58 protein-coding genes and 1 tRNA gene (1 of these 59 running past the window's edge) are annotated in these 55,397 nt (G+C 55.8%); 29 read left to right on the top strand and 30 right to left on the bottom strand.

The window, feature by feature from the left end; all coding sequences use genetic code 11:
- The 4 genes in view from AB1A64_RS04320 to AB1A64_RS04305 are tightly spaced (at most 35 nt apart) and all read left to right on the top strand, a layout consistent with a single transcriptional unit that may run on beyond the window.
- On the top strand, positions 1-506 hold the final stretch of the coding sequence (locus AB1A64_RS04320; protein ID WP_366550303.1) for a L,D-transpeptidase family protein. Its footprint begins 1,099 nt before the window's first position; the window shows 506 of its 1,605 coding nt (coding positions 1,100-1,605); the start codon falls outside the window, past its left edge; the stop codon is at positions 504-506.
- A 35-nt stretch (positions 507-541) separates the two neighbouring features.
- The gene (gene lpxD / locus AB1A64_RS04315; protein WP_366550302.1) at positions 542-1,633 is read left to right on the top strand and encodes a UDP-3-O-(3-hydroxymyristoyl)glucosamine N-acyltransferase; all 1,092 of its coding nucleotides are present in this window, start codon (positions 542-544) and stop codon (positions 1,631-1,633) included.
- 32 nt (positions 1,634-1,665) lie between these two features.
- A complete protein-coding gene (locus AB1A64_RS04310) occupies positions 1,666-1,923 on the top strand; it encodes an acyl carrier protein (RefSeq protein WP_170348740.1) in 258 nt (85 codons plus the stop codon).
- Between the two features lie 9 nt (positions 1,924-1,932).
- Complete coding sequence (locus AB1A64_RS04305; RefSeq protein WP_366550301.1) at positions 1,933-3,141, top strand: beta-ketoacyl-[acyl-carrier-protein] synthase family protein; 1,209 nt, start codon at positions 1,933-1,935, stop codon at positions 3,139-3,141.
- Between the two features lie 55 nt (positions 3,142-3,196).
- Here AB1A64_RS04305 and AB1A64_RS04300 read toward each other — a convergent pair whose 3' ends face one another.
- Complete coding sequence (locus AB1A64_RS04300) at positions 3,197-3,793, bottom strand: invasion associated locus B family protein (protein WP_366550300.1); 597 nt, start codon at positions 3,791-3,793, stop codon at positions 3,197-3,199.
- 438 nt (positions 3,794-4,231) lie between these two features.
- On the opposite strand from AB1A64_RS04300, the gene AB1A64_RS04295 reads away from it, so the two are divergent.
- Positions 4,232-5,773 (top strand): helicase HerA-like domain-containing protein, encoded by a 1,542-nt coding sequence (locus AB1A64_RS04295; RefSeq protein WP_366550299.1) that lies wholly within the window; start codon positions 4,232-4,234, stop codon positions 5,771-5,773.
- Between the two features lie 46 nt (positions 5,774-5,819).
- Here AB1A64_RS04295 and AB1A64_RS04290 read toward each other — a convergent pair whose 3' ends face one another.
- From AB1A64_RS04290 to AB1A64_RS04275, 4 genes are all read right to left on the bottom strand, one after another.
- A complete protein-coding gene (locus tag AB1A64_RS04290) occupies positions 5,820-6,071 on the bottom strand; it encodes a hypothetical protein (protein ID WP_366550298.1) in 252 nt (83 codons plus the stop codon).
- Positions 6,072-6,258: 187 nt separating this feature from the next.
- A complete protein-coding gene (locus AB1A64_RS04285; protein ID WP_366550297.1) occupies positions 6,259-7,572 on the bottom strand; it encodes a branched-chain amino acid ABC transporter permease in 1,314 nt (437 codons plus the stop codon).
- Positions 7,569-8,579: a branched-chain amino acid ABC transporter permease gene (locus AB1A64_RS04280; RefSeq protein WP_366550296.1), complete on the bottom strand. Its 1,011-nt coding sequence runs from the start codon at positions 8,577-8,579 to the stop codon at positions 7,569-7,571. Before AB1A64_RS04280 ends, AB1A64_RS04285 begins: the two co-directional genes overlap by 4 nt.
- A 206-nt stretch (positions 8,580-8,785) precedes the next feature.
- Positions 8,786-9,163 carry a hypothetical protein gene (locus AB1A64_RS04275; protein ID WP_366550295.1) on the bottom strand — a complete coding sequence of 126 codons (378 nt, stop codon included), beginning with the start codon at positions 9,161-9,163 and terminating at the stop codon, positions 8,786-8,788.
- Positions 9,164-9,585: 422 nt separating this feature from the next.
- On the opposite strand from AB1A64_RS04275, the gene AB1A64_RS04270 reads away from it, so the two are divergent.
- A complete protein-coding gene (locus tag AB1A64_RS04270; RefSeq protein WP_366550294.1) occupies positions 9,586-9,939 on the top strand; it encodes a hypothetical protein in 354 nt (117 codons plus the stop codon).
- Between the two features lie 634 nt (positions 9,940-10,573).
- Here the strand turns inward: AB1A64_RS04270 and AB1A64_RS04265 are convergent.
- From AB1A64_RS04265 to AB1A64_RS04255, 3 genes are all read right to left on the bottom strand, one after another.
- Complete coding sequence (locus AB1A64_RS04265) at positions 10,574-11,416, bottom strand: ABC transporter ATP-binding protein (RefSeq protein WP_366550293.1); 843 nt, start codon at positions 11,414-11,416, stop codon at positions 10,574-10,576.
- Positions 11,413-12,201 (bottom strand): ABC transporter ATP-binding protein, encoded by a 789-nt coding sequence (locus AB1A64_RS04260; RefSeq protein ID WP_366550292.1) that lies wholly within the window; start codon positions 12,199-12,201, stop codon positions 11,413-11,415. The genes AB1A64_RS04265 and AB1A64_RS04260 overlap by 4 nt, the downstream gene beginning before the upstream one ends.
- A gap of 106 nt (positions 12,202-12,307) precedes the next feature.
- A complete protein-coding gene (locus AB1A64_RS04255) occupies positions 12,308-13,489 on the bottom strand; it encodes an ABC transporter substrate-binding protein (protein ID WP_366550291.1) in 1,182 nt (393 codons plus the stop codon).
- 166 nt (positions 13,490-13,655) lie between these two features.
- Here AB1A64_RS04255 and AB1A64_RS04250 point away from each other — a divergent pair, with 166 nt between their 5' ends.
- Both AB1A64_RS04250 and AB1A64_RS04245 read left to right on the top strand, forming a co-directional pair.
- On the top strand, positions 13,656-14,747 hold the full coding sequence (locus AB1A64_RS04250) for a PQQ-dependent sugar dehydrogenase (RefSeq protein ID WP_366550290.1): 1,092 nt from the start codon (positions 13,656-13,658) through the stop codon (positions 14,745-14,747).
- Positions 14,748-14,787: 40 nt separating this feature from the next.
- Positions 14,788-15,198, top strand: coding sequence for a hypothetical protein (locus AB1A64_RS04245; protein ID WP_366550289.1), 411 nt, complete (start codon positions 14,788-14,790; stop codon positions 15,196-15,198).
- 4 nt (positions 15,199-15,202) lie between these two features.
- Here AB1A64_RS04245 and AB1A64_RS04240 read toward each other — a convergent pair whose 3' ends face one another.
- Positions 15,203-16,207, bottom strand: a complete 1,005-nt coding sequence (locus AB1A64_RS04240) for a GlxA family transcriptional regulator (RefSeq protein WP_170348726.1) — start codon at positions 16,205-16,207, stop codon at positions 15,203-15,205.
- Positions 16,208-16,376: 169 nt separating this feature from the next.
- On the opposite strand from AB1A64_RS04240, the gene AB1A64_RS04235 reads away from it, so the two are divergent.
- Positions 16,377-17,747 carry a class II 3-deoxy-7-phosphoheptulonate synthase gene (locus AB1A64_RS04235; protein WP_366550288.1) on the top strand — a complete coding sequence of 457 codons (1,371 nt, stop codon included), beginning with the start codon at positions 16,377-16,379 and terminating at the stop codon, positions 17,745-17,747.
- 52 nt (positions 17,748-17,799) lie between these two features.
- Here the strand turns inward: AB1A64_RS04235 and AB1A64_RS04230 are convergent, their stop codons facing one another.
- Positions 17,800-18,474 (bottom strand): PAS domain-containing protein, encoded by a 675-nt coding sequence (locus AB1A64_RS04230; protein ID WP_366550287.1) that lies wholly within the window; start codon positions 18,472-18,474, stop codon positions 17,800-17,802.
- A 231-nt stretch (positions 18,475-18,705) separates the two neighbouring features.
- On the opposite strand from AB1A64_RS04230, the gene AB1A64_RS04225 reads away from it, so the two are divergent.
- The 12 genes from AB1A64_RS04225 to AB1A64_RS04170 all read left to right on the top strand — a co-directional run bounded on the left by AB1A64_RS04225 (position 18,706) and on the right by AB1A64_RS04170 (position 30,446).
- Positions 18,706-19,596 (top strand): YicC/YloC family endoribonuclease, encoded by an 891-nt coding sequence (locus AB1A64_RS04225; protein WP_366550286.1) that lies wholly within the window; start codon positions 18,706-18,708, stop codon positions 19,594-19,596.
- 17 nt (positions 19,597-19,613) lie between these two features.
- The gene (gene gmk / locus AB1A64_RS04220; protein WP_170348722.1) at positions 19,614-20,255 is read left to right on the top strand and encodes a guanylate kinase; all 642 of its coding nucleotides are present in this window, start codon (positions 19,614-19,616) and stop codon (positions 20,253-20,255) included.
- Complete coding sequence (locus tag AB1A64_RS04215; RefSeq protein WP_366550285.1) at positions 20,252-20,776, top strand: gamma carbonic anhydrase family protein; 525 nt, start codon at positions 20,252-20,254, stop codon at positions 20,774-20,776. Before gmk ends, AB1A64_RS04215 begins: the two co-directional genes overlap by 4 nt.
- 22 nt (positions 20,777-20,798) lie before the next feature.
- Positions 20,799-21,845 carry an ATP-binding protein gene (locus tag AB1A64_RS04210; RefSeq protein ID WP_366550284.1) on the top strand — a complete coding sequence of 349 codons (1,047 nt, stop codon included), beginning with the start codon at positions 20,799-20,801 and terminating at the stop codon, positions 21,843-21,845.
- 194 nt (positions 21,846-22,039) lie between these two features.
- Positions 22,040-23,080, top strand: a complete 1,041-nt coding sequence (locus AB1A64_RS04205) for a substrate-binding domain-containing protein (protein WP_366550283.1) — start codon at positions 22,040-22,042, stop codon at positions 23,078-23,080.
- 84 nt (positions 23,081-23,164) lie between these two features.
- Positions 23,165-24,637, top strand: a complete 1,473-nt coding sequence (gene pstC / locus AB1A64_RS04200) for a phosphate ABC transporter permease subunit PstC (RefSeq protein ID WP_366550282.1) — start codon at positions 23,165-23,167, stop codon at positions 24,635-24,637.
- Entirely contained in the window at positions 24,634-25,995 is a 1,362-nt protein-coding gene (gene pstA, locus AB1A64_RS04195) for a phosphate ABC transporter permease PstA (RefSeq protein ID WP_366550281.1), read from the top strand. The genes pstC and pstA overlap by 4 nt, the downstream gene beginning before the upstream one ends.
- Positions 25,996-26,007: 12 nt before the next feature.
- Entirely contained in the window at positions 26,008-26,805 is a 798-nt protein-coding gene (gene pstB / locus AB1A64_RS04190; RefSeq protein WP_366550280.1) for a phosphate ABC transporter ATP-binding protein PstB, read from the top strand.
- Between the two features lie 16 nt (positions 26,806-26,821).
- Positions 26,822-27,523 carry a phosphate signaling complex protein PhoU gene (phoU, locus tag AB1A64_RS04185; protein ID WP_366550279.1) on the top strand — a complete coding sequence of 234 codons (702 nt, stop codon included), beginning with the start codon at positions 26,822-26,824 and terminating at the stop codon, positions 27,521-27,523.
- A gap of 12 nt (positions 27,524-27,535) precedes the next feature.
- Positions 27,536-28,225: a phosphate regulon transcriptional regulator PhoB gene (gene phoB, locus AB1A64_RS04180; RefSeq protein ID WP_366550278.1), complete on the top strand. Its 690-nt coding sequence runs from the start codon at positions 27,536-27,538 to the stop codon at positions 28,223-28,225.
- Between the two features lie 111 nt (positions 28,226-28,336).
- On the top strand, positions 28,337-29,566 hold the full coding sequence (locus AB1A64_RS04175) for an acyl-CoA dehydrogenase (protein ID WP_366550277.1): 1,230 nt from the start codon (positions 28,337-28,339) through the stop codon (positions 29,564-29,566).
- A gap of 112 nt (positions 29,567-29,678) precedes the next feature.
- On the top strand, positions 29,679-30,446 hold the full coding sequence (locus tag AB1A64_RS04170) for an SDR family NAD(P)-dependent oxidoreductase (protein WP_366550276.1): 768 nt from the start codon (positions 29,679-29,681) through the stop codon (positions 30,444-30,446).
- Here AB1A64_RS04170 and AB1A64_RS04165 read toward each other — a convergent pair.
- Positions 30,443-31,312 carry an acyl-CoA thioesterase II gene (locus AB1A64_RS04165; protein ID WP_366550275.1) on the bottom strand — a complete coding sequence of 290 codons (870 nt, stop codon included), beginning with the start codon at positions 31,310-31,312 and terminating at the stop codon, positions 30,443-30,445. The genes AB1A64_RS04170 and AB1A64_RS04165 overlap by 4 nt on opposite strands.
- A 49-nt stretch (positions 31,313-31,361) precedes the next feature.
- A complete protein-coding gene (locus AB1A64_RS04160) occupies positions 31,362-32,582 on the bottom strand; it encodes a serine hydrolase domain-containing protein (protein WP_366550274.1) in 1,221 nt (406 codons plus the stop codon).
- A 164-nt stretch (positions 32,583-32,746) separates the two neighbouring features.
- On the opposite strand from AB1A64_RS04160, the gene AB1A64_RS04155 reads away from it, so the two are divergent.
- Positions 32,747-33,352 carry a 2-hydroxychromene-2-carboxylate isomerase gene (locus AB1A64_RS04155; protein WP_366550273.1) on the top strand — a complete coding sequence of 202 codons (606 nt, stop codon included), beginning with the start codon at positions 32,747-32,749 and terminating at the stop codon, positions 33,350-33,352.
- On the opposite strand, the gene AB1A64_RS04150 is transcribed toward AB1A64_RS04155, so the two are convergent.
- Positions 33,349-34,371, bottom strand: a complete 1,023-nt coding sequence (locus tag AB1A64_RS04150; RefSeq protein ID WP_366550272.1) for a phosphotransferase family protein — start codon at positions 34,369-34,371, stop codon at positions 33,349-33,351. The two genes, AB1A64_RS04155 and AB1A64_RS04150, sit on opposite strands and share 4 nt — an antisense overlap.
- 15 nt (positions 34,372-34,386) lie before the next feature.
- Positions 34,387-35,205 carry an SDR family oxidoreductase gene (locus AB1A64_RS04145; RefSeq protein ID WP_366550271.1) on the bottom strand — a complete coding sequence of 273 codons (819 nt, stop codon included), beginning with the start codon at positions 35,203-35,205 and terminating at the stop codon, positions 34,387-34,389.
- 117 nt (positions 35,206-35,322) lie between these two features.
- Here AB1A64_RS04145 and AB1A64_RS04140 point away from each other — a divergent pair, with 117 nt between their 5' ends.
- The 3 genes from AB1A64_RS04140 to AB1A64_RS04130 all read left to right on the top strand — a co-directional run bounded on the left by AB1A64_RS04140 (position 35,323) and on the right by AB1A64_RS04130 (position 37,631).
- Entirely contained in the window at positions 35,323-36,336 is a 1,014-nt protein-coding gene (locus AB1A64_RS04140) for an NADPH:quinone oxidoreductase family protein (protein ID WP_366550270.1), read from the top strand.
- 93 nt (positions 36,337-36,429) lie between these two features.
- The gene (aroQ, locus tag AB1A64_RS04135; RefSeq protein ID WP_170348706.1) at positions 36,430-36,879 is read left to right on the top strand and encodes a type II 3-dehydroquinate dehydratase; all 450 of its coding nucleotides are present in this window, start codon (positions 36,430-36,432) and stop codon (positions 36,877-36,879) included.
- Positions 36,876-37,631: an autoinducer binding domain-containing protein gene (locus tag AB1A64_RS04130; protein WP_366550269.1), complete on the top strand. Its 756-nt coding sequence runs from the start codon at positions 36,876-36,878 to the stop codon at positions 37,629-37,631. The genes aroQ and AB1A64_RS04130 overlap by 4 nt, the downstream gene beginning before the upstream one ends.
- Before the next feature lie 388 nt (positions 37,632-38,019).
- On the opposite strand, the gene tsf is transcribed toward AB1A64_RS04130, so the two are convergent.
- From tsf to AB1A64_RS04105, 5 genes are all read right to left on the bottom strand, one after another.
- Complete coding sequence (tsf, locus tag AB1A64_RS04125; RefSeq protein WP_366550268.1) at positions 38,020-38,895, bottom strand: translation elongation factor Ts; 876 nt, start codon at positions 38,893-38,895, stop codon at positions 38,020-38,022.
- 76 nt (positions 38,896-38,971) lie between these two features.
- Entirely contained in the window at positions 38,972-39,772 is an 801-nt protein-coding gene (rpsB, locus tag AB1A64_RS04120) for a 30S ribosomal protein S2 (RefSeq protein WP_170348703.1), read from the bottom strand.
- A gap of 166 nt (positions 39,773-39,938) precedes the next feature.
- Positions 39,939-40,793: a lysophospholipid acyltransferase family protein gene (locus tag AB1A64_RS04115; protein ID WP_366550267.1), complete on the bottom strand. Its 855-nt coding sequence runs from the start codon at positions 40,791-40,793 to the stop codon at positions 39,939-39,941.
- Positions 40,780-41,535, bottom strand: coding sequence for a GNAT family N-acyltransferase (locus tag AB1A64_RS04110; protein WP_366550266.1), 756 nt, complete (start codon positions 41,533-41,535; stop codon positions 40,780-40,782). Before AB1A64_RS04110 ends, AB1A64_RS04115 begins: the two co-directional genes overlap by 14 nt.
- A 98-nt stretch (positions 41,536-41,633) precedes the next feature.
- The gene (locus AB1A64_RS04105) at positions 41,634-41,816 is read right to left on the bottom strand and encodes a DUF3553 domain-containing protein (protein ID WP_170348700.1); all 183 of its coding nucleotides are present in this window, start codon (positions 41,814-41,816) and stop codon (positions 41,634-41,636) included.
- A 42-nt stretch (positions 41,817-41,858) separates the two neighbouring features.
- Here AB1A64_RS04105 and AB1A64_RS04100 point away from each other — a divergent pair, with 42 nt between their 5' ends.
- Complete coding sequence (locus tag AB1A64_RS04100) at positions 41,859-42,455, top strand: histidine phosphotransferase family protein (RefSeq protein WP_366550265.1); 597 nt, start codon at positions 41,859-41,861, stop codon at positions 42,453-42,455.
- On the opposite strand, the gene AB1A64_RS04095 is transcribed toward AB1A64_RS04100, so the two are convergent.
- The 9 genes from AB1A64_RS04095 to AB1A64_RS04055 form a co-directional block, all read right to left on the bottom strand.
- Positions 42,452-43,714 carry a glutamate-5-semialdehyde dehydrogenase gene (locus AB1A64_RS04095; protein ID WP_366550761.1) on the bottom strand — a complete coding sequence of 421 codons (1,263 nt, stop codon included), beginning with the start codon at positions 43,712-43,714 and terminating at the stop codon, positions 42,452-42,454. The genes AB1A64_RS04100 and AB1A64_RS04095 overlap by 4 nt on opposite strands.
- Positions 43,715-43,760: 46 nt before the next feature.
- Complete coding sequence (gene proB, locus AB1A64_RS04090) at positions 43,761-44,867, bottom strand: glutamate 5-kinase (protein WP_366550264.1); 1,107 nt, start codon at positions 44,865-44,867, stop codon at positions 43,761-43,763.
- On the bottom strand, positions 44,855-45,889 hold the full coding sequence (gene obgE, locus AB1A64_RS04085; RefSeq protein ID WP_366550263.1) for a GTPase ObgE: 1,035 nt from the start codon (positions 45,887-45,889) through the stop codon (positions 44,855-44,857). Before obgE ends, proB begins: the two co-directional genes overlap by 13 nt.
- Before the next feature lie 37 nt (positions 45,890-45,926).
- Complete coding sequence (locus AB1A64_RS04080; protein ID WP_170358452.1) at positions 45,927-46,463, bottom strand: GNAT family N-acetyltransferase; 537 nt, start codon at positions 46,461-46,463, stop codon at positions 45,927-45,929.
- Positions 46,460-47,068 carry a LysE family translocator gene (locus AB1A64_RS04075; protein ID WP_366550262.1) on the bottom strand — a complete coding sequence of 203 codons (609 nt, stop codon included), beginning with the start codon at positions 47,066-47,068 and terminating at the stop codon, positions 46,460-46,462. The genes AB1A64_RS04080 and AB1A64_RS04075 overlap by 4 nt, the downstream gene beginning before the upstream one ends.
- Before the next feature lie 93 nt (positions 47,069-47,161).
- A complete protein-coding gene (rpmA, locus tag AB1A64_RS04070; protein ID WP_010440093.1) occupies positions 47,162-47,431 on the bottom strand; it encodes a 50S ribosomal protein L27 in 270 nt (89 codons plus the stop codon).
- A gap of 11 nt (positions 47,432-47,442) precedes the next feature.
- Positions 47,443-48,060: a 50S ribosomal protein L21 gene (locus tag AB1A64_RS04065; protein ID WP_366550261.1), complete on the bottom strand. Its 618-nt coding sequence runs from the start codon at positions 48,058-48,060 to the stop codon at positions 47,443-47,445.
- 209 nt (positions 48,061-48,269) lie between these two features.
- Positions 48,270-49,070 carry a DUF2059 domain-containing protein gene (locus AB1A64_RS04060; protein WP_366550260.1) on the bottom strand — a complete coding sequence of 267 codons (801 nt, stop codon included), beginning with the start codon at positions 49,068-49,070 and terminating at the stop codon, positions 48,270-48,272.
- Positions 49,070-49,912 (bottom strand): DUF2059 domain-containing protein, encoded by an 843-nt coding sequence (locus AB1A64_RS04055; RefSeq protein WP_366550259.1) that lies wholly within the window; start codon positions 49,910-49,912, stop codon positions 49,070-49,072. The genes AB1A64_RS04060 and AB1A64_RS04055 overlap by 1 nt, the downstream gene beginning before the upstream one ends.
- Before the next feature lie 123 nt (positions 49,913-50,035).
- Between AB1A64_RS04055 and AB1A64_RS04050 the strand changes: the two genes are divergently transcribed.
- Positions 50,036-50,125, top strand: a tRNA-Ser gene (locus AB1A64_RS04050).
- 332 nt (positions 50,126-50,457) lie between these two features.
- Here AB1A64_RS04050 and AB1A64_RS04045 read toward each other — a convergent pair.
- Complete coding sequence (locus AB1A64_RS04045; protein WP_366550258.1) at positions 50,458-51,774, bottom strand: PLP-dependent aminotransferase family protein; 1,317 nt, start codon at positions 51,772-51,774, stop codon at positions 50,458-50,460.
- Positions 51,775-51,880: 106 nt separating this feature from the next.
- Here AB1A64_RS04045 and AB1A64_RS04040 point away from each other — a divergent pair, with 106 nt between their 5' ends.
- Together AB1A64_RS04040 and AB1A64_RS04035 are read left to right on the top strand one after the other, a co-directional pair.
- Positions 51,881-53,047 carry an MFS transporter gene (locus AB1A64_RS04040; RefSeq protein ID WP_366550257.1) on the top strand — a complete coding sequence of 389 codons (1,167 nt, stop codon included), beginning with the start codon at positions 51,881-51,883 and terminating at the stop codon, positions 53,045-53,047.
- A 541-nt stretch (positions 53,048-53,588) separates the two neighbouring features.
- Positions 53,589-54,869 (top strand): serine hydrolase, encoded by a 1,281-nt coding sequence (locus AB1A64_RS04035; RefSeq protein ID WP_366550256.1) that lies wholly within the window; start codon positions 53,589-53,591, stop codon positions 54,867-54,869.
- Between the two features lie 79 nt (positions 54,870-54,948).
- Here the strand turns inward: AB1A64_RS04035 and AB1A64_RS04030 are convergent.
- Positions 54,949-55,397, bottom strand: a 449-nt coding sequence (locus AB1A64_RS04030) for a hypothetical protein (protein ID WP_366550255.1), incomplete at its 5' end; no start/stop codon positions are given.

Here is a 55,397-nt window from a genome sequence, read left to right as displayed (position 1 = left end):
CCGTTGGTCATATCCAGATCACCGACCGCAGCGGTCGGCAGGTCAATCGTGGGGCGGTGGATTTCACTCAATTCAACGCGCGGAACTTCCCATTTGCGATGCGCCAGCCACCCAGCAAAAGCAACGCGCTGGGGCTGGTGAAGTTCATGTTCCCCAACAAGTACAACATCTATCTGCATGATACGCCTCAGAAAAGTCTGTTTTCCCGTGAGGTGCGCGCGTTCTCGCATGGATGTATCCGCTTGGCAGATCCGTTTGATTTCGCCTATGCGCTGTTGGCCAAGCAGGAAGAAAACCCTAAGGCTTTTTTCCAGCGTGTTCTGGCTACGGGTAAGGAAACCACGGTGCAATTGGAACAGCATGTTCCGGTTCACCTGATCTATCGCACGGCTTATATCGGCCCCAAGGGTCAGGTTCAGTATCGCCGGGATGTCTATGACCGTGATCGGAAAATCTGGGAGGCCTTGCAGAAAGCAGGGGTGGCCCTGCCGGACGTTCAGGGGTAATCAGCAGGGCAGATCCTTAAATTAGGAAGCCCGATATGCACTACACCATCCAGCAAATCGCCGACTCCCTCGGAGCTGAAAGCCAGGGCGATACAGATCTGATCGTCGAACGGGCCGCTGAGCCGGGCGATGCGGTGGCATCTGATCTGGCGATGGCGATGTCTCCGAAATATGCCGAAGCGCTGAGCAACGGGTCGGCGCGGGCCGCCGTTTTGTGGGAGGGCGCTGATTGGCAATCGCTGGGGCTGGAAGCCGCCATATTTGTGCCCCGTCCGCGCATGGCAATGGCCGGGATCACTGCAATGCTGGATCGCGGGCAGGGCGTCGAGCCTGGTATTCACCCTTCGGCCGTCATCGACCCAACCGCAGAGATCGCAGAAGATGCGGCCATTGGCCCCTTGGCCGTTATCGGCGCGCGGGTTTGTATCGGTAAAGGCGCGGTTATCGGGCCGCATTGCGTGATCGGGATGGACGCGGTGCTGGGCGAAAACGCCGTGCTGCGCGAGATGGTCAGCATCGGGGCACGGGCGCAGATTGGAGATCGTTTCATTGCCCAACCCGGCGCACGTATTGGGGGCGACGGGTTCAGCTTTGTTACGCCTGAGGTCTCGGATGTTGAAAACGTCCGCAAAACCATGGGCGACAAGGGCGATGCGCGGGCGCAAAGCTGGCTGCGTATTCACTCACTGGGCGCAGTTGAGATCGGAGATGACGTTGAGGTCGGTGCCAATTGCACAGTCGACAATGGAACAATCCGGAATACCTGCATTGGTGACGGGTCAAAACTGGATAACCTAGTGCATGTAGGCCACAACACCCGTGTAGGGCAGGATTGTCTGCTGTGCGGTCAGACCGGCGTGTCCGGCTCGGTCGAGATCGGCAATAATGTGGTTTTGGGCGGTCAATCCGGCGTGGTCGACAATATCTTTATCGGCAATGGCGTGATAGCAGGGGGTGGCACCAAAATCCTGTCCAATGTTCCTGCGGGTCGGGTCATCATGGGATATCCTGGGATCAAAATGGAAACCCATACTGACATTTATAAAGCGCAACGTCGCTTGCCCCGCATGGCACGTGACGTCGAGGCGTTGAAAAAGGCTGTTTTCAAACAGCCCCCGAGCGATTAAATCATCCGCAACGGGATAATCAGAGGACCGACATGAGCATCACCGACCGCGTCATCGCAATCATTGCTGAGCAGGCCGTGCTGGAGCCTTCGGACGTCACGCCCGAAAGTACGCTTGAGGATCTGGGTATCGACAGCCTGGGCCTGGTCGAGAGCATTTTCGCCATCGAGGAAGAGTTCGATATCTCGGTCCCATTCAACGCGAATGAACCACAAGCCAGCGATTTCGACATCTCAAACGTGGCAGCGATCATTGCCGGGATCGAAAAGCTTGTGTCGGAAAAGGTCTGACCTGAAATTATGAAACGCGTTGTCATTTCCGGGGCCGGGACGATCAATTCGTTGGGTCATTCCGTCCCTGATACGCTTGAGGCTATGCGCGAAGGGCGTTGTGGTATCTCGCAACTGGAATTCCGCGATGTTGAACGGCTTTCGATCAAAATCGGCGGCCAAGTGCGCGGGTTCGAGGCCGAAGGGCGGTTTAATCGCCAACAGATGAGCCTTTACGATCGCTTCACGCAATTCACGCTGATAGCCGCGAAAGAGGCAATTGACCAATCCGGGATCGAGTTTCACGGCGATCTGGCGGCCCGATCCGGTGTCGTTCTGGGCACCGCCGGCGGTGGCGTGTCTACCTGGGACGACAATTACCGTTCGGTCTATGAAGACGGTAAGAACCGGGTTCACCCGTTTGTGGTGCCGAAACTGATGAACAACGCGGCGGCCAGCCATGTTTCTATGGAACATAACCTGAAGGGACCAAGTTTTACGGTTTCTACCGCTTGCGCCTCATCCAATCACGCGATGGCATTGGCGTTTCAGATGGTCCGCAGCGGCGCCGCACCTGCAATGATCACGGGTGGATCAGAATCCATGTTGTGTTTCGGCGGTGTCAAAGCCTGGGAAGGTCTGCGCGTGATGTCCAAGGACGCTTGCCGTCCGTTCAGCGCCAATCGCAATGGAATGGTGCAGGGCGAAGGCGCTGGGGTTTTTGTCTTTGAAGAATACGAACATGCGCGCGCACGAGGGGCCGATATCCTGTGTGAGGTTGTCGGCTTTGCCATGTCCTCGGATGCGTCTGACATCGTGATGCCCAGCAAACAGGGTGCGGCACGGGCTATGTCCGGTGCGCTGACCGATGCGCGCCTGAATGCGGATCAGGTCGGGTATATCAATGCGCATGGGACAGGCACTGCGGCGAATGACAAAACCGAATGCGCGGCAGTGGCCGGTGTGTTCGGGCCGCATGCGGACGACCTGATGATATCGTCCACGAAATCCATGCACGGGCATTTGATTGGTGGTACAGGCGCGGTCGAGTTGCTGGCATGCATCATGGCGTTGCGCGACGGGGTGATCGCCCCAACCATCGGTTATGAAGAACCAGATCCCGAATGCGCATTGGACGTGGTGCCAAACGAGGCACGAGATGCGAAGGTCGATGTTGCGCTTAGTAATGCTTTTGCCTTTGGCGGGTTGAACGCAGTTTTGGCTCTGAAACGGGTCTGAAGCTCAGGAAAATACCGCCGCTGAATGACTCCAACGGCGATATTCGTTTGATCGATTACCTCCGGAAGGGAACCAGTATTTCGAACCCTTTGGTGAAACCAGCCAAAGAAATTTCGGCTTGCTGCAACTGCTGAGGCGCAACGACTGAAACCCATGAAAGGGTCGCGGTCGTTCCGGCCTTCATGGCATCGATATCATTCTGGGCAAAGCCAAGCTGAGCCACGCATCCGACCGGGTTGCAGTGATGATAGTTATAGCGTTTACCCGGTGCGCCGTCGATCGACATGGCAATTTGTGCCTGCAGCGTTGTCTCCAATGGAACGGTAACACTGGCGGCACCTACGGCAGTTACACCTTCCGGCAGTTTCTCGATGGTAATCTCGGCGATCGGCTGGCCTTCCGGTCCTGACAGGATCTGTCGCAGCAGGCAGGGATCATCGCCGTTCTCCAATTTCAGACAGGTCAGGTTCCAATCGCCAAATTCTTCTTTGACGTATTGTTCGCCAACCCGGGGGCCAGTTTCGCCCAGGTCAAGCTCGGACCCGGCTTCTGTCTGCGGCACTTCGTTTTCGGGTTGTGACTCTTGTGCGTAAACTGCGCCTGTGCAAAGCGCAGCGGCCACAAGGCTGAGAGATAGAGTGTTCTTGATCATGAATGCCTCGGCAATGTGATTGAGCTTTTTGACCCATCTATCATCCTTGGATCATCGTGTCAGGCACTAAGCTGCACAAATGGGTGACCGTAGTCAGGTTTTTGCCGTTTTCCGGCGCCTGAAACCTGCATGTAACAAATAAGAAAGGGAGCCGGTGGAGCGGCTCCCTTTCATAAAATTTTCTCCCCGTCGGACTGGCCGACTTAGTTATGCGCAGACGTTACGAAAGGCGGTCGCATGCGTCAACTGAAAACCTGAAATTTTAATGGAAGAACCAGCATTGCTTTAAAAAAACCGCGCCCGAGGGCGCGGTCAGTCGACAGGGAGGAAATTTGCCGCCCCCCACCTCTGACAGCAAGGGCAGCAAAATGACTATCGCAGTCAAAGGTTAACTTTGTATGCTGGGCCCAGATCGGTGGAAATTAAGGCCTTACCTACATGGACAAAAACATTTTTCTGGGCGGCGCGGGTGAAGACTATGGCCAGCCTCAAAACCTGACCCTTAAATATGCCAACCGGCACGGGCTGATCGCAGGGGCGACGGGCACCGGCAAAACGGTAACATTGCAAATCCTGGCCGAGGGGTTTTCGGCCGCGGGCGTCCCGGTGTTTCTTTCCGATGTCAAAGGCGACTTGTCCGGGTTGGCAATGGCGGGCAGTGAAAGTCACAAGCTGCACCAGGCGTTTCATGATCGCGCGACGCGCATCGGCTTTCAGGACTATACCTATGCCGCATGCCCCGTGACATTCTGGGATCTGTTCGGCGCACAAGGCCATCCTGTTCGAACGACCGTTACAGAAATGGGGCCATTGCTGTTGTCTCGGCTCATGGACCTGAGCGAGGCGCAGGAAGGTATTCTGAACATTGCTTTCCGAGTGGCGGATGAAGAAGGGATGCCGCTGCTGGATCTCAAGGACCTGCAGGCCCTGCTTGTCTGGATCGGTGAGAACCGCGCACAGTTGTCGCTGCGCTATGGCAATGTCTCGACTGCTTCGATTGGGGCGATCCAGCGACGGTTGTTGGTGTTGGAAAACCAGGGCGGGACCAACTTGTTCGGAGAACCCGCGCTGGAATTGGCTGATTTGATGCGTACTGATGCAAACGGGCAGGGGATGGTGAACATCCTGGCCTCGGATAAGCTGATGGGGTCACCGCGTCTCTATGCGACTTTCCTGCTGTGGTTGTTGAGTGAACTGTTCGAGGAATTGCCCGAGGTTGGCGACCCCGACAAACCCAAACTGGTGTTCTTCTTTGATGAGGCCCATTTGTTGTTCGAAGATGCGCCCAAGGTTTTGGTCGACAAGGTAGAGCAGGTCGCACGGCTGATCCGATCCAAGGGTGTCGGCGTCTACTTCATTTCTCAAAACCCGGCGGATATTCCCGAAGATATTCTGGGCCAGCTCGGCAATCGGGTGCAGCACGCACTGCGGGCCTTTACCGCGCGGGATCGCAAGAACCTGCGTTTGGCGGCCGAAACCTATCGCGAAAACCCGACCTTTGATACCGAAACCGCAATCCGAGAGGTTGGCGTGGGTGAAGCGGTCACGTCGATGCTGCAGAAGAAGGGCGTGCCAGGTATTGTTGAACGGACGCTGATCCGACCACCAGGAACACAACTTGGCCCGATCACCGCGTCCGAGCGTCAGGCGGTCATGACGGCGTCACCGATGCAGGCCAAATATGGCACATTGAAGGATCGGAAATCGGCCTTTGAAATCCTACAGGCACGCGCTGATCAGGCTGCGCAGGCGGCCGCAAAAGCCGAAGAACAAGAAGAAACACAATCTGTCGCCGAACGCGAGTTTGCCACGGCCAGGCGCTATTCCGGTGGCCGGGTCGGGCGATCTTCCTCTCGCGTTACGCGGCAGAAAGATACCTTTGCTACAGCAATGAGCGAGGCCGTCATCAAAGAGCTAAAAGGAACAACCGGGCGCCGCATTGTTCGTGGAATTCTGGGCGGATTGTTCAAGGCCAGGTAGAAGCATTGCGCCGCGCAGTAAATTTTACCGCGCGGCGCGGATCCGATTATTTCAGGCGACGCTGACCTTCTTGCCGGCAATAGCCGTCGGCTTCTGCCACCGACATTTTTGTAGCCGGGTAATCAATGGCGCGGTCCCAAGTGACGCGGTCATGACGGTAAAGCTGACAGGTCACTTCACCCTTGGCGGTTTGAACCTTAACGGGCTCAGTCTCCAAATCTTCGGGCGAAGGAATGCAAGCTGCCAGACTGACGATCATCGGCAACAGAAGGATTTTTGGGATAAACGAAGTTTTCATGTGTCGTCTTCTTACTCTCGAGAGGTGACCTGTAGTATCAGCGTCAACTGACTAATTAACCGTGAAGGCGATCTGGCGCAGGTCCGGAAACTGCCCAACGATAATTCGGTCTATTAAGGTTCGGTTCATGAATCAAGAAACCGCGCCGATTTTGAGGCGCGGTTCCGAATATTCCCCTGAAAGTGATCTATTTCTCGGGGATCAAGCCCCTTGGACTGAATCTGAGAACAATCAGCAGGATCAACCCCATGGTCAGCAGGCGCATATGCGCGGCGCTTTCGATCAGATGTGCCTTAAGTGCACTGCCATCAGGCAATCCAGCGGTGATCAGGTTCATCAGCCACAGCCCGATAGGTTCGACCTGAACCCACAGGAACCAGATCACGAATGCGCCCAGTACCGCACCGAAATTGTTACCCGATCCACCGACGATCACCATTACCCAGACCAAGAATGTAAACCGCAATGGCTGATACGCGCTGGGGGTCAGCTGACCGTCCAGCGTCGTCATCATGGCGCCTGCAATACCGCAGATGGCTGAGCCCAGCACAAAGATCTGCAAGTGGCGGCGGGTCACGTCCTTGCCCATCGCCTCGGCCGCGACCTCGTTGTCACGAATGGCGCGCATCATGCGGCCCCATGGGCTGTTCAGCGCTTTTTGCGCCATCCATAGCAGGACCAGCAGAACGATCAGGAACAGAAACGAATAGCCCAGCTTAACCGCCAGCGTCGAAGCCGTGACAGAATCCAGCCCCAACCACTCGGCGCGCGCGACAAAGCCAGGGTCATTCTGCAGCTCTACCTCATACCCAACAACCGGCGCAGGGCGCGGGATGCCGTAGACGTTCTTGACGCCCCGGGCCAACCAGTCCTCGTTTTTCAGTATTGCGATAATGATCTCGGCAATACCCAGCGTGGCGATGGCCAGATAGTCCGACCGCAAGCCCAGAGCGGTTTTGCCGATCAGCCACGCAGCGCCAGCCGCCAGCAAACCACCTGCGGGCCAGGCCAGCAGAACAGGCAGATTCAGACCGCCTAGGTTTCCCGCAACAGCCGGTTCAATGGCCTCGACCGCCGCGGTATTGGGATCGAGGACAGCACGGTAAACAAAGAAGCCGACGACCAGAATGGCAATGATCGACAAAGTCCGAACCCGCCCTTTAGGCATCTTCTGCGCGACCAGAACTGTGGCCACAACGGTTGCAGCGCCCAGCAGTAGGGCCAGCACAATACCAAAACCGCCGGCAGACCAAGCGCCAGGTGTTGTCGGGGTCGAGACCAGCACAACGGCAAGCCCGCCCAACGCAACAAAGCCCATGACCCCGACGTTGAACAAACCGGCGAACCCCCATTGCAGGTTTACCCCAAGCGCCATGATGGCCGAGATCAGCCCCATGTTCAGGATCAAAATCGCGGCGTTCCAGCTTTGCGTGAATCCAGTCAGTAGGATCAGGCCGCCGACAACAGCGAAAAGCAGCGTGTTTTTGACAGGCTCGGTCATACCGCTTTCCCCTTAAACAGACCCGTAGGTTTGAACAGAAGCACGATCAGCAGAATGACAAAACTGACGGCGAATTTGTAATCGGTGGACAGGAATTGCACCAATCCTGACGGGGCGAGGCTTTCCGGTGCCAGATAAGTCAGCACCTTTTTCCAGGCGTAAGTGATGGTGACCTCGGAAAAGGCGATTATGAACCCACCTGCGATAGCACCAACAGGGCTGCCCAGCCCGCCGACAATAGCAGAGGCAAAAATCGGCAGAAGCAATTGGAAATAAACGAAGGGCTTAAAGCTCTTATCCAGCCCGTACAGCACCCCGGCCGTGGTCGCTAGCGCCGCGACGATGATCCAAGTGATCATCACCACACGCTCGGGGTTGATGCCGGACAGTAGGGCCAGATCTTCGTTATCCGAATACGCACGCATCGACTTGCCGGTGCGGGTCTTGTTGAGGAACCAGAACAAAAGCACAACGGCGACAACTGCAACGATGACGGTAATGCCCTGAGATGTCTTGATTGCGAGCCCCTCATTCAGACCGGTCATGGCCTTGAATTCGCGTGCGGAGATCACAAAACGCTGACCGTCCGAAAACCTCTGATCGTTCGGGCCGATGATGAACCGCACCAGACCGTTCATGATGAACATCACGCCCATCGACACGATAACCAGAATGACTGGCTTGGCCTTTTGCTCTCGATAAAACCGATAGACCAGCCGGTCGGTGATCAGCACCAGAAAGATACAGCCCAATATGGCAAAGGGCAGGGCGAGCAGCGCAGTCGGCAGCGGACCAAAACTGATCCCGACGGCCTGCAGACCCCAGGTGACCAGAACGGCGATCATCGCGCCAAAGGCCATCGTGTCGCCGTGGGCAAAGTTGGAAAACCGCAGGATGCCGTAGATCAGCGTGACCCCCAACGCCCCCAGTGCCAGCTGGCTGCCATAAGCTATCGCAGGCACCAACACAAAATTCGCAAGCGCGACAAGCGCGTTCAGTATGTCCATCTCACCTTCTCATTCCGCCGGGTGCGGCCTTATGGCATACCCGCGCGCAAAGACACAATATTTCAACGGTTATGGACGGTCGGATTCCGAAGAAAAACTGCATATTCGCAGCGTTCCGTTCGGGCAATCAATGCGCGCCGGACAGGACCGTGCCCGTCAGACGCGCCGCTGGTTTAGCTTTGCTCTTCTTGGGGCAGCAAATTTGGTCAATTTTTGAGCGTACAGACGCCGCGTTCGTTTCGCTGTTGCCCGCCAGAGGCGCGAACTTCAAGGTGGCCGGTCTCTGAATTTACCGTGTATCCCACACTTCCGTAGCTTAGAATTTGTAGAAATTCCTGCGCGCCGAGGCTGGGGATCACAAGGACTTCATGTTCTTGACCCTCGGCCAAAAGCAAGCCTTTGGATTGCCCTTCGATCTGTTTCAGCGCGACCTGGCGGGCTGGTTCAAGCGGATTGCACCCACCGGGGTTGCAGGTTTCGGTAATCTGGCACTCGTAAACAAATTCACCTTGCGCGGGGGCTTGCGACACGGCCTGCGCGGTCGCAGGCAGAACGATGGCGGCAAGCGCAGCCAGATATTTCATAGTATGTCTCCTGAAGGGGGCAATCGCCCGAAATATTTGAGAATCCAATCAGGATTCCCGCTGTTCGCGCGTTCGTGATTAGGCGCGGATCGTGGCGGAAATTGAGCCGAGACGAGGCGGAATTCTGAACGGGCTGATTTTTCCATTCTGTGCGTGAAAGAAGTAACCAGCCGAGAACAAACCGTTTTATTGGAGGTTGTTAATCCAACCAGTGGCGCGAAGCCGCGAACGCCATTTTCTCGCCATAATTGGTCGCCTGAAAGCGCTCGTTTTAACCGTGTCAAAGAGCCGTTAGCACGTGAACACAGCACTTCACTGGGCATCAACTACAAGTGAGGGGAACCGTACAAAATATTGAAGTTATTTAATTAAATGTTGACCTTGCCTTGTGCTTAAGGGCGCTGACTAATGGGAGGTACATCATGAAAATCTATGCAGCAGTGATATTGAGCGCGGTTTTGCCAGCAATGGCGCAAGCCGCCACAAGCGACCCTCTGGACGGGGCGGATTTCGTCGTCAATTGCGTGTCGGACAATACTGGTGGCGCGGTGACTTTGGCGAGGTCCGGAGCCACGGATAAGGGATTTATCGTCACAGATGACATCCGCGGAGAAGCGACGATCATTGCCGGTCTGAACTCGCTGACCTTCCTTCACATCATGGACAAGGACGTCGTGACCTTTGTCGTGGATTTTGAGGACCTGAACTACGACATGTCGATCAAAGGCCCGCATGCCGCGCAGGATTTCGGGTCTTGTGGTGATCCGATTGGGTGATTGAGGTTGGATGTTTTGGGGGCGAAAGCAGGGCTGAAATTAGAGAGTCCTGTTTTCCTACCTCAGCAATTTAACCTTAAGTTAGCGATGCAAAAACAATGCGTCTAAACTTGGATATCCAACTTAAACGATTTTGGGAACAAGGACGAAATTGGAGAGCGCCACAAGGGTCTTTAGGAAGTCAACTATTCGGTGACCTCACAAGTTCCGAATTTAGTAAATGCCACGTTTCTTGCAAGTTTCAGATGGCTAGTCCAAATCGCATTATTACTCGGCATTATAGTAACATGCGAAGAGCCATATCCGTCGCCTGAAGACACTACTAGCCAAGGAGCATGTTCGTGCGCTTGATACTCCAGTGCGACGCCTACAGTCTGACTTCCATTTGGTCTTGTTATAACTACCGAACCGTCGTTCCCGGGCACTGAAATAGAAATACGCGAATTGCTCTTGCGGCAGTGCTGCCCTGACTGAAAAGGCTCCCTAACGATGCAATTCTCTACGAAACTGCATTGAATATTTTTCGCAGTTGGAAACTTGGGAGCGCTTGCCTTTTCTGCAAATGCAGAAGAACTCATAGCAATTGCCAATAAGAAGGTTGAATACGTTGCGAAAGAGAAGTGCTTTAACAACATCAACCTCCTAAGAAACTCTTCCGCACTTCCGGATCAGCCAGTAATTCCTTACCCGTGCCGCTATAAGCATTGCGCCCCTGAACCAGAACATACCCCTTATCTGCAATCTCCAGCGCTTGACGGGCATTCTGTTCAACCATCAGGATTGGCAGCCCGGTGCGCGAGACCTCGATGATCCGGTCAAACAGTTCATCCATCACGATGGGCGAAACACCGGCAGTGGGTTCGTCCAGCATCAGCACTTTGGGCTGGGTCATCAGCGCGCGGCCTACGGCGACCTGTTGACGTTGACCGCCCGACAGCTCTCCGGCTGCTTGATTGCGTTTGTCGCGGAGGATGGGGAAAAGGTCATAGACCTGCTCCATCGTCTGGCTGATATCGTCTCGGCGGATGAAGGCACCCATTTCTAGGTTCTCCTCAACCGTCATGGACGTGAAGATGTTCTGGGTTTGCGGCACAAACCCCATGCCCTTGATCACGCGGTCTTGGGGTGAGAGCTTGGTGATGTCCTCTCCGTCCAGCCGCACCGCGCCCGCGCGGACGTCCAGCATGCCGAACACGGCTTTCATTGCCGTGGACTTGCCCGCGCCATTGGGGCCGACGATCACCGCAATCTCACCCTTGTCCACGGCGATGGTGCAGTCGTGCAGAATGTCGGGACCCTTGCCATAGCCACCGGTCATGGTGTCACCGATCAGGAAGGGGCCGCCGCTGACCTTGTGGGTTTCCCCGCTGGTTGGATGTGCAGGGGTCATCGTGCCAATGCCTTTGGTATTGGCAATCGAGGCGTCCTTGTTGCCGTGATCGTCCTGATAGGGGTTGTCGCCCGTGCCAGCGGTCATGTCTGGGCCTCCAGCTTGTCTTTGTTCTTCAGGCCGGTGCCCAGATAAGCCTCGATCACGTGTTCGTTGGCCTTGATCTCGTCCAGAGTGCCCTCGGCCAGAACCTTGCCCTCGGCCATGCAGATGACCGGGTCGCAGATTTTGCCGATGAAATCCATGTCATGCTCGATGACGACAAAGGTATAGCCGCGTTCCTTGTTCAAGCGCAGGATGGTGTCGCCGATGGTCATCAGCAGGGTGCGGTTCACGCCTGCGCCAACCTCGTCCAGAAACACGATCTTGGCGTCGACCATCATGGTGCGGCCAAGCTCCAACAGTTTCTTTTGCCCGCCCGAAACCTGACCTGCCTTGTGATCGGCCAGGTGTTCGATGGTCAGGAACTCCAATACCTCGTCGGCCTTGGCGCGCAGGGCGCGTTCCTCGTCGGCGATGCGTTTGCGGCCAAACCAGGTGTTCCACAGCGATTCACCCGATTGCGCGCCGGGCACCATCATCAGGTTTTCGCGACAGGTCATCGATGAGAACTCATGCGCAATCTGGAAGGTGCGCAGTAGGCCTTTGTGGAACAGCTCATGCGGGGGCAGGCCGGTGATATCTTCACCATCCATCAAGACCTTGCCGCTGGTTGGCGGCAACACGCCCGCGATCACGTTGAACAGGGTGGTTTTGCCCGCACCGTTCGGTCCGATCAGGCCGGTGATTGAACCCTTTTGGATTTCCAGCGAAGCACCGTCCACCGCGTGGAACCCGCTAAAATGCTTATGCACGTCCTCAACGACGATCATGGTTTTCCCTTGCCTTTTCCCCGAAAACAGAGGTGCAGCCTTTTGTCACTGAAACAGCCCGGACACAAGGCCCGGGCTGTTCGGTTTTGGTCTGTCAGATGAGGATTTAACGGTAGTTAACCGTCTTCATCTCACCGTCGATGACTTCGATTTCACGGTATGCACCGGCGCTTTCACCGGGGCCGATCAGTTCAACGCCCGAGGCACCGACATAGTCGATCTCTTGGCCCGCTGCGAGCAGTTCCAAACCTTTGGCCAACTCACCTGGATAGATCTTTTCACCCGGTTCGTTGGCAACATCCATGATCTTGCCGCCATAGTCTGCCGGGTTGCTGGAACCTGCCGCCTGCATGGCCAGCAGGAACAGCGCGGCGGCGTCATAGGATTCAGGCACGAAGATGGACGAGCCGTCAAAGCCTTCGCCTTCGGCCATTGCAAAGAACGCATCCGCGGCTTCGCTTTTCGACCCTGGGGCCTGACCATAGGAACCATTCAGATCCGGACCGACGTTTTCAGGCAGTGAGTCACCGATCATGCCACCCGGCAGACCAAAGGTGTCGAACGCGCCGCTGTCCAGCGAGGACTGGATGATGCCCAGACCACCCTGGTCCAGATAGCCCGCAACGACCAGAATGTCGCCACCTGCAGACGCCAGCGCGCCAACTTCGGCCGAATAGTCGGCTTTGCCGTCTTCGTGCGCGGCTACGATGGTCACTTCACCGCCCAGCGCCTCGAACGAGGACTTGATCGCCTCTGACAGACCCTTGCCGTAGTCGTTGTTGGTATAGGTCAGCGCGATCGAGTTGACGCCACGCTCTTTCAGGATGTCGGCCATGATTTCACCTTCGCGCGCATCCGAAGGGGATGTGCGGAAGAACAGGCCGTTATCTTCCATCACCGACAGGCCAGGCGAAGTGGCCGACGGCGAGATCATGACCAAACCGTTTGGCACGGCGACGTTTTGCAGAATGGCACCGGTGACACCCGAGCAGTCGCCGCCGACAAGGCCGTTGATGCCTTCGGCAACCAGGCGTTCGGCGTTTGAGGTGGCCAGCGCGTTGTCAGCACAGCCCGTGTCGGCACGCACGGGGGTCACGGTGGATCCGTCCAACAGTTTGCCGGAATCCGAGACCTCTTTCATCGCCAACTCAGCGCCCGACGCCATCGCAGGCGACAGCGATTCAATCGGGCCGGTGAAGCCGAACATAATGCCCAGTTTAACGTCTTCGGCCATGGCGGTGCCGGCCAACAGTGCGGTTGCTGCAGTTGCAGTAAGCAGCTTTTTCATGTGGTTACTCCCAAATTGGAACGTGTTCGTTCTGGGCACGACCCTAGGCAAGCTGTCCGGAAAAGAAAAGTCCTCACGCAATTGTGTGGTTGCCACCTATAGTTCTGATTGTTTTGTTGGGTTTGTCCCGTTTCCTGGCGGTTGGGTGCAGTAGATGGAGAGCTGAATGTTGAGATTTTTCATGATTCTGTTTCTTGTCTTTAAGGCAGGGCTGCTCAGTGCCGACGTACTGCAAACTTCTTCTGGCCCTGTGCGAGTGACGCCGATGGTCGAAGGTTTGGATGCCCCGTGGGCAATTGGTATTTTGCCGAACCAGGGGGTTTTGGTCACCGAACGTGATGGCAAACTGCTTTATGTTGCGGATGGGAAAGCCAAATCCGTCAAAGGTGTGCCCGACGTCTTGGCCAAAGGGCAGGGCGGTTTGTTGGACGTGACGGTCGCCAGCGATTTTAGCCAAACACGCGAGATTTTCCTGACCTTTTCCAAACCACAGCGCGGCGGTGCTGGAACTGCCCTAGCGGTGGCCCGATTGTCTGAACGCGGTGATCGGCTGACCAATCTGCGTGTGATCTTCGAGGCTGTCCCGGGTGGCTCATCAGGGCGCCACTACGGTTCCCGCGTGGTGGAAGCTAAGGACGGAACTTTGTTTGTCACGATCGGTGACAGGGGGGAACGCCTCAAGGCGCAAGACAGGTCCAACCATAATGGAACTGTGATCCGCGTGAACCGTGACGGATCGATTCCCGGTGACAATCCCTTTGTTCAGGAAAGCAGCGTGCGGCCTGAGATCTGGTCCTATGGTCATCGCAATCCGCAAGGGGCCGGTTTGGACGGAAGGGGCCGCCTTTGGATATCGGAACACGGGGCAAAAGGTGGGGATGAGGTCAATCTGGTTCAGCCGGGATTAAACTACGGTTGGCCGGTCATTTCCTATGGCGTTCATTACTCTGGCGACAAAATTGGCGAAGGCACCGCGAAGCCGGGGATGGAGCAGCCAGAGCACTATTGGGACCCGTCCATCGCGCCTTCGGGTCTGATGGTCTATTCCGGCGAGCTGTGGCCGGAGTGGAAAGGGAATATCTTTGTCGGATCGCTCAAGTTCGACTATATCGCGCGGCTGGCGGGATCGCCGCTGCGTGAGGTCGAACAGATCAAAGGCCCTGAAACGATCCGGGTACGCGACATAGTCGAGGCCCCGGATGGGTCGATCTGGTTTATCTCGGTCGGCGAGGGGGCGGTTTACAGGATGTGGCCTTAAGTCTAAGGAGCCTAGAACGGTTCAATTTTAAGGCGTTTGAATGTTTCGGATTATCCTTTCAGTGTTCCTGAGCATCAGCGCGGTGCCGGTATTTGCTGGCGGCTTGTTTGCTTCTTACGATGACTACGCGTCATTTGTTGACGCGAAGATGAAAAATCGAGATTTTTATAATGCAATCAATAGATTGGCCAGTGAATCGCAAATCGAACCACAGGAGGTGAGGACTTTTCACAATCAACTCCGAAAAGCATTACCGTACTATTTGACAAATGCAGATGTCGTTAAGCGCGTAGAACTTGAAAACGGATATTTTCAAGAAATGCGCGCTTACTGGAATGACAAAGGCAACATCATTTTCGTTTACGCTTTTTTACACGAGCGAGACGAAGGTTTGGCTGTTCTTCATATTGCTTTGAACACCAATTCCATAGCCATATTCAACATGTTCTAGAGATCTAAACAGACAACCGGTCGCCCTGCGCCCCACGTTCGCGGTACGGCGTCGTGTTGTAATGCGCCCGGTAACACTTTGAGAAGTGGCTGGGCGAGGCAAACCCGCAGGCCAGTGCCACGTTGATCACACTCATATCCGTTTGCATCAGCAGGTTGCGTGCCTTGTGCAGACGAAGCTCCATGTAATACCGTTTGGGCGAACGGCTCAGGTAGCGACGGAACAAGCGTTCCAGCTGCCGGGTCGACATGCCGACATCCTTGGCCAGAATCGAGGGTGAGATCGGTTCCTCGATGTTCTTTTCCATCATCAGGATGACCTGGCTCAGTTTCGGGTGACGCACGCCAATCCGAGTGGGCGTCGACAGACGCTGGGTGTCTTGGTCGGTGCGGATCGAGGAATAGATCATCTGATCCGCAACGGCATTCGCCAAATCCTCGCCGAAGTCATCAGCAATGATTTTGAGCAGCAGGTCGATGGAAGACGTGCCGCCTGCGGTCGTCATCCGGTTGCCGTCAACGATAAAGACGGACTTGGTCAGTTCGACCTCGTCGAATTCCTCGACAAAGCTGTCGGAGTTTTCCCAATGGATGGTTGCGCGTTTACCATCCAACAGCCCGGCCTTGGCCAAAGTATAGGCCGCTGTGCATAGGCCACCGATGCGCAAGCCGCGCCTTGCCTCGCGGCGCACCCAGTTCAACACCTTCTTGGTGGTCGCCGCCTGAACGTCCACCCCACCGCAGATCATGACAACATCGTCGCGCTGCAGCTCAACCAAGTCTGAATCTAGCGCAAAGGTAGTTCCGGCCGAACAGCTGACTGTTTCGCCACCTTCACCCATCAATGTCCACGTATACAGCGTTTTGTCCGCCATACGGTTGGCTATGCGCAGGCTATCCAATGCCGAAGCAAACGACAGCAGAGAAAATTTGTCCAAAAGGACAAATACAAAATTGCGGGAGTTGGCCGCAGTGTCTTCCACCGTGACAACTTGGCGTTGCTCTTGCATGGCGAGGTGTCCTTGATTCGGCGCCCGGGGACTTTTTGTCCGACGTCAGATTTGGCAGCCACCTTGACCAAAGCTTGTTTGCTGCGTCAAGAGGGCCAAATCGTATATGGTCAGTCTTCAATGCATTTTGTATAGAAGCAACCTGAATACTTCAGCGGAGATCAAAGCTATGACTGAATGGCAAAAAACGAACTGGCGCAACAAGCCCCGGGTTCAAATGCCAGACTATACCGACGCGGCCGCGCTGGCCAAGGTCGAGGCGCAGCTTTCACAGTATCCCCCGCTGGTCTTTGCGGGCGAAGCACGGCGTCTAAAGCAACATTTGGGTGCCGCAGGTCGCGGCGAGGCCTTCCTGCTACAGGGCGGGGATTGTGCGGAAAGCTTTGAACAATTCAGCGCGGATGCGATCCGTGACACGTTCAAGGTGATGCTGCAGATGGCTATGGTTCTGACCTATGGCGCCAAGGTGCCGGTGGTCAAAGTGGGCCGCATGGCCGGCCAATTCGCCAAACCGCGCAGCGCCCCGACCGAGGTGGTGGATGGCGTTGAGCTGCCCAGCTATCGCGGTGACATAATCAACGAACTGGCCTTCACACCCGAAGCACGGATTCCGAATCCGGGCAAGATGCTGCAGGCCTACACTCAGGCGGCTGCGACCCTGAACCTTTTGCGCGCTTTCTCGACCGGTGGTTTCGCCGATATGAGCATGGTGCATTCCTGGACTTTGGGCTTCACCGATGTTCAGGACGTGCAGAAATACTCGGAAATCGCCGATCGTATTCAGGACACTATCGACTTCATGGGCGCGGCGGGGATCACGGCGGACACCACGCACGAGTTCTCAACCGTCGAGTTCTACACCAGCCATGAAAGCCTGCTGCTGGAATACGAAGAGGCGCTGACCCGTCTTGATTCCACTTCTGGCAACTGGCTGGCCGGTTCGGGCCATATGATCTGGATCGGCGACCGCACCCGTCAGCCGGACGGGGCGCATGTAGAATTCTGCCGTGGCGTCCTGAACCCGATTGGTCTGAAATGTGGTCCCTCGACCACGGCAGAAGACCTCAAGGTTCTAATGTCCAAGTTGAACCCGGAAAACGAGGAAGGTCGCCTGACCCTGATCGCGCGCTTTGGTGCGGGCAAGGCAGGTGAACACTTGCCGCGCCTGATCAAGGCCGTCAAGGAAGAGGGTGCCAAGGTCACATGGGTCTGCGACCCGATGCACGGCAACACGATCAAGTCGGCGACGGGCTACAAAACCCGACCGTTTGATTCAGTCCTGCGCGAAGTGCGTGACTTCTTTGGTGTGCATCAGGCCGAAGGCACCATTCCCGGCGGCGTGCATTTCGAGATGACCGGTTTGGACGTGACCGAATGCACCGGCGGCGTGCGTGCCGTGACCGAAGAGGACCTCTCGGATCGTTACCACACCGCGTGCGACCCGCGACTGAACGCGACGCAATCGCTGGAACTGGCCTTTTTGGTTGCCGAAGAGCTGACCAACCTGCGCCGCGATCGCAACAAACGTGAAGCCAGCTAAGACTTGCTGTCTTTAAGGTTAAAAGGCGGGCTGCATTGGCCCGCCTTTTTTGTTAGTCGTCCCGTGACGCAACCAGCCGTAAATGTGATCCGGGTTTCTTGAACTCTGCTTGCTCTTCCGCAAACCCGGCCGAGATCTGCTGCGCCGGTTGTTGCGGCGCCTGAACGTCTGAAACAGCCCGCACTCTGGTGTCAGGGATTGAGAACCGGCGGGGCGTCGCGCCGATTGCACCGTCGGACATCAAGACACCCAACACGCGGCTTACATCGCCAAGATCGCTTTTCAGCGGCAGCAGGATCATACGTGCTTGCAACTGGCTGCGGCCCAGTTTGCCTGCGGCGACCAATCCAAGCTCGGCAATTGCCGGCTGGGCAAAGACTTGCTCCAATACGTCCGATATCTGGCCACGAGCGCTGGGTTCGAAAAATGCGGTTAACGGCATGCCGCGCACTTCCATGCCTGCCAGCTGTGTCAGGTGGCTTCCAGCCAGACGAAACCGGGCCAGACCGGGCGCGATGCGTTCCAGAATGAACGTGTATTCAAGGACGTTCTCAAGCCCGCGCGGATCGATCCGCGCGCGTTTGGGGACTCCGTCGCCGGTTAACAGCGCGGTCCAGTACGCCTCGACCTGTCGGATGGGCGAGAGGCTGCGCCCGCTGTCAAAACGATCCATTGCGACGATCTTTCCAGAGTTCGATCCGAACCTGTTACCGAAAAACGTTTTCATTTACATCACCCTAGCGTCAATCGACCGTCATTTATCTAAAATGCCAGATATCGGGACCCTTCAAGTCCGATCATCCTTGACCAAAGCCAAATTGACACGGGTTGATTCAATTTTGGAGGAATTCTTTAATGAATGGTTAACTTCTGGGCGAAGGCCAAAAACCAGCAAACTCTTGCCCTGCGCCCGCCGATGGCATTAGGTGCGACAACCGAGCAGACAAGGACAGCCAACATGATCAGATCCATGACCGGGTTCGCCGCAGGCAAAGGGGCGTATGGACCGCATAGCTGGACGTGGGAACTGCGCAGTGTGAACGGCAAGGGTCTGGACATGCGGTTGCGCATGCCCGAGTGGCTGACCGGGCTTGAAACCGCATTGCGCGGCCAGCTGTCCAAATCACTGAGCCGGGGAAATGTCACCTTATCTCTGCGACTAAGCCGTGAGGAAACCGCGCCTGATCTGGTTCTGAACGAAGATGCCATGAGTGCTGCTCTTGCTGCGCTGGCCCGTACGCAGGAAATGGCGGCAGATAGCGGCGTCGCGTTGGCACCTTCGACTGCGGCGGACCTGATAGGGTTGAGAGGAATGTTGGAGGCTGGCAGTGAAGCGGACGACCCCGCGCTTCTGGTCAAGGAATTGACGAAGGAATTTGCCGACCTGTTGGCGGCTTTTGTCGACATGCGCCGGACCGAAGGCAAGGCTCTGGCAGACATTCTGGACGGGCAGCTTGCTCAGGTCGCCGACTTAACGGCGCAAGCGGCCGAGCTTGCAGAACAACGCAAGGACAAGACCGCCGAGGCATTGCGCGAAAATTTGGCCCGTGTGCTGGACAATGCGCAAGGGGCTGACCCGGACCGGGTCGCGCAGGAATTGGCGCTGATCGCGGTCAAATCCGATATCACCGAAGAAATTGACCGCCTGAAAGCGCATGTGAACGCCGCACGCGATCTGCTGTCGCAGGATGGTGCCGTGGGGCGCAAGCTGGATTTCCTGATGCAGGAGTTTAACCGCGAGGCCAACACGCTGTGCTCAAAGGCGCAAAGCGCCGAGCTGACCTCGGTAGGGCTTGAGTTGAAGGCGGTAATAGACCAGATGCGCGAACAGGTGCAAAATGTTGAATGACGATGGGAACCACTGACATGGCAGATCGCCGCGGCCTACTTATCATCCTGTCTTCGCCTTCCGGGGCGGGGAAATCCACTTTGGCCCGCAGGCTTATGGCCTGGGATGAAGGTCTGGAGTTCTCGGTTTCCGCCACGACCCGCGCCCCTCGTCCGGGCGAAGAACACGGACGGGAATATTACTTTCTGTCAGAGGATGAATTCAGACAGCAGGTTGCCAAGGGTCAGATGCTGGAACATGCGCACGTGTTTGGGAATTTCTATGGCTCTCCGGCAGGCCCGGTGCAGGATTCGATTAATGCGGGCCGCGATGTTCTTTTCGACGTGGATTGGCAGGGTGAGGTTCAGATCCGCAATTCGGATCTGGGTAAGCACGCATTGTCGATTTTCATCCTGCCGCCCTCTATCCCCGAATTGCGCCGCCGCCTGGAAACCCGGGGGCAGGACAGCGAGGATGTGATCGCCAAGCGGATGCTCAAAAGCTGGGATGAGATCAGCCACTGGGGCTATTACGATTATGTGCTGGTCAACGATGACCTGGATACAACCGAGGAAAAGCTGAAAACCATCGTCAGCGCCGAGCGTATGCGCCGTATCCAACAACCAAGACTGCAAGATCACGTACGCACTTTGCAGAACGAATTTGAGGGTTTGTCATGACCATCTATGCCCTGGGCGAACACGCCCCCCAGATCCACGCGGACACATGGGTGGCCCCAGATGCCAATCTGGTCGGCAAGGTGGTGTTGGAGCAGGGGGCCTCGGTTTGGTTTGGTTGCACAATCCGTGCCGATCACGAAGAGATTCGCGTGGGCGAAGGCAGCAATGTGCAGGAAGATTGCATCATGCATATCGACGCCGGATATCCGCTGACCATCGGCAAGAACTGCACCATTGGACACAAGGTGATGCTGCATGGGTGTACGATCGGGGAAAACACGCTGATCGGTATGGGGGCAATTGTGCTGAACGGGGCGAAGATCGGTAAGAACTGTCTGATCGGGGCAGGGGCCTTGATCACCGAAGGTAAGGAAATACCCGATAATTCATTGGTCATGGGAACGCCCGGCAAGGTTGTGCGCCAACTGGATGAGGCGGCAGCGCAAAAAATCACGCTCAGCGCGCTGCACTACCAGGAAAACATGCGTAGGTTCCGTGACGAGATGAAGTCTGTGTCTTAACGCGCCGGGAAAGGTCTGAAGAATGTCAGACGACCTGCTTGCCGAATTTGTCTCGGCCATTCCGATGCCGGCTTTGATGGTCGATCAGACCGAACGGATCATCGCCGCCAATGACGATGCCAACACCCTGCTGACGCAGAATATTGTCGGTCGGCATTTTGCAACGATTCTGCGGCAACCTGGGGTGATTGATGCTATCGAACAATGCCTGCATACCAAAGGTCCGTCAAAAGCGCGCCACCTGTCCAATGACGGTGCTCAGGACACCACGTTCGAGGTCGAATGCCGCTATCTGAACGGGGTAGGGGCGGTGTCCGGCGGCGCCATGCTGGCGACTTTCCAAGACGTTTCGCATGTCGAGCAGGCCAGCCAGATGCGGCGGGATTTCGTGGCAAATGTCAGTCATGAGTTGCGCACACCGCTGACAGCGTTGATGGGCTTCATCGAAACATTGCGTGGCCCGGCGCGTGATGACGCCACCGCTCGCGCGCGGTTTCTTGAGATCATGGCCGACGAAGCCAATCGCATGAACCGGTTGGTGGGGGATCTGCTGTCGTTGAACCGCGTCGAAAGCGAAGAACGCGTGCGTCCCAAGGATCAACTTGAATTGACGGGCCTGTTGCAATCGACGCTGAACTCACTGCGCCCGCTGGCCGAGAGTGCCAGGGTAGAGGTGACCCTGAACGCGCCGGAAGGGCCCGTATCGCTGATCGGGGATAGCGACCAGTTGCGTCAGGTCTTTACCAACCTGATCGAGAATGCCATCAAATACGGCGGCAGTGGGGGCAGCGTCGACATTCGGGTGGAATCATCCGAACGCGACTCAGCCATGCGCGGCCCGGCCGTCAGGGTTCTGGTCAGTGACAAGGGCCCCGGCATAGATGCGGTGCACCTGCCACGCTTGACCGAGCGATTCTACCGCGCGGACAGCCACAGATCGCGGCAACTGGGTGGAACTGGGTTAGGCCTTGCGATTGTAAAACACATAATCAACCGGCATCGCGGGCGTTTGCGGGTGGAAAGCGAAGTGGGTAAGGGCTCGATCTTTACCGTAATATTGCCGCGATAACAGCATTGTACCCGCAATGGCCTGCTTGTCATGTAAACGGTGCATTGCAGCTTTGCGTTCCAAAAGCCTGTTTTCAGGCAATCTGTCATAAAGCTGTTACATACCTGTCACAAAAGGCTTACGCGCTACTTTTAGAAGTCGGCGCAAGATCATCATGGGGATGATCACAAACTGATATGATCAAGGAGACTGTAATGTCCTTTGTTAAACTGTCGGCTTCGGCGATTGCCATCGCTGCCGTATCGGCCACCGCTGCCGCCGCACGTGATCAGGTTCAGGTTGCCGGTTCTTCGACCGTGCTGCCTTATGCTTCGATCGTCGCAGAAGCCTTCGGTGAAAATTTTGACTTCCCGACACCTGTTGTTGAATCGGGTGGTTCGTCTGCGGGCCTCAAGCGGTTTTGCGAAGGTGTTGGCGAAAACACCATCGACGTGGCAAACGCATCGCGCGCGATTCGCGAAAAAGAGATCAAAGCCTGTGCCGAAAACGGTGTGACCGACATCATCGAAGTGCAGATCGGTTATGATGGCATCGTGTTCGCCTCGGACATCAACGGCAACTCGTTCGAGTTCACGCCGGAAGATTGGTACAAAGCCCTGTCCGCACAGATCGTTGTTGACGGTGAACTGGTCGACAACCCGAACAAAACCTGGGCCGACGTAAACCCCGCATTCCCGGCGCAGCCGATTGCAGCGTTCGTACCGGGCACCAAGCACGGCACTCGCGAAGTGTTCGAAGACAAGGTGATCCTGGCTGGTTGTGAGCACCTGGGTGACTTCGACGTCTACAAAGCCGCCAACGGCGATGACAAGAAAGCCGCTGAAAAGGCCTGTATCGCGCTGCGTACCGATGGCGTTTCGGTCGACATCGACGGCGATTATACCGAGACCCTGGCCCGCATCGACAGCAACAAGGACGGTATCGGCGTCTTTGGTCTGGCCTTCTACGAGAACAACACCGACAAGCTGCAGGTTGCGACCATGTCCGGTATCGTTCCTTCTACCGAGTCGATCGCATCCGGCGAATACCCGGTCTCGCGCCCGCTGTTCTTCTATGTGAAGAAAGCGCACATCGGCGTGATCCCCGGTCTGAAAGAATATGCTGAGTTCTTCGTTGCGGACGAGATCGCAGGCCCCGATGGCCCACTGGCCGAGTATGGTCTGGTCTCTGATCCGGAGCTGGGCAAGGTTCAGGAAACCGTTGCAAACGAAGCCGTTTTGGGCGGCGGTTCCTAATCCACCTCGAAAATCGAACCGGGGCGTTTTATTCGCGTCCCGGTTCTTTTTGACTCCAAACACTGCCATCCCCACGGAGTTCTCATGGCGTTATCCTGGCTGTTGCTTATCCTGCTTGCGCTGGCAGTGATCGGATATTTCACGGGCCGTTCCCGTGCTTTGGCAAGCGCGGGGGGTAATGCCCGTGAACTGCATTCGTTGCCTTCTTATTATGGCTACAACGTTGCGCTAACGGCACTGGTTCCGGCTTTGGGCGTGCTAATTATCTGGCTTCTGGTGCAGCCGGTGATTGTGAACAGCACGGTGTCCGGACTAATTCCCGATCAGTCGATCCCCGAAGGGTCAGATCGTGGTCTGATCATGAGCGAGGTGCGACGCGTGGCCTATGGTCTGGACGGTGCCGTTGCCGGCGGTGCGATGACCGAAGCACAGGCTCGGGACGGCAATGCCGACATCGAAACTGTGACCAAAACGCTGAAAGATGCTGGGCAGGTTCTGACGCAGGACATTACGCAGCCCATTCTGATGGCGGCGCAAAAATTCCGCAGCATGACGTCGACTGGGAAGGTCGCGATGCAGGTCATCGTGCTAGCTCTGGCGTTGCTTGGTGCGGCCTTTGCCTACGTGCGTACGCACAAGGAATTCCGGGCTCGAAATGTGGTCGAGCAGGGCGTACTTGCGCTGCTGTTGCTGGCAGCGTCAATCGCGATCCTGACCACAGTCGGCATCGTTCTGTCGATGCTTTTCGAAACCATGAACTTCTTCCAACTGCATTCTTGGAAGGACTTCTTCTTCGGCAGCACATGGGCCCCAAATTTCCGCGGAGGCAGTGAACTGTCTATCCTGCCACTGCTTTGGGGAACGCTGTATATTTCACTGATCGCACTGCTGGTGGCGGTACCGATTGGCCTGTTCGCCGCGATTTACTTGTCCGAGTATGCTTCGGGTGCAACGCGGTCTATAGCCAAACCTCTGCTAGAAATTCTAGCCGGCATTCCAACCATCGTTTATGGTCTGTTCGCTTTGCTGACAGTGGGTCCGGCGCTGGTGTCGATGTTTGGCGAAGGCGGCGCGCTGGGTGTTGGCTGGATGGCCAGTTCCAATGCGGTTCTGACTGCTGGGTTAGTGATGGGGATCATGCTGATCCCGTTCGTATCATCGCTGTCCGACGACATTATCAATGCAGTACCGCAGTCAATGCGGGACGGTTCCCTTGGTCTTGGGGCAACCCACTCCGAGACTGTGCGTAGTGTGATCCTGCCTGCAGCCCTGCCAGGTATCGTCGGTGCTATCCTTCTGGCTGCAAGCCGTGCCATCGGCGAAACGATGATCGTGGTGATGGCAGCTGGCGCGATTGCCAAATTCTCGGGCAACCCGTTTGAGGCGATGACCACAATCACCACTCGGATCGTCAGCCAGTTGACCGGTGATACCGACTTTGCCAGCCCCGAGACGCTGGTGGCCTTTGCGCTGGGTTTGACGCTGTTCATCATCACGCTGGGGTTGAACATCTTTGCCCTCTACATCGTACGCAAATACCGGGAGCAGTACGAATGACCGATATTTCCCAAACACCTGACGCTGCTCCTGTGGCAAAACCCAAAGGTGGTTCACTGTTTGAAAAGGACAGCCGCACCAAGCGTCGTAACGCGGCCGAGAGCCGGTTTAAGATGTATGGTATCGCCGCCATCGGTATCGGGTTGATGATGCTGGTCGTGCTGGTCACGAACATTGTGACCGCAGGGACTGGGGCCTTCCAGCAAACCTATCTTGAACTGAATGTCGAGCTAAAAGCCGACAAGCTGGACAAGAAGGGCAACCGCAATATGGAAGACATCAAGAAGGTTTCCACCTTCGGCTATGCACCTCTGATCGCGTCGGCTTTGGAAAATGAAGTTGCACAGTTGGGTATCCAGACCGATCTGTCGCCAAAGGACATGGGCAAAATTTTGTCCAAGGCGGCGCAGGCCGAATTGCGGAACTATGTCATCGCCAACCCTGATGAGATCGGGAAAACGGTCAGCTTCCGCTTTTTGACCAACAGCCGCGTCGATGGCTATTTGAAGGGTCGCGTTACACGCGATTCCATCGCCAACGACAAGAGCATCTCGGTCGAACAGCTTGATTTCGTTGATAAGTTGAGAAATGCGGGTGTGCTGTACAAAGCCTTCAACCCTGATTTCATCTTTGGCTCGGACGCATCTGATCAGCGGCCCGAGGCTGCGGGGATCGGTGTATCGATGCTGGGTTCGCTGTTCATGATGTTCGTGGTGCTTGCGCTGGCGCTTCCGATTGGCGTTGCGGCCTCGATCTATCTTGAGGAATTCGCACCGCAGAACCGATTGACGGATATCATTGAGGTGAACATCTCGAACCTCGCCGCCGTGCCGTCCATCGTGTTTGGTATCCTGGGTCTGGCCGTGTTCATCAACTATATGCACCTGCCAACTTCGGCGCCTCTGGTCGGTGGTCTGGTGCTGACGCTGATGACCTTGCCGACGATCATCATCTCGACCCGCGCGTCGCTGAAGGCGGTTCCGCCGTCGATCCGTGATGCAGCGTTGGGAGTAGGGGCCTCGAAAATGCAGGCGGTGTTCCATCACGTTCTGCCGCTGGCCGCGCCCGGAATTCTGACCGGAACCATCATCGGCCTGGCGCAAGCTCTGGGGGAAACCGCGCCGCTGTTGCTGATCGGAATGGTAGGCTTTATCGCCTCGAACCCACCGGACGGCATCGTCGCGGGCTTCCTGTCGCCAAACTCGGCCATGCCGGCGCAGATCTATGAATGGTCCAAGCGCGCCGACCCGGCCTTTTATGAACGCGCATGGGGGGGAATCATCATTCTGTTGATCTTCCTCGTGACAATGAACACCATCGCGGTACTTCTGCGCCGCCGCTTTGAACGCCGCTGGTAAGAGGGGCCCAAGATGAACCAGATGACGAAAGTGGAGAGAACCGTGGACTCCAGAAATATCAAAATCGCCGCGAATAACGTTCAGGTCTACTACGGCGACACGCATGCCATCAAAGACGTGAACGTCAAGATCGAAGACAAGACTGTCACAGCCTTCATCGGCCCTTCGGGTTGTGGCAAGTCCACCTTTTTGCGGTGCCTGAACCGGATGAACGACACGATCGATATCTGCCGGGTCAAAGGCGATATCCTGTTGGATGGTGAAGACATCTATGACAAGCGTGTCGACCCGGTGCAGCTGCGCGCCAAAGTGGGCATGGTGTTCCAGAAACCGAACCCGTTCCCGAAGTCTATCTACGACAACGTTGCCTACGGTCCGCGCATCCATGGTCTTGCTAAGAACAAGGCGGAACTGGATGAGATCGTTGAGAAATCCCTGCGCCGCGGTGCGATCTGGGATGAAGTCAAGGATCGTCTGGACGCCCCCGGCACCGGTCTGTCCGGTGGTCAGCAGCAGCGTCTGTGCATCGCGCGTGCCGTGGCGACCGAGCCCGAGGTTTTGCTAATGGATGAGCCATGCTCGGCCCTGGATCCAATTGCAACCGCACAGGTCGAGGAACTGATCGACGAGCTGCGCTCGCGCTATTCGGTGGTGATCGTCACACATTCGATGCAGCAGGCAGCGCGGGTCAGCCAAAAGACCGCGTTCTTCCATCTGGGCAATCTGGTCGAATTTGGTGAGACCGGGCAGATCTTCACGAACCCTGAAGATCCCCGCACGGAAAGCTACATTACAGGCCGTATCGGCTGAACACAGGTATTCAGATATGAGCGAACAACATATTGCATCCGCCTTCGACCGCGATCTCGAAGCCATTCAGGCCCATATCATGAAGATGGGCGGACTGGTCGAGGCTGCTATCATGAACTCGGCCCGGTCGCTTGAAACGCGGGACGAGGAATTGGCCCAGCAAGTCCGTCAGGGTGACAAGGCCATCGACGCGCTGGAAGAGTTGATCAACGAAGAAACGGCTCGCCTGATCGCACTGCGCGCGCCGACCGCCAGTGACTTGCGTCTGGTTCTGTCGGTTTTGAAGGTCTCAGCCAACTTGGAACGGATTGGCGATTATTCCAAGAACATCGCCAAACGAACAACGGTTCTGGCGAGTGGAGGTGATATCAACGGTACGGCTTCCGCTCTGCGACGCATGGCGCGCGAGGTCGAGCGTATGCTGCGTGACGCGCTGGACGCATATATTCAGCGTGACGCCGAACTGGCCTCCGAGGTGATCGACCGCGACGAAGAGGTGGATCAGATGTATAACGGCCTGTTCCGGGAATTGCTGACCTTCATGGCCGAAGACCCGCGCAACATTTCGTCCTGTATGCACCTGCATTTCATCGCCAAGAACATTGAACGTATGGGCGACCACGTCACCGCGATTGCCGAACAGGTCGTGTATTTCATCACCGGTGAACGTCCGACCGAGGCGCGCCCGAAAGCTGATATAACTTCCCAATCCGCCTAGGAGTTAAGACGAATGTCCGCTGATCAACCAACCGTACTGGTTGTTGAGGATGAACCGGCCCAGCGTGAAGTGCTGGCCTATAACCTCGAAGCTGAAGGGTTCCGCGTATCCAAGGCCGCCAATGGCGACGAAGCCATGCTGTTGGTCAATGAGGAACAACCGGACATCATTGTGCTGGACTGGATGATGCCCAACCTCAGCGGGATCGAGGTCTGCCGGCGTCTGAAAATGCGCCCTGATACACGCGCCATTCCGATCATAATGCTGTCGGCGCGTACGGAAGAGATCGATAAGGTGCGCGGTCTGGAAACCGGCGCAGATGATTATGTGGTCAAACCGTATTCAGTGGTTGAACTGATGGCGCGGGTGCGCACGCAGCTGCGCCGGGTCCGCCCGGCAACTGTTGGTATACGTCTTGAATTTGACGACATCATTCTGGACGCGGAAACGCACAAGGTCAGCCGTAACAGCAAACCATTAAAACTTGGCCCGACCGAGTTTCGCCTGCTGAGCACATTCATGGAAAAACCCGGCCGGGTCTGGAGCCGCGAGCAACTGCTTGACCGGGTTTGGGGCCGCGATATCTATGTCGATACACGCACCGTAGACGTCCATATAGGTAGGTTGCGAAAAGCACTGACGCAACATGGCGGCAATGACCCGGTTCGAACTGTTCGCGGCGCCGGATACGCGCTGGGTTAAAGGTCGGGGCAGGGGTATGAGTTTTGCTCATAGGCAGATGCCAAACTCTTACTGTCTTTTGCTGAAAGGCCGGGTTAGTTTGCCGCGAAGCTGATTGAGCGGAGAAGCACCATGAACGCCCCTGACACCAAGCCAACTCTGCGCGCCAAAGATGCGCCTGATATGGGTAAATTCACGTGGGATGATCCTTTTCGTTTGTCCGATCAACTGACGGAAGACGAACGTATGATCGCCGCCAGCGCCAACGCTTATGCGCAGGAAAAGCTGCAACCAAGGGTGACCGAGGCTTATCAGAACGAAGAAACGGATCCCGAGATTTTCCGCGAAATGGGTGAAATGGGCCTGCTGGGCACCACGATCCCCGAGGAATACGGCGGACTGGGGGCAGGGTACGTGTCTTACGGTTTGGTCGCGCGCGAAGTTGAGCGCGTGGATTCGGGCTATCGCTCGATGATGTCGGTTCAAAGTTCGTTGGTGATGTACCCGATTTATGCCTATGGCAGCGAAGAACAGCGCCGGAAATACCTGCCGAAACTGGCCAGCGGTGAATGGATCGGGTGTTTCGGCCTGACCGAGGCTGATGCAGGATCGGACCCGGCCGGTATGAAAACCCGGGCCGAGAAAATAGACGGCGGATACCGTTTGACCGGCAGCAAGATGTGGATCTCGAACTCTCCGATTGCGGATGTGTTTGTGATTTGGGCCAAGTCAGACGCGCATGACGGCAAGATCCGTGGCTTTGTCTTGGACAAAGGTCTTAAGGGACTGAGCGCTCCGAAAATTCAGAACAAGCTGAGCCTACGGGCGTCGATCACCGGCGAAATCGTCCTGGACGGCGTCGAGGTCGACGAAAACGCGCTGTTGCCGCATGTTCAGGGATTGAAAGGCCCGTTTGGCTGTTTGAACCGAGCGCGCTATGGCATCAGCTGGGGTGTCATGGGGGCGGCTGAAAACTGCTGGCACGCCGCGCGCGAATACGGGTTAGATCGAAAACAATTCAATCGTCCGCTGGCGCAGACGCAGTTGTTTCAACGCAAGCTGGCAGACATGCAAACCGAAATCTCATTGGGTTTGCAGGCAAGCCTGCGCGTTGGCCGGCTGATGGACGAGGCGAACGCCGCACCCGAGATGGTTTCGATCGTCAAGCGCAACAATTGCGGCAAAGCTTTGGATATCGCACGGATGTCACGGGATATGCATGGCGGTAACGGTATCTCGCTAGAGTTCCATGTCATTCGCCACATGGTTAATCTTGAGACTGTGAATACCTATGAAGGGACCCATGATGTGCATGCGCTGATCCTGGGGCGGGCACAAACCGGGTTGCAGGCATTCTATTAAGTTTATCGTGTAATTGGTATTATGGTAAAAAGATGGCATGTCAGACACGCCAATTACACCTTTTTAACAATGGATTACGACGGTTCACTGAACCGTCGTTTGAATAAGCTGAATGGAACTGCGCGGAAAAACTGTGGTTGTCACCGGTACCGCTCAGGGTATTGGCAAGGGCTTGGCGGAGAAGTTCGCAAAGGACGGTGCTACTGTTATCTGTTCAGATATCGACCTGCGGGGCGCAAAATCCGTGGCCTCACAAATCGGAGGTCACGGATTGGCCTGCGATGTGTCGAGCGAAGACGATATCAAAACTCTGATCAACACTGTTGAAAACGAAATTGGACCCATTGATCTTTTCTGTGCCAATGCCGGTATCCTGACGCTTGGCAGTCTGGATGTTCCTGACCAGGACTGGGATCGCATCTGGAAGATCAATGTAATGTCCCACGTCTGGACTGCGCGCCATATGGTGCCGCGTATGATTGCGCGTGGCGGTGGTTATATCATGATCACGGCGTCTGCGGCTGGCTTGCTAAATCAACCCGGCGCCGCACCCTATGCCGTCACAAAGCATGCGGCAGTCGGATTTGCCGAGTGGCTGTCAATTACATACGGCCAGAAGGGTTTGCGCGTGTCTGTTCTGTGCCCACAGGCGGTTCGCTCCGAAATGACGCGCGGGCATGAAACTTCGGTCGCTGCAATAGACGGCATGTTAGAGCCTGAAGAAGTGGCTGATGCCTGTGTTTCAGCTATTCAGTCCGAGCAGTTTCTGGTTCTGCCGCATCCCGAGGTTCGGGATTACATGCAACAAAAAGCTGGTGACTACGATCGCTGGCTGACCGGAATGCAAAAGCTAAATCAGCGGTTTATCGAAGATACCTAAGGTTTGTGCCGCACCTTGCGCATCAAACCTTCCTGCGCCACCGAAGCGACCAGTGTGCCGTCTTGGGCATAAATGGACCCACGATTGAAATTGCGCCCCTGCCCGCTCCATGGAGAATCCATTGCGTATAGATGCCAGTTTTCGAAATGTATCGGCGCGTGGAACCACAAAGCGTGATCCAGGCTGGCACCGTTGACGTCTCCGGCAAACCAACTTAGCCCATGCGGGCGCAGGCCGGACGTCATCAGGTACATGTCAGACGCATAAGCCAGAATCAGATGCTGCGTCACCAGATCAGTTCCGGCGGCAGCTTTCATGCGAAACCAGATCTGGTTTCGGTCATCCGATTTTTCAGGCGCAAATGGGTTTTGGTGATCCACTTCGCGCACCTCGATTGGGCGTTCTCGCAGCAGTTCGCCGCGTAATTTTTCCGGAACCTGATCTACATATCGTTGGCGTAATTCCTCGCGAGCCGGATAAGCCTCGGGCGCTTTGGTCTGCGGCATGGCGTGCTGGTGATCCCATCCTTCGTCCTGAACATGAAATGAGGCTGACATGTTTAGGATTTGCTTGCCATGTTGGATTGCAACGACGCGACGCGTGGTCATGGAACTTCCATCTCGCGCTCTATCGACTTGGTAAATAACAGGAATAGACGGATCTCCAGCGCGAATGAAGTAAGCGTGCAGTGAGTGACACAGGCGATCTTCGACAGTTCGATAAGCCGCCGCTAGGGCCTGAGCGATCACTTGACCACCGAATATGCGGGTTGGTGTTTCACCGCCGGATCCGGTGCCGCGGAACAAATCAACCTCAAGCCTTTCGATGTCCAAAAGGTCCAGAAGGATACGTTCTGCTTCGGTCATGTTGCGGTCTCCGGATGTTTTTCAGTCTTGGGTATCAGCGGTCAGAACGTCATTCAATCAATGCCCCGAGGACAAGCGCCTTTAACTCTGCCCGCGATGGGTATGAACTGGAGGGTGACAGTTGGGTGAAGAAGACTGTGGTCAGGTCGTTGACCCGGTCGATCCAAAAATATGTCGACGCCATGCCGCCCCAGCCAAAATCCCCCAATGAGCCCAGCACTCGGGTTCGACCGGGGTTTATCACCACGGCACCGCCCAAACCGAATCCGGTGCCCTCCATGGGCTGTTCTGCGAAACTTTGCGGTCCCATTGCGGCGATGTCGCCTGGCAAATGGTTGCGCAACATGTAGTCGACGGTTTTGGGACCCAAAAGACGATGGCCAGCGCCCAGTCCGCGATTTCGCAACATTTCCGTAAACCTAGAATAGTCGTCGATCGTCCCAACCAAGCCGCCACCACCCGAAAAGGTTGTCGCGTTTTCGAACGGAGACTCCTTGGCTTGATCAACCAGCCGCAGGGTCTCGGCACCGGTTTGGGCCGAATTCAACGCCATCGCGTCCCCGGCCAACGGAGTGTACAGCGACGCAAACCGATCCCCTGCCCCTTTTGGCACTGAAAATCCGGTGTCCTTCATTCCAAGTGGTTCAAGTATTTCCGTCGCGAAAAACTGATCCAAGGTTTGACCCGAAACAACCTCGATCACGCGGCCAATAACGTCGATGCCCACGGAATATTCCCAGCGGGTTCCCGGTTGGAACGCCAGAGGCAGCCCAGCGAGGTCGCGAACGCGGTCGGCCAGAATACCCTGATCCGGTTTGAACATAAGGTCCTGTTCATCCATCGTTTGGGGAAGCACTCCGGGGTTGAAGGGATAGCTGAACCCACTTGTGTGCGTCAGAAGTTGATGCAGCGTCGGTGTAGGTGCGTCTTCGGTCTGATCCAGCCGCTCGGCCCCTGGAAACAGAGCTTGCATACTGGAAAATTCTGGCAGAAATTCTGATAGTTGCGCGTCGAGGTGAAACAAGCCTCGCTCGGCCAGCATCATCAGAGCGACAGTGGTGATCGGTTTGGTCATTGAATAAATGCGCACAACTGTATCGCGTTGAAAATCCAGATCGTCTTCAACGCTTCTTTTGCCGCAGGCGTTGAAAAACACCTCGGAACCTCTGTGTTTCACCAACAAGGAGCTGCCCGCGTATTTTCGCTCATCGACGTAACGCTGCATCCAGTCGGCAACGCGGCTCAGGCGGTTCGCGTCGAAGTTTGTCATTGATGAATAACCCTTTGGTACATAGACGCGATCTTGCGGGCTTACGTGCTGAATTGACAGGGAAATCGACCACAGGGCCTGCAAGCCTGCTAAACTAAGGTCGTAGCGGATTCGCTTGTCACGAGTTGGTTCATTTCTAGTGTTCAAATTCTCGGAGGAGCAACATGGCGCAACATATAGATTTTGTTTATGATTTTTGCAGTCCTAATGCGTTTTTGGCGTATAAGACCTTGCCGGATTTGGCAGGCAAATACGGTGCGCAGGTGAACAATGTGCCGGTCCTGCTGTCGACGGTTTTCAAGGTAACCAACAACCAAAGCCCGTTTCAGGCCTTTTCGGAAAACCGCCAGAAATCGGCCTATCTGACTCATGATCTGCATCGATTTGCGCGCACGCGGGGCCTGAGCTTTCACATGAGTCCTCATTTTCCGATCAACACCAAGTTTGCCATGCGTGGTGCTGTATTTGCGTCCGGAAAACCCTGGGAAGACAAGTATATGAACGCTGTTTTTGATGCCATTTGGGTGCATGGTCAGAAGGTCGATGAACTGGGTGTTCTGTCTGAAATCATGCAAGAGAACGAACTGCCAGCGCGTAAAATACGCGAGGCGATGACCAGCGTCGACATCAAGCAACAGCTGAAAGACCAGACCAAGGCCGCCGTGAAACGCGGTGTGTTCGGCGTTCCCAGCATGTTTGCGGGGTCCGAGATGTTCTTTGGCAAAAATAGCCTTGGAAATCTTGAGTTGGAGCTGTCAAAGACGCCTTAACCTTCTATCGCGTCCAGCCCGTGGCGTGCGAACATCGGAACATACGACCCAAGGATCGTCGCCCGTTTCGGATCGGATGCATTCCCGTCCTGCGCGCGTTTGAAGACCCCCTGCAAAATCGCGGCCATACGAAAGAAGTTGAAGGCTAGATAAAAGCCGAAATTGTCGATCCCGGAAAGGCCACGACGCTGGCAATACTGATCGATAAATGCTTGATCTGATGGCAGGCCTAGGCTTGCCCGATCAATTCCGGCCAGACCCCTGCCCTCGGCGCCCGGCGGCATCTGCCACTGCATGATCACTGCCGCCAAATCTGCGTACGGGTGCCCGATGGTCGACAATTCCCAATCCAGAACCCCGATGCATTTTGTTCCGTTTTTTTCAAACATCAGATTGTCGATGCGGTAATCACCATGCACCAGTGTTCTTTGGCCGTCATCTGCAGGTATTGAACCTTCAAGGGCGGTCATCAGCGCATCCATCTCGGGGATTTTTGCGGTCTCAGAGGCGCGGTACTGTTTGATCCAGCGTGTGATCTGGCGTTCAAAGTAGTTTCCGGGTGGGCCATAGTCAGACAACCCAGCGGTGTCGATATCAACTTCGTGGAGGGCGGCCAGTACACGGTTCATCTCATCCAGAACGGCGGCGCGGGTGGCATCGGTTTCCCCGCTCAATGTAGGTTCCAGAAACACGCGCCCTTCCAGATGCTCCATAACGTAAAAAACAGACCCGATGACATTGCCATCCTCGCAAAGCAAGTACATCTTGGGGACCGGTACGGCACTGTTGGCCAAAGCGCTTTGAACTCGGAACTCCCGATCAACTGCGTGGGCAGATTTCAATAACGAACCCGGAGGTTTGCGTCGCAGAACATAAGACTGATCGGGTGTCTTCAGCAAAAAGGTCGGGTTGGATTGCCCTATCTCAAACTTTCTTGCCTGCAACGGCCCACAGTAGCCCGGAAGATGCGCTTTGAGGTACGCATCCACAGCCGTCAGATCCAAAGTCGTGCTGTCCATCTTGCGCCTGTATCCTCACAAAGCTTCGGCAAATATGTTCCCGGCCGTCTCGACGTTGATTCCACCGGACACCGGGATCACTGCACCGGTGACATAGCTGCCGCCACGACCGCATAGGAACAGCATACAACCGGCAATATCCTCATCGCGCCCAACCCGACCCAAAGGAACCGAGTTACCAACCCTTTCGCGTGTCTCTTCATCAGCCGTGGCAAAGGCGGTCATCTTCGAGACGAACGGCCCCGGTGCCAGCGCGTTGACCGTGATGTGGTAGGGTGAAAATTCCTTGGCCATGATCTTGGTCAGGTGCAGCACAGCCGCTTTCGAAGCCGAGTAGCTATAGGCCCCATCTCCCATCGGCACCTCACCCATGACCGAGCCCACGTTGACCACTCGCGCTGGGTCGTCAACCGAGCCTGATTGCATCAGCATCGGCAACAGTTTTTGGGTCAATTCGAACAAGCCCGCGACATTGACCGACATAACTTTATCCCAGGCCTCATGAGGGAATTGCCCCATCGGCGCACCCCAGGTTACGCCTGCATTATTCATCAGGATATCAAGGCGATCTGTTCGCTTGTTAACCTCGGATACAAGCGCTGCGATCCCGCCTTTGGTTGCAACATCACCGCCAAACCCTTCGGCATGACCTGGCGCGTCCAAAGAGTTCAGTTCAGCCGCTACGGCTTCGCAGGCGTATGCCTTGCGGGATGCGATCAGAACACGCGCACCTGCCCGCACCAAAGCCTCGGCTGCCATTCGTCCGATGCCTGTTGCGCCACCGGTGACAAGCGCGGTTTTGCCTTCCAATGAGAATAGCGTGTCGGGGGTCATGGTCTGCTCCTCGGTACAGTGGTTATCGACACGTTAGGGAAATGGTTGATTTCTTGACAACTCATTGGTCCGCGCCAAAGTTCCTCTTAACCGAATAACAGGAATAACAGGATTAATATGCAAGCTTTACTCAGCGTCGCGCCGGGCGGGCCAGATACATTAGAGCTGACCACCCTGCCCAACCCGATACCGGGCAAAGGTGAATTGCTGATCGGGGTCAGGGCCGCAGGAGTCAACTTCCCCGACACGCTGATCATTCAGGACCTCTATCAGATCAAGCCACCCCGACCCTTTGCCCCGGGCGGTGAAATCGCCGGGGATGTTCTGGCCGTTGGTGACGGCGTGACCGGTTTCAACGTCGGAGACCGTGTTCTGGCGCTGACCGGGCATGGAGGGTTTTCAACACATCTGACAATCCCAGCTGCAACCGCCATTAAATTCCCAGACTCGATGACATACGAGGATGCGGCCTGCTTTGTCTTTACCTACGGCACGTCCTATCACGCGTTGAAAGACCGCGCTGCCCTGCAGCCCGGGGAAACCCTGTTGGTGCTGGGCGCTGCCGGGGGTGTCGGGTCTGCTGCGATCGAGTTGAGCAAGGCCATGGGGGCACGTGTGATCGCCGCAGTCTCCTCGCCCGACAAAGCGGATTTTTGCCGAGATTTAGGGGCGGATGAAACGCTTATTTACTCCCGTGAGATGAACAAAGAGGCGCAAAAAGAATTCTCATCTGAAATCAAGGATTTGGCGGGGCCGTTGGGGGTAAATGTCGTCTATGATGCTGTGGGTGGAGATTACGCGGAACCTGCGCTGCGCAGTATGGCCTGGGCCGGGCGATATCTTGTGATCGGTTTCCCGGCGGGCATTCCCAAAATACCATTGAATCTGCCATTGCTGAAAAGCTGCCAAGTTGTAGGGGTTTTTTGGGGTGCATCCGTGCTGCGCGATCCTGTAGGGCACTCGAAAAATGTGAATGATTTGTTCGAGTTATACGGCGATGCTCGTATAAAACCGCGGATCAGCGCCAAATATCCGCTCAACCTTGCCTCCAAAGCTTTGACTCATCTGGCCAACCGTTCTGCCCTTGGTAAGATCGTGGTGACAATGCCTAAAAGGGCCGAAAATGATTGACGGTTTCTTTGATCGCTCGCCCTATGCGCGCGTTGGCCGGTGGACATTCCCACCTGTTCGCGTTTAAGAAACTGTTATGGGAACAGTGAAATAATGCATAAAGCTCTGATTTTGAATGGCCCGAACCTGAACCTTTTGGGCACCCGACAACCTGAGGTTTATGGAAGCACCACGCTGGAGATGGTTGAGAATCTGTGCGTCAGCCACGGATCTTCCATCGGTCTGGACGTGTCGTGCTTTCAGTCAAACCACGAAGGTGCCCTGATTGATGCCATCCACGCGGCCAAGGGGGATCAGGACGGCATTGTTCTGAACGCAGGCGCTTATACGCATACCTCAATCGCCCTGATGGATGCGATTGCGTCTGTCGAACTGCCGATGATCGAGGTTCACCTGTCCAACATCCACGCCCGCGAAGAATTCCGGCACGTGTCCTATATCTCGAAGGTGGCGATCGGCCAGATTTGTGGCTTTGGCCCGCAGGGCTATGTGATGGCTCTGGACGGATTGGCGGCGCATCTGAAAGGCGGGTCGACTGCATGAAGCTGAGCGAATACCTGCACTTTCTCAGCTATACCAAAACTTTGGAAGAGCTTTGGGACGCCCATTGCCGTCAGATGGCCGAATACGGCTTTGATCGACTGATCTATGGCTACACCCAGTTCCGCACCGAGACATCGCTGGGTGATCCAGAGGATTTCGTGATCCTGACCAATCACGGAAAGTCCTATCTGGATGGATTCCTGCGTGGTGGCCTTTATTTTCATGCTCCGATGTTGAAATGGGCGTTAAGCAACGAAGGTGCCGCCAGTTGGAATATCGCCCAGGATTTGGTGTCCAACCGCGGATTAACACAGCAAGAACTGGACGTTCTGGAATTCAATCGAAAGCACGGCGTTGCGTTCGGATATACGGTCAGTTTCACCTCGGTTTCGATGCGTTCCAAGGGGGCGATTTCCCTTTCCGCCGGAAATGCGACCAGCCAGGACGAAGTGGATGCGATGTGGGATGAGCATGGTGACGATATCCTGCTGATGAACAATGTTGCGCATCTTAAAATCCTCACCCTGCCCTATAACGCGCCGAACCGGGCGCTGACCAAGCGCCAGCGTGAAGCGTTGCAATGGGTCGGTGACGGCAAGACCACCCAGGACATTGCCCTGTTGATGGGGCTGACATCGGCTACGGTCGAAAAACATCTGCGATTGGCGCGCGAGGCGCTGTCGGTGGAAACCACCGCTCAGGCCGTTCTGAAGGCGTCACTACAGAATCAGATGTTCGTTATGGAGGCCTAGGGTTCGAGAATTGACGCTGAGTTGCGTCAATTTACCCTAGGTAAGGAAATCATGACTTTCCAATCTGGGGGGCTGGTTGCAAAGTGAGAGTGTTCCGTGAGTGGTGGCTTTAGCCAGGGAACATTTGGTTGGATCTTTGTAATACCAAGGCTCTCCAATCGCTCTGACATAAAGGCGCCTATTTGTCCGCGTCAGTTTGTCGGAATTTTGGGGGGCCTCGACCATCCCCATCATGCGGGGCCCCTCATACCTTTCCAGAAAGGTTCAGGACGCGAGTGCGTCCTTTTTTATTGACTAATGGCTTGAGTAGTCCAACAAAAAACCGGCCACGACTTGCGCGACCGGTTTCTTTGGCTCCCCGAACTCCGCAGAGTTCGGGAATGATTTTTTAGCCTTGTGCGGCTTTGGCAACTTCGGCTGCGAAGTCTTCTTTTTCGACAACGATGCCTTCGCCAACTTCCAGACGGACAAAGCCGGTGATGGTTGCGCCTGCCTCTTTGGCCGCTGCTTCAACGGTCAGGTCAGGGTTCACAACGAAGGACTGGTTCAGCAGCGTGGATTCCGCGACGAATTTCTTCATGCGGCCAACGATCATCTTTTCGATCACCTGCTCCGGCTTACCGGATTCGCGGGCGATGTCCATCTGAACTTGCTTTTCTTTCTCGACGATAGCCGGATCCATGTCCGCTTCGGACAGGGCCGCCGGGTTCACAGCTGCGATGTGCATCGCAACCTGCTTGCCGATGGTTTCGTCACCGCCGGACAGAGCAACCAGAACACCGATTTTGCCCATGCCGTTGGTGGCCGCGTTGTGGACATAAGACACAACAGTGTCGCCCGACAGCTTGGCCATACGACGGACCGACATGTTTTCACCGATAGTGGCGATTTTGTCGGTCAGGGTGTCCGCAACGTTCTTGCCGCCCAGATCAGCAGCCAGCAGCGCCTCGACATTGTCGACGCCTTCTGCGGCATACGCGATCTTGCCAACCATTTCCTGGAACTCGGCGTTCTTCGCGACAAAGTCGGTTTCCGAGTTCACTTCAACAGCAACACCGTTGCCACCGTCGACGTGGACTGCAACCAGACCTTCAGCTGCGGTGCGACCCGATTTCTTGGCCGCTTTGGCCAGACCTTTGGTGCGCAGCCAGTCAACGGCTTCGTCCATGTTGCCTTCGGTTTCAGTCAGCGCTTTTTTCGCGTCCATCATGCCTGCGCCGGTCGAGTCGCGCAGTTCTTTAACCATTGCTGCTGTGATTGCCATCTTTGGCTCTCCTCAATTCAAACGGAATTGGGGCAGGTCATACCCTGCCCCATATGTCATTTACGTGACGGGCAGCTTACGCTTCGGCTTTGGCTTCCGGCGCGGCTTCTTCTGCGGGTGCTTCTTCGGCAACGGCTTCTTCAACCGGTGCTTCTTCGAATGCGCCCAGGTCAACGCCTGCTGCACCCATCTGAGCAGTCATGCCGTCCAGAGCGGCACGTGCGGCCAGATCGCAGTACAGAGCGATTGCGCGCGCTGCGTCGTCGTTGCCGGGGATGATGTAGTCAACACCGTCGGGCGAGCAGTTGGTGTCGACAACAGCCACAACCGGGATACCCAGTTTGTTGGCTTCGGCGATCGCCAGTGCTTCTTTTTTGACGTCGATGACGAACAGCAGATCCGGAACGCCGCCCATTTCACGGATACCGCCCAGCGAAGCCTGCAGTTTGCCCTGGTCACGTTCCATGCCCAGACGCTCTTTCTTGGTCAGGCCCTCGGCGCCCGATTCCATTGCTTCGTCGATCTGGTTCAGACGGTTGATCGACTGGGAAACGGTTTTCCAGTTGGTCAGCGTGCCGCCCAGCCAGCGGTGGTTCATGTAGTACTGAGCCGACTTTTCAGCTGCTTCAGCGACGGGCTGAGCTGCCTGACGCTTGGTGCCGACAAACAGAACGCGGCCACCTTTTGCGACGGTGTCACGAACGGCTTGCAGAGCCTGATCCAGCATCGGAACGGTCTGAGTCAGGTCCATGATGTGGATACCATTGCGCGAGCCGTAGATGAACGGGCCCATGCGGGGATTCCAACGCTGTGTCTGGTGACCAAAGTGAACGCCAGCTTCCAGCAGCTGACGCATGGTGAACTCGGGAAGAGCCATGCTATTTTCCTTTTCCGGTTTACGCCTGGGCGGGGGTGAAAGAAGCGGATGCTCCAACCGGCGGTCTTGATGAGGATGTCTCCCTCAAAAAGGCCAAACCCCGCCTGCGGGTTTTAATGGCGCGCGTATACGGCAGGTTTTCGGCTAGCGCAAGGGCTTTTCGCCCTTATTTTTCGAGCCGTGCCAGTGCATGTGCTTGGCGCACGGCCTCTTCACAATATGCGGCCAACGCCTTGCGGCTTTCGAAATCGCTAACCTTGGCCGGTGCATGATAAATCAATTCAACCGCACCCTGTCTGCGCGCACCCAGCGTTTTCAAAAGGTGTGGGGCGAAATCCATATCTCCCCACCAGCCATAGAAACGGTCGGGTTGTCCCTTGGGCGCGTGATACACGACCGAAACGGGCTGAATGTACATGAAATCTTGCAATTCATCCGCGAAGAATGCAGCGAAAAGTGTTGTTTTAAAGGGTAAAACACGCAACCCATCAGTCGACGTCCCTTCAGGGAAAAACAGTAATTTGTGGCCAGCCTTCAGGCGGGTCTCGAACACTTTTGTCTGCTCTTTTGCTCTCTTGCGGTCCCGTTCGATGAACACGGTGCCGGTTGCGCGGGCTAGCCAGCCGATACCGGGCCATTTTGCCACTTCGGCTTTGGATACGAAATAGACACGCTTGCGCGAGTTCAGCGCGAAAATGTCCAGCCACGAGCTATGATTGGCGACCACGGCGCCGCGTTGCTGCATCAATTCACCCGAGGTTCGCAGTCCTATCCCGAGAACTCGAAACGCGTTACGGCAGACAAACTGCGAGATAAACGGCGTTACGGGGCGGCGCACGCCGTACATTGGACGTTCGATCATGCGCACGACCAATAGAACCAACAACCCCCCAAACACCAATACGGCCAGTGGCAAACCGCGGAGCAAAACCAACATCCACCCTACCAACCCCAGTTTGATGGGGTCTGGTTCATCCTCACTGTTCCAAAGCGGTTCGTTCACCAAACTATGTCCCGCCATAGATGCGTTTTTGCCGCTCGTTCATGCGGGCGGTATCAAGGATCAGGCAAACATCAGTGGTGTTGAAGGAATGGTCGATAAACGCGCCTTCACCTACGAAACCGCCGAGGCGAAGATAGGCCTTGATCAGAGCTGGAACCTGAACCATCGCGGCACGGCGATCCAAGTTGCCAGGTGCAACAAGATTCATAGATTCAAATACTTCAGGCTGTGCCCTCACCCTCAAATCAGGCGGTGCTAGATGGTTGTGATGCAGCATAGACAAGGGCTGCGCCAATTCCTGAACATCCGTTCCGTGAAAGCTGGCGACACCGAACAGAACTTCGATCTTACGTTCGTTTACATACCCTGCCAATCCGTTCCACAGGTGATACATCGCAGTGCCCCCGCGATAGTTCGGATGGAGGCAGGACCGCCCCAGTTCCAACAGCCTGCGACCGCTTTGCTTCAAAACAGTCAGATCGTATTCATCTTCGGAATAAAATTGCCCCAAGTCCGCAGCACGTTCGCCCGGTAACAGCCTGTAAACACCAATAACTTCGCCTGTCAGGTCGTCTATCGCCAGCATGTGATCAAAATACGGATCGAACTTGTCACGTTCCAGCCCGGCGTCATGATCCACCATCTCTCCGCCACCGCCCAGTTCGCGAACAAACACGTCATAGCGCAGCCGTTGGGCAGCGCGCAGCTCGTCCTCGGTCTGTGCAAGTTTGACGGTAAAGGAAGGGCCTGCGTCCGGCATTTGTGGTTCCGTTCTTGTTTGCGCGCTGATACCGCAGTTTCCGTGCGGATGGCAACAAGGGCGGATATGCGGGATCGTTAACCTTTCCTAAACCAGTTTCACAGATCAAAGACTGGCATCAGGGCGATGCGCGTTCCGTCAATCACCACTTTCCCCTGCTCGCGAAAGTTCACGGTGATCTTGCCCCCAATGTTGGACTGCACCTGTCCAACGCCCCAATCGGGGTAATCGGGGTGGCGGACGTACATGCCCGGTGCAAGAATAGCATTTAGGTCTGTCATACAAGGGCTCCGGTCCGACGGCAGATGCAGCAGGAGGTACGCATGAGCGACACCACAGTCAACCTGGCCGAGTTGATCGGTTCCCGGATCTGTCACGATCTGATCAGCCCCATCGGGGCGATCACCAACGGTCTGGAACTGCTTGAGATGGTTGGCGCAGTCCAGGGTCCAGAGATGGAGCTGATCTCGGGCAGTGTTGGCAGTGCCGGGGCGCGGATTCGGTTTTTCCGCGTGGCGTTTGGTTCGGCCAGCGATCAGCCCTTAGGGCGAACCGAGGTGTCGGAATTACTTAAGGATGTCGAACGCGCGGGCCGTGTGCGCGTCAACTGGCGCCTGACCGAGGCGGTGCCGCGTAATCAGGTCAAGTTGGCGTTTCTGGCGTTGATGTGCTGCGAAAGCGCTATGCCTTTTGGGGGCGAAGTGACCATCGATCAAAATGGTGAAGGCTGGACGGTCACAGGATCAGCCGACAAGCTGAATGTGGATAATGACCTTTGGAAAAATCTGCCGACCGGGCGATTCCCAAGTAAAGTCACGCCCGCACAGGTGCAGTTTGCACTTTTGCCAAAGACTGCCACGTCGGTGGGACGGCGGGTTGCGGTGGATACCACCTCAACCCGCATTGTGATCCGGTTTTAAGACCGGGTCGTTCCATTCCCGCGCACAAGATATTGAAAGCTGGTCAACTGCGCTGCGCCCACCGGGCCGCGCGCATGCATCTTACCGGTCGCAATGCCGATCTCGGCGCCCATTCCAAACTCACCCCCATCGGCGAATTGGGTTGAGGCATTGTGCATCAGGATCGCACTGTCGAGCCGTTCAAAGAACCGTGCAGCAGCGGTCTCGTCCTCGGTCATGATGCAGTCGGTATGGTCCGAGCCATTTAGGCGTATATGCGTGATGGCTTCGTCAATATCAGCGACCGGTTTCGCCGCAATGATACTGTCGAGGAATTCCTTACCCCAGTCATCGGCCGTCGCGGCAACGGTGCCATTCTGGGCCAGCGCACCTTCGGCGTGAACCTCAACACCTGCGGCCATCAGCGCGGCGATAACGTCGCGCCCCAGTGTTTCTACCACGTCCTGATGGATCAACAGACACTCAGCCGCACCACAGATACCAGTGCGCCGGGTCTTGGCATTCAGGACCACATCAAGCGTTTTCTGCGGATCGGCGGCCTTGTCGATGTAGATATGCACGATGCCTTCAAGATGCGCGAAGACGGGTACACGCGCCTCGCGCTGCACCAGCCCCACCAGGCCTTTACCCCCGCGCGGGACGATAACGTCGACATAATCAGTCAACGTCAGCAATTCCTGAACCGCAGCGCGGTCCCGTGTCGGTACCAGTTGGATGGAATCCTCGGGCAGGTTCGCGGCCTTTAGCCCTTGGACCAGACAAGCGTGGATGGCACCAGACGAATGAAAGCTCTCGGACCCGCCACGCAGGATCACGGCGTTGCCCGACTTCAGGCACAGAGCGCCGGCATCTGCTGTCACATTGGGGCGGCTTTCATAGATCACACCGATCACACCCAAAGGCGTGCGCACACGCTGGATATGCAGACCCGAGGGCATGTCCCATTCGGTCAGCACCTCACCCACAGGATCAGCCTGATCCGCGACCGTGCGCAGGCCGTCGACCATGCCCTGAATACGTGCCTCATCCAGCATCAGGCGATCCATCATTGCTGGGCTCAGACCTTTTTCGCGTCCGAATTCCAGATCTTTCTTGTTGGCCTCGATGATGTCGGCACGATTGGCCCAAACCGCGTCTGCGGCTGCGATCAAGGCTGCATGTTTCCGTTCGGCGCTGGCAAAAGCCAATTCGGCCGAGGCTTTCTTGGCGCGTTTTCCAAGATCGGCCATCAGTGTGGGAATGCTGTCGAAATCCTTCATCTCAGGTGCCTTTCGGTCGGTCTTTTGGTGTTCTAACATCGAACGGCTACCGCGCCAAATCGTCTCGGTGGATCAACACGGCCCTGCCCGGATAACCCAGAGTTGCCTCGATTTCCGAGGATTTTCGCCCCTTGATCGCGTCTGCCTCTTGCGCGGTATAGCGGCTGAGGCCCTGCGCCAAACGCCGCGCTTCTGGGTCCAGAATGGCGACCGGATCGCCCCGGCCAAAGTCTCCGGTCACTTCGACGATCCCGGCAGGCAACAGGCTTTTGCCATTGCCAAGCGCTCGCGCCGCGCCCTCGTCCACCACAATTTCACCACGCGGCTTCATCGCCGAGATCCACCGTTTCCGGGCCGCGTGTGGGTCCAGAGTCGCGGTGAACCAAGTGCAATTCGCACCGTTTTCAAGTGATTTCAGCGGGTTCAGCGGCGAGCCTTCAGTAATCGCCATATCACACCCGGCAGCCGTCGCCATCTTGGCGGCCAATAGCTTGGTCTTCATTCCGCCTTTGGATAGGCCCGACCCGGCATCACCAGCCATCTGTTCGATCTTGGGCGTAATTTCTTCGATCACGTCGTAACGCGTGGCCGAGGCGTCCTCATTCGGGTTGCCGGTATAGAAACCGTCCACGTCGGATAACAGGATCAACTGGTCCGCGCCCACCGTGACAGCGATCTGTGCGGCCAGGCGGTCATTGTCGCCATAGCGGATTTCATCTGTTGCGACCGTATCGTTTTCGTTGACGATAGGCACGACACCCAAACTCAGCAAAGTTTCCAGCGTCGCGCGTGAGTTCAGATAGCGGCGGCGGTCCGCGCTGTCCTCCAACGTCACCAAGACCTGCGCGGTAGTGATCTTGTGCGGCGTCAATGCCTCTTCATAGGCGCGCGCCAGCCGGATTTGACCCACCGCAGCGGCAGCTTGGGATTTCTCAAGCGGCAAAGCCTCCATCGGCAAGCCCAACACCCCACGACCCAGCGCGATGGACCCGGACGACACCAGAATCACATCCGTCCCCTGCCCCTTTAGCCAAGCCACGTCCTGCGCCAAGGAGTGCAACCAGTCCGAGCGCAAAAGGCCCGTGTCCCGATCCACCAGCAAGGCGGACCCGATCTTGACCACCAGTCGCTTGGCTGAGGTCAGGGTTGCCACGTCTTCGTCTCCTCAACGGGCTTTTGCCGCAGGCGGTTTTCGTCGATCTGGGTACGCAATGCGCGCAGAACCTCGGTCACGCCCAGATGCGCCACACCGGACATGGTCATGACGGGGCCGCCGACGGCCTCTTCCAACTCGGCCTTAGCCGCTTCGCGTTCCTCATCGTCCAGTGCATCGACCTTGTTCAGCACCGTAATGCGAGGTTTCTCAGCCAGTTCGCCGCCATAAGCCTCAAGCTCGTAAATGATGGTCCGATAGTCATCAGCCACGGTCTCAGACGTTCCATCAACCAGATGCAGCAGAACGGCGCAGCGTTCCACGTGACCCAAGAACCGGTCTCCTATACCACGCCCTTCGTGGGCACCTTCGATTAGGCCGGGAATGTCGGCGACGACAAATTCAACGTTATCCACGCCGACCACACCCAGATTCGGGTGCAGCGTGGTAAAGGGATAGTCCGCGATTTTGGGACGAGCATTGGACGTTGCGGCCAAAAAGGTCGACTTGCCCGCATTTGGCATGCCCAGCAGACCCACATCGGCGATCAGTTTCAGCCGCAACCAGATGGTGCGGTCGATCCCCGCCTGCCCCGGATTGGCACGGCGCGGCGCTTGGTTGGTAGCAGATTTGAAGTGAAGGTTGCCGAATCCGCCATTGCCGCCTTTAGCCAGCAAAACCCGCTGACCGACCTCAGTCAGATCGCAGATGACGGTCTCTTCGTCTTCATCCAGTATCTCGGTACCAACCGGTACCCGCAGAACGATATCATCACCGTCTTTGCCGGTGCGCTGCTGACCGCGACCAGGTTGGCCGTTCTTGGCGAAAAAATGCTGCTGATAGCGGAAATCGATCAGGGTGTTCAACCCGTCAACGACCTCGGCCCAGACAGATCCGCCTTTACCGCCATCACCGCCATCGGGACCGCCGTATTCGATGTACTTTTCGCGCCGAAAGCTGACGCAGCCGCCACCTCCGGCACCGGACCGGATGTAGACCTTTGCAAGATCGAGAAATTTCATGACTGTCCCCTACTGCAAAGGCCCCATCGGCCACAAGTCAGAGTTTCTTAGTATACGTCCAGGTGGGCACATTCGCATCACGCGCCACCGAATAAGTTTCGGCATCACCCAGATATTCAAACCCGCAATGGGTCAACACCCGCGCCGAGGCAGGATTGTCCTGAAAAACGCTGGCAAACATAGTAGCGTTTTCCAACGGGTTGGCATTGACCAGCGCTTCGACCGCCATCGAGGCAACACCCGTGTTCCAATAGACCGGCGCGACCCAATAGCCCACCTCGGACTGGTTGCGATCCAGGCGCGTCAGCGAGATCAGGCCGATCAGCTCGGGACCGCCATCTTTGGTGGCATCCATTGCCCAGACGTCTTCATCGCGTTCTTCGGACATCGCGCGCGTCACAAAAGCTTCGGTCGAACCCGGTGGCAGCGGATGTGGAATTGCTGTGGTCATGCGCGCCACGCGCTCATCACCTGCATAGTGTTCAATGAGACCCAAATCCGACCGGCGCAATGGACGCAGATCGAACCGCTCGGTTTCAATGACCGGCTGGTTTATTATTGCCTCAAGCTTCATGAGTGCGTTCCTCCTCCGAACAACACGAATAATACGGACGCAACGGTGAGACTGGCTAACGTCCACATCAGATATTTTTCAATTGGCCGTCCTTCAACCGCGTGGGCAATTCTATCGCCCGCAAATGTCCAAATTGGATGAAGAACCAGCTGACAAAACAACAAACAGAGAGCAATCGTTACTGTGGCCTCAATACTGGGCGTCCCTGCCGCCACAAACCCGGTGAATCCGGCAACGATCATTGCCCAAGCCTTTGGATTCAAGGGATGAACGATCAAACCGGCCAAGAACCCGGGTGCTTTGCCATCAGCCTGCTGACGCGACAGGCGTGTGTTGGCAATTTTCCAGGCAAGCCACATGATATAGGCTGCTGACGCGTATTTTAGCGCCGTAAATACCCCGGGCGCCTGATCGGCCAGTTGCAGCAGGCCAAAGCCCACAGGCCAGATGATCAACTGCTTACCCAGAATGACGCCTCCGACAAATGGAAGCGCCGCCCGAAAACCATAGCGCGCACCTGTTCCCAGCAGGACCATATTGGCTGGTCCTGGGGTGCCGACCTGACTGGCGGCGAAAATCAGGAAACTTGTGGTTGCGACGGGCATAGGTACGTTCAATCAAAACTACGTTAAAACGAGAAAGGGGACCGGCATTTTCTGCCGGTCCCCCAAGAATTTTCAAACCTTATGGGTTTCGGCTTACTCTGCGGCCTCCGCCACTGGCAGGACCGAAATAAAGGTGCGGTTTTTGAGGCCTTTGTGGAACTTCACAGCGCCATCAACAGTTGCAAAGATGGTGTGATCTTTGCCCATGCCTACGCCTTCGCCCGGCCAAAACTTGGTGCCGCGCTGACGCACGATGATGTTGCCTGCGATGGCGGCTTGGCCACCGTACAGTTTCACGCCAAGGCGACGACCAGCTGAGTCGCGACCGTTACGGGAGGAACCGCCAGCTTTTTTATGTGCCATTCTCTCTCTCCTTAGCCTTTAGCCAGTTCTTTGGCCTGCTCAACCCATTCGGGTTTCACTTTGATGGTGTCGATAGCAGCAATCTGCTCGTCCGACAAGGCGGCCAGAGCGGCAAAGCTCTCGATACCAGCGTCGGCCAGCTTTTTGGCAGCGGCCGGGCCGACACCGTTCAGGGCTGTCAGATCATCAGCGGCAGCAGCAGCGGCAGGTGCCTCTGCTTTGGCATCGGCTTTCTTGGCAGGCTTTTTCGCCGCCGGAGCAGCTTCGCCAGCCGGTGCCGAACCGGTTGCAGCTTTGATGCCCGATTTGTCAGCGCCCGACGCCAGGATGTCGGTGATCTTGACCAGAGTCAGTTTTTGACGGTGGCCAACGGTACGCTTCGAGCTGTGCTTACGACGACGTTTGACGAAGTTGATGACCTTGTCACCTTTGATCTGTTCGATCACTTCGGCCTGAACGCCTGCGCCTTCAACGAAAGGTGCGCCAACAACCGGAGCGTCACCGCCCAGCATCAGAACATCGTTGAATTGAACTTTTTCACCTGCGTCGGCAGCCAGCTTTTCAACACGGAGCACATCGCCCGCCTGAACCTTGTACTGCTTGCCGCCAGTCTTGAGGACCGCAAACATGCGTCTTTCCTTTTCCAAACCGCGTTCTGTGGTCCCCGTTTGGGTGTTTTGGCTTTCGCCACCTCGAACAGCGCGCCCTTTTTCGGGCTGTGTGACGACCCGCAGGAAAAGCCCTTTGGGTCAATAATAACGAGACCCGGCGCGGAAGAACCGGCCGGGATGCGCGCTTATCCAAAGATTGCGGGGGAAAGTCAACATCAAATGCGCCGCTAAAGGTCCGATCCTTTCAGCACCTGAGCGACCGCCTGACCCAGCTGATAGTAGATCGTGTCGAACATCCGGTTAAAGCTTTCAAACAGGGCCGTGTTGATCGCCTTGCCCGTTTCTGTGCGCGAAAAGGCGATGTTCTCGCGCATTTGGCTGTCGGTCAGTGGCTTGTACGCCAGCAGAAAGAAGGAATACAGCCACATTCGGGTGTCTTCGGTCACGCTGTCTTTTTCCTCCAGCAGCTGTGCCAGAAGTTCCCCGTCGTCCCCGCCAACCCCCAGGCTCATCCCGCGGAAAAAATTGTAATCTGCACTGATGGAGTTATGCACATTCTCGTCAATCAGATTGTTGACCTGAATATACTCGTCGACCAGACGATACAGTTCCGAGCTGCGATCACCGGTTATATAGACGTCCTGCGCCATTTCTTCGATGGCTTCATCCGCTAAGGCGACGCGGGCAGATAATTCCAGCGAGGTGATAACCTGCCCCAAATCGCTTTCGAAAAACAGGATGGCGCGGTCTATCTGGCTTTCGGTCAGGGTTTCCGCGAACACACTTTCGACCTGATCACGCATTCTGTCCGCGTCGTAAATCCGGTCCACCTGATCCAGAAAAACCGGGCCGCCATTGTTGTTCAGAAACGTTTGCTGCAGGTCCTGCCCAAGTGTACTGCCTTCGTCCCGCAGGATGTCGATGACCGCGTCCACTTGCAGCGCCTGCATCAGTTGTTCGACCTTTTCCTCGGCCTGCAAAGGTATGGCCCAAACGAACAAGGCTAGGAACGCTGCAATAAGACGCATCAGATATCCTGTGCCGGGTGCAGGTCCGCCATCCGTGTGGCAAGAATTTCGAATTTCATGGCCATGATTTCATATTGCACTGCATTCAGCAGCTCATAGACCTCTTGCATCAGCGGCTGCTCCAGCGCATCGGCATAGGCGTTCACATCGGCATCGGAAAAATCCTGATACGTATAGGCAGCCCCGGCCAGGGCCGATAACTGCAGCGCCTGTCGCATGCTGGTTTCGTTCTGGCGCATCATCAGGCGCAGTTGATCAGCGTCCAATTGAAGATCAATCACCCCCGAGGCACTGGCAGCCAGCAGAAACCGCAGCTGGATCTCTTGTAAGGCCCGCAAGGCCGTCCCGCTTGAATCAATGGCCCTGTTCATGCGTTTGAGGCTTTCAACACGGTGCGAGCCGTCCTTGATCAACTCGGCCACGATCTCCTGCCCCTGCTGCTGCTTGGCCTCGTCATCATCCAGCATATGCGAGGCGTTTTCCGCTTCGACCAGACGCTGCCCCAGGTCCGAGGCGTAAAACTCCACCGCATGAAGCAGCGCCTCATCTCTGAGTGTCTGCTCCAGAATCGACACGGCGGTTTCATGCATGTCTTCGGTGTCGAACACTTCTTCGGTCAGGCGGGCCCAATCGGAGCCGAAACCATCCGGGTCTATACCCAGCATCTGCGGCGCCGACGCAGAAGAGAGAGCGATACTTTCCAGCGCCACGTCAAAACCGGTTGTGGTCAGAAACGCTTCGATCCGGTCTCGCCCGGCGGCAGAGGATGGCAAAGGTGCCATGGCCAGTGTCAAAAGCAATAAGAATAGGGTCAGAGCGGAGCGGCGTAGAGAATAAGTCATACTTCAAAGCCTAGGCGTTTTGTGCCGTCTGGCAATGGAAAATCCCGTCATAGTGAATTTCGGGAATTTTCTGCTTGCACCCCCGCGCGTTCCTCACTAAATCCCCCCCTCACAGACCCCCGCGGAGAGGTGCCGGAGTGGTCGAACGGGGCGGTCTCGAAAACCGTTGTGGGTGCAAGCCCACCCAGGGTTCGAATCCCTGTCTCTCCGCCACTACCCCAATGAAAAGAAATGATAATTGGCGCATTTCGGGGCGTGGTGCGATTTCCATTGTTGCGACAGTCTGGGGCCAAAGGTGTCATACTATGACCCCTTTTGGGTCTTCCGGCTATGCCAACTATGCTCCTGTCGACGCCTACTATGTCACCTTTGACCCCTTCTCACATCCTTTCAGGAAATCAAAAAGGGACTACGCGTCTGCGGGATCCCTTTGGAATTCTGCGGCTTTTGTTGAGCTTCAACAGATCCCGTTGTCGCAATCAGCTTGGATTGCGGCGAGGCGGGACATCCGCTTCACCTGTACTGATGTCTGCTGTCAGAGAATTTTATGATATCGAAGTTTCTTCGATAACGTCTCGGACGGCTTCAAAGATCCCTGCTAGCTCATCTATCGGGAGACCGCCAAAAGCTAGTCGCAAGGCTTGAGGAACGGCAACTGTCGTCGCAAATGGCTCTGCCCCGGACACTGAGATACCGCGTTCTTTCAAACGCGTGACAATAGGCTCGGCTCTGACACCCTTTTCCAATTGCAGCCAGGCAAAGCCTGCGTTGTGATGCGCGAGAATATCCGATCCACCAAGAACGGCCCGACAAATCTGCTGACGTTCAGCACCATCCCGCCTCCTGGCATCTTCGGATTTGGCGAGCGTGCCGTCTTCGATCCAGCCCGTGACCAGCCCGGAAATCAAAGCTGGAGCGTTCCAGGTCGTCGCTCTGATCAACTCAAGTAATCTGTCGATGTGTGATTTGGGGGCAATCACGTATCCGAGGCGCAATCCCGTCCCAATGCTTTTCGAGAATCCGCTCACATAAACCGTCCGCTCCGGCGCAACGGAGATGAGACTTGGTGGTGGGTCAGGTTCGAGGAAGGCATAAGAGGCATCCTCAATGATCAACAGGTCATGTTTGCGAGCGATCTCAATCAGTCGTAGTCGTGTCGCGGCATCCATAACCGTGCCTAACGGGCTATGGACAGTCGGCATAACATAGATCGCCCGCAGTTTGCGTGCGCAGCATTGTCGTTCAAGATCCTTAGGGTTCATCACACCGTCACTGCCTTCGACCGGAACGAGTTCGAGACCCTTCAGCGCCGCGACGGATTTGAAGCCGGGATATGTTATAGTGTCGACCGCGATTGCCTCACCAGATCGAAACAGTCCGAGTGCAATGGTCGCCAACCCATGCTGTCCACCAGATGTGATCAGAAGGCACTCCGGATCAATGGGTCCGAGGGTGCTCCCGAGGCTTTCTGCTATGATCCGGCGTTCATGCGCTCGCCCGCCGTGAGGTTGATAGCGCAGCATCGCCTCAAGGTCGCCCGCTGATGCAAGTCGCCGGAGCCCAGTGCGAAGCATATCAGCATCAGATGCATCGCCCGGCATGTTGAAGATAAGATCGACAAGGCCATCGGTGGCGGTCTGCTGAACGCCAAGCGTTGGCGGCAATCCGAGGTCGCGCACGAATGTGCCGCGACCGGCTTCACCAATAATCAGACCTCTCTTTTCAAGCTCTCTGTAAGCGTTCGTTGCGGTTGCAAGAGCTACACCAGCCTGATCCGCAAATGCTCGATGCGTTGGTAGCTTTGTGCCCGGAGCCAGATTGCCATCCTGGATCGCGGTGGAAAGCATGTCGGCCAAACGCACGTACCTGGGTTTCTTCATAATCTCACTGTACCTAGTACAATAGAAAAATTGTCATATATCTTTCTTCATGGCATTTCGATCTCAAGTCAATCTTCGAGGTCTGCCCATGCTCAAAGTGATCCCGATTTCCTTTCTCGCCCTTAGTCTATTCACGGTGACATTTGCTGTGAACCTTCAGGCCCCTCTCTATGATGCCTACGCGGCGGAAAGTAATGTGGGTGCGACGGCCGTAACGATAGCGTTTGCGGCTTATGTCGGGGGTCTTATGCCAACGCTTTTGTTGCTCGGCGGCCTTTCAGACCGGTTTGGACGGCGGCTTCCGATAGCCTTGGCACTGATCCTTGGCACCACGGCGACAGCGCTACTTGTGCAAGCCCCAAGCTGGATTAGTTTGGTGATCGCACGTTTCATGCTTGGGATCGGCACCGGCCTCGCGACAACAGCTGGAACCGCCTACATGACAGAAATCCTGGGTGCTGACCGTGCCAAGAATGCTGCTCTCATTGTGACTTCGGCTACGTCTCTTGGATTTGGCGGTGGCGCGCTGGCAACCGGTATCAGTCTCGGCCTGCAAGGTCATACGCTGGTACCGGCCAGCTACATTGCACTATTCGTCGCGGCTCCTGTCCTGGCGATTATTGCCCTGACATTGCCCCGCATCGACAAGTCAAGGCCAGTCTCACTTTTGCGCCTTCCGGTGTTCCCTTGTGGAACATGGGTCTTTGGAGCGGCAATGGCACTGGCATGGTCCACAACAGGCATGACCATCGCTGTCGTTCCACTGGAGCTGGCTGCAAACGATTTCGGAGGATGGGCCGGCCTCGTTATCTTTCTGGCAATCTTCGTGGGGTTCCTTTGCCAGCCGATTGCACGGCGCATGACCAACGGCCGCGCTCTCGCTCTGGGTTTCCTTCTGATCCCACTTGGCTTCTTGGTTCTTCTAGCCGGTGTTTGGATGAAAGTGCTGGCATTTGTTCTTTTTGGCACCTGTATCACCAGCGCAGCAAGCTACGGTTTCACCTATCTGGCCTCCTTGGCAGAGGTCTCCTTGCGTGCGCCGGATGATCGGGCACGGGCAACAGCGGGACTGTTTGTCTACGCTTACTTTGGCTTTTCTCTTCCGGTGATCGCTAGCGGAGCACTTGCGGATATGTTCGACCTTCAATCAGCGATGGTGGTGTTTGCGATAGCCCAGATCACTGTGACTGCGGTCATCGTACTAGTATGGAACCGGAGGCCAGAACCTTCTGCGGCCGCAATCAATGCAGGATAAAAAGTTGCTGATGCAGTCCGAAAACAATGAGGTTGCACCGTGAAACTTCCTGCAAAACAGCCATTCTTGCTTCCCCCAGCATTGGTCGATGAGGGCTCGTTCTAGAACTCGGAGCAGACGCAGCAAAAGCCCCTGCCCTGTTTTCTACGACATACCCAACGGCCCAAAGGAGACATCCAGGGCACCGCTCGGATGCCGCATCGGCGCCCGCATTGCCGCCATTCGCTGCAGCCGCAAAATCTGGTCTGGTTTGAACTCACAGATCACGGACAAAGCCGCCTTATGCTCATCGCTTTCTGGTAACTGGTCTCACACCGAAGCGGACCTTCATTTCGAGCTTTACATCCTCCGAGATGCGTACGAATCGGGCATTGCTTAAGGCGACTAACGCACAGTATCTGCGATCCGTCGCTTGCGACTACTAAACTGTCCTACCAGAGATTAATTCTCAGTCGTCTGACAGCCTCTGGCCCAAACACAAGGGGCTAGACACCAGAGCTGAAGCGTGGCTGGATTGTTTAGTCGGACGGAGATCCCCAAAATGAAAAGAAATGCAAACAAGCTGTTAGTGACTTCCGCTATTGCTATCGCTCTTTTGGCCTCCGGTGCGGTATTTACTGCTTCTACACAACCAGCAAGCGCAGAGGCTGGTTATTTCTGGGATGAAACCGTTGAGTCTGTAGATAGAAGCCCTTGGATATTTGAAGGCATAAATGTTTTTGGCGAATTGGCACGAGTTCCACCGTCAGATTGGGTACGTACTTTGGAAAAAGCGGCATACCCAACTGAGCTTGAGACTTTTGTTTTCACAGCTAGCAATAATGAAGAACAGAATATCAACGATTGGTTGCATCAAACACATACCGATAGCTTTTTGATTTATCACGATGGCAAATTGGTCGCTGAAAAGTACTTCAATGGCATGAGAGCTGATACGCCTCACCGCATTCACTCGATCACTAAGACAGTGTTGGGTATGGCAGCAGGGCTGGCGGTTGAGGCGGGAGAATTAGATCCCAAAAAGCTGATCACCGAATACCTGCCAGAGTTGGAAGGCCCCGCATTTAAAAATACAACGGTTAGACACCTACTTGATATGACCGCTGCTGTTGATTGGAAAGATGCTTCTAGCGGCTACTTAGACGACGCCGGTGATCTGTTCTGTGCGTTTGGTCAGGACCTCTCTGAAAAAGTTGAAATTTGTGATACAGAGTCTGGCGTTAAGGAGTACATGATCTCTCTTAGTGATCGCGAGACCTTGGTAGAAGACGGTGAAGTTTATAGTTACCGTTCAGTGCTATCTGCGCTGCTGGGTATGGTTATCGAGTCGGCGACTGGAGAAAGCTATCTAGATGTACTGGCCGAGTTGTGGCAGGACATCGGTGCTCAGGACCCTGCATATAGCGAACTAGGACCCAAAAGGATTGTGCAAACGAGTGGTGGGTTATTTACTAGCTCTCATGACCTATTGCGATTTGGCATAATGATGCTGGACAACGGAAAGGTTAACGACACTCAAGTTATTCCTCCAGATTGGATAGCTGACACGATTCAAGCAAATGATGACGTTATCGCAGCTTATGAGAAAAGCGCATATGCAGAGGTGTTTGAAGGCTTCCACTACCGTAATCAAGTTTGGGTGAAAGACAGAGAAAAAGGTGCGTTTTACGGCATTGGTGTCTATGGGCAGCTGTTGTATGTGAACCAAAAAGCCAATGTGGTTATGGTGAAGCTATCAAGCCAGCCAGACGTTCAAAATACACCTATGTACCTGGACTCTATGGTTGTGATGAAAGGTATTGCAGAGACTTTGAGTAAATGAATTTCAGATTATTTAAATCTAGTAAGCTGAGCCAAATGGCTCGGCTTATACTACGGAAAGACTTAACAGTGTCGTCGGGTCAGTACCGAGTGACCTCAACTGCGACCGCAGCAAACACCACACCAATCAAAAGTGCCTTAGTATTCACTGCCGAAAGGCTGGGCAGTTTAACCCGAAGAGACAGGGCTATTATCACACCCCCTGTTAACCCAGTCGCAATTGAATAGATCATGCTACTTTTGTCCGCGTTGAGACCGATCAATATGCCGACTGCAAGCGACGCGACAAAGTATGCCCGTAGCCATCCAGACATGTGTCCCGGGTGGGTCTTATAGAGAAAGACATTCACCCCAAACAAATGCAATGAATAGGCCAACGTTCCGATAGCGTACAGCTCAGGAGATGTTCCCGTCGTTTGCATGACTGTAATGGCAAGCAAGCAGTTGTAGGTCCCGAGGGCCACTGTGTCCAAGCCAAGCGACAACTTGTTGTCGGCCCCTACGTCGCGACTGGCCTCCAGCAAGTAGT

Origin of the sequence: Ruegeria sp. ANG10 (genome assembly GCF_040705255.1) — a bacterium.
Lineage (GTDB): Bacteria > Pseudomonadota > Alphaproteobacteria > Rhodobacterales > Rhodobacteraceae > Ruegeria.
This window is presented reverse-complemented; position numbering and strand designations above follow the sequence as displayed.

What these genes read in the sequence shown, in the direction of transcription:
- lpxD (WP_366550302.1), top strand. Translation starts at nt 542, where the DNA reads ATGCACTACACCATCCAGCAAATCGCCGACTCCCTCGGAGCTGAAAGC.
- AB1A64_RS04310 (WP_170348740.1), top strand. Translation starts at nt 1,666, where the DNA reads ATGAGCATCACCGACCGCGTCATCGCAATCATTGCTGAGCAGGCCGTG.
- AB1A64_RS04305 (WP_366550301.1), top strand. Translation starts at nt 1,933, where the DNA reads ATGAAACGCGTTGTCATTTCCGGGGCCGGGACGATCAATTCGTTGGGT.
- AB1A64_RS04300 (WP_366550300.1), bottom strand. Translation starts at nt 3,793, where the DNA reads ATGATCAAGAACACTCTATCTCTCAGCCTTGTGGCCGCTGCGCTTTGC.
- AB1A64_RS04295 (WP_366550299.1), top strand. Translation starts at nt 4,232, where the DNA reads ATGGACAAAAACATTTTTCTGGGCGGCGCGGGTGAAGACTATGGCCAG.
- AB1A64_RS04290 (WP_366550298.1), bottom strand. Translation starts at nt 6,071, where the DNA reads ATGAAAACTTCGTTTATCCCAAAAATCCTTCTGTTGCCGATGATCGTC.
- AB1A64_RS04285 (WP_366550297.1), bottom strand. Translation starts at nt 7,572, where the DNA reads ATGACCGAGCCTGTCAAAAACACGCTGCTTTTCGCTGTTGTCGGCGGC.
- AB1A64_RS04280 (WP_366550296.1), bottom strand. Translation starts at nt 8,579, where the DNA reads ATGGACATACTGAACGCGCTTGTCGCGCTTGCGAATTTTGTGTTGGTG.
- AB1A64_RS04275 (WP_366550295.1), bottom strand. Translation starts at nt 9,163, where the DNA reads ATGAAATATCTGGCTGCGCTTGCCGCCATCGTTCTGCCTGCGACCGCG.
- AB1A64_RS04270 (WP_366550294.1), top strand. Translation starts at nt 9,586, where the DNA reads ATGAAAATCTATGCAGCAGTGATATTGAGCGCGGTTTTGCCAGCAATG.
- AB1A64_RS04265 (WP_366550293.1), bottom strand. Translation starts at nt 11,416, where the DNA reads ATGACCGCTGGCACGGGCGACAACCCCTATCAGGACGATCACGGCAAC.
- AB1A64_RS04260 (WP_366550292.1), bottom strand. Translation starts at nt 12,201, where the DNA reads ATGATCGTCGTTGAGGACGTGCATAAGCATTTTAGCGGGTTCCACGCG.
- AB1A64_RS04255 (WP_366550291.1), bottom strand. Translation starts at nt 13,489, where the DNA reads ATGAAAAAGCTGCTTACTGCAACTGCAGCAACCGCACTGTTGGCCGGC.
- AB1A64_RS04250 (WP_366550290.1), top strand. Translation starts at nt 13,656, where the DNA reads ATGTTGAGATTTTTCATGATTCTGTTTCTTGTCTTTAAGGCAGGGCTG.
- AB1A64_RS04245 (WP_366550289.1), top strand. Translation starts at nt 14,788, where the DNA reads ATGTTTCGGATTATCCTTTCAGTGTTCCTGAGCATCAGCGCGGTGCCG.
- AB1A64_RS04240 (WP_170348726.1), bottom strand. Translation starts at nt 16,207, where the DNA reads ATGCAAGAGCAACGCCAAGTTGTCACGGTGGAAGACACTGCGGCCAAC.
- AB1A64_RS04235 (WP_366550288.1), top strand. Translation starts at nt 16,377, where the DNA reads ATGACTGAATGGCAAAAAACGAACTGGCGCAACAAGCCCCGGGTTCAA.
- AB1A64_RS04230 (WP_366550287.1), bottom strand. Translation starts at nt 18,474, where the DNA reads ATGAAAACGTTTTTCGGTAACAGGTTCGGATCGAACTCTGGAAAGATC.
- AB1A64_RS04225 (WP_366550286.1), top strand. Translation starts at nt 18,706, where the DNA reads ATGATCAGATCCATGACCGGGTTCGCCGCAGGCAAAGGGGCGTATGGA.
- gmk (WP_170348722.1), top strand. Translation starts at nt 19,614, where the DNA reads ATGGCAGATCGCCGCGGCCTACTTATCATCCTGTCTTCGCCTTCCGGG.
- AB1A64_RS04215 (WP_366550285.1), top strand. Translation starts at nt 20,252, where the DNA reads ATGACCATCTATGCCCTGGGCGAACACGCCCCCCAGATCCACGCGGAC.
- AB1A64_RS04210 (WP_366550284.1), top strand. Translation starts at nt 20,799, where the DNA reads ATGTCAGACGACCTGCTTGCCGAATTTGTCTCGGCCATTCCGATGCCG.
- AB1A64_RS04205 (WP_366550283.1), top strand. Translation starts at nt 22,040, where the DNA reads ATGTCCTTTGTTAAACTGTCGGCTTCGGCGATTGCCATCGCTGCCGTA.
- pstC (WP_366550282.1), top strand. Translation starts at nt 23,165, where the DNA reads ATGGCGTTATCCTGGCTGTTGCTTATCCTGCTTGCGCTGGCAGTGATC.
- pstA (WP_366550281.1), top strand. Translation starts at nt 24,634, where the DNA reads ATGACCGATATTTCCCAAACACCTGACGCTGCTCCTGTGGCAAAACCC.
- pstB (WP_366550280.1), top strand. Translation starts at nt 26,008, where the DNA reads ATGAACCAGATGACGAAAGTGGAGAGAACCGTGGACTCCAGAAATATC.
- phoU (WP_366550279.1), top strand. Translation starts at nt 26,822, where the DNA reads ATGAGCGAACAACATATTGCATCCGCCTTCGACCGCGATCTCGAAGCC.
- phoB (WP_366550278.1), top strand. Translation starts at nt 27,536, where the DNA reads ATGTCCGCTGATCAACCAACCGTACTGGTTGTTGAGGATGAACCGGCC.
- AB1A64_RS04175 (WP_366550277.1), top strand. Translation starts at nt 28,337, where the DNA reads ATGAACGCCCCTGACACCAAGCCAACTCTGCGCGCCAAAGATGCGCCT.
- AB1A64_RS04170 (WP_366550276.1), top strand. Translation starts at nt 29,679, where the DNA reads ATGGAACTGCGCGGAAAAACTGTGGTTGTCACCGGTACCGCTCAGGGT.
- AB1A64_RS04165 (WP_366550275.1), bottom strand. Translation starts at nt 31,312, where the DNA reads ATGACCGAAGCAGAACGTATCCTTCTGGACCTTTTGGACATCGAAAGG.
- AB1A64_RS04160 (WP_366550274.1), bottom strand. Translation starts at nt 32,582, where the DNA reads ATGACAAACTTCGACGCGAACCGCCTGAGCCGCGTTGCCGACTGGATG.
- AB1A64_RS04155 (WP_366550273.1), top strand. Translation starts at nt 32,747, where the DNA reads ATGGCGCAACATATAGATTTTGTTTATGATTTTTGCAGTCCTAATGCG.
- AB1A64_RS04150 (WP_366550272.1), bottom strand. Translation starts at nt 34,371, where the DNA reads ATGGACAGCACGACTTTGGATCTGACGGCTGTGGATGCGTACCTCAAA.
- AB1A64_RS04145 (WP_366550271.1), bottom strand. Translation starts at nt 35,205, where the DNA reads ATGACCCCCGACACGCTATTCTCATTGGAAGGCAAAACCGCGCTTGTC.
- AB1A64_RS04140 (WP_366550270.1), top strand. Translation starts at nt 35,323, where the DNA reads ATGCAAGCTTTACTCAGCGTCGCGCCGGGCGGGCCAGATACATTAGAG.
- aroQ (WP_170348706.1), top strand. Translation starts at nt 36,430, where the DNA reads ATGCATAAAGCTCTGATTTTGAATGGCCCGAACCTGAACCTTTTGGGC.
- AB1A64_RS04130 (WP_366550269.1), top strand. Translation starts at nt 36,876, where the DNA reads ATGAAGCTGAGCGAATACCTGCACTTTCTCAGCTATACCAAAACTTTG.
- tsf (WP_366550268.1), bottom strand. Translation starts at nt 38,895, where the DNA reads ATGGCAATCACAGCAGCAATGGTTAAAGAACTGCGCGACTCGACCGGC.
- rpsB (WP_170348703.1), bottom strand. Translation starts at nt 39,772, where the DNA reads ATGGCTCTTCCCGAGTTCACCATGCGTCAGCTGCTGGAAGCTGGCGTT.
- AB1A64_RS04115 (WP_366550267.1), bottom strand. Translation starts at nt 40,793, where the DNA reads ATGGCGGGACATAGTTTGGTGAACGAACCGCTTTGGAACAGTGAGGAT.
- AB1A64_RS04110 (WP_366550266.1), bottom strand. Translation starts at nt 41,535, where the DNA reads ATGCCGGACGCAGGCCCTTCCTTTACCGTCAAACTTGCACAGACCGAG.
- AB1A64_RS04105 (WP_170348700.1), bottom strand. Translation starts at nt 41,816, where the DNA reads ATGACAGACCTAAATGCTATTCTTGCACCGGGCATGTACGTCCGCCAC.
- AB1A64_RS04100 (WP_366550265.1), top strand. Translation starts at nt 41,859, where the DNA reads ATGAGCGACACCACAGTCAACCTGGCCGAGTTGATCGGTTCCCGGATC.
- AB1A64_RS04095 (WP_366550761.1), bottom strand. Translation starts at nt 43,714, where the DNA reads ATGAAGGATTTCGACAGCATTCCCACACTGATGGCCGATCTTGGAAAA.
- obgE (WP_366550263.1), bottom strand. Translation starts at nt 45,889, where the DNA reads ATGAAATTTCTCGATCTTGCAAAGGTCTACATCCGGTCCGGTGCCGGA.
- AB1A64_RS04080 (WP_170358452.1), bottom strand. Translation starts at nt 46,463, where the DNA reads ATGAAGCTTGAGGCAATAATAAACCAGCCGGTCATTGAAACCGAGCGG.
- AB1A64_RS04075 (WP_366550262.1), bottom strand. Translation starts at nt 47,068, where the DNA reads ATGCCCGTCGCAACCACAAGTTTCCTGATTTTCGCCGCCAGTCAGGTC.
- rpmA (WP_010440093.1), bottom strand. Translation starts at nt 47,431, where the DNA reads ATGGCACATAAAAAAGCTGGCGGTTCCTCCCGTAACGGTCGCGACTCA.
- AB1A64_RS04065 (WP_366550261.1), bottom strand. Translation starts at nt 48,060, where the DNA reads ATGTTTGCGGTCCTCAAGACTGGCGGCAAGCAGTACAAGGTTCAGGCG.
- AB1A64_RS04060 (WP_366550260.1), bottom strand. Translation starts at nt 49,070, where the DNA reads ATGCGTCTTATTGCAGCGTTCCTAGCCTTGTTCGTTTGGGCCATACCT.
- AB1A64_RS04055 (WP_366550259.1), bottom strand. Translation starts at nt 49,912, where the DNA reads ATGACTTATTCTCTACGCCGCTCCGCTCTGACCCTATTCTTATTGCTT.
- AB1A64_RS04040 (WP_366550257.1), top strand. Translation starts at nt 51,881, where the DNA reads ATGCTCAAAGTGATCCCGATTTCCTTTCTCGCCCTTAGTCTATTCACG.
- AB1A64_RS04035 (WP_366550256.1), top strand. Translation starts at nt 53,589, where the DNA reads ATGAAAAGAAATGCAAACAAGCTGTTAGTGACTTCCGCTATTGCTATC.